The organism is Bacilliculturomica massiliensis, assembly GCF_900605495.1.
In the GTDB taxonomy this organism is placed as follows: Bacteria; Bacillota; Clostridia; order Peptostreptococcales; family Anaerovoracaceae; genus Bacilliculturomica; species Bacilliculturomica massiliensis.
In genome coordinates, this window is record NZ_LR027603.1 from 1,709,096 (window position 1) to 1,766,766 (window position 57,671).

At 57.2% G+C, this 57,671-nt stretch carries 45 protein-coding genes (2 of these 45 running past the window's edge); 5 read left to right on the forward strand and 40 right to left on the reverse strand.

Annotated features, from left to right (window positions below; translation table 11 throughout):
• The 3 genes in view from E0E37_RS16985 to E0E37_RS16995 are tightly spaced (each overlapping or abutting the next) and all read right to left on the reverse strand, a layout consistent with a single transcriptional unit that may run on beyond the window.
• Window positions 1-822: the 5' portion of a transketolase family protein gene (locus E0E37_RS16985; RefSeq protein WP_130864166.1), read on the reverse strand. The gene continues 105 nt to the left of window position 1, outside the view; the window shows 822 of its 927 coding nt (coding positions 1-822); its start codon is at window positions 820-822; the stop codon falls past the left edge of the window.
• Window positions 822-1,646 (reverse strand): transketolase, encoded by an 825-nt coding sequence (locus E0E37_RS16990; protein WP_207302982.1) that lies wholly within the window; start codon window positions 1,644-1,646, stop codon window positions 822-824. The genes E0E37_RS16985 and E0E37_RS16990 overlap by 1 nt, the downstream gene beginning before the upstream one ends.
• Window positions 1,636-2,457 (reverse strand): WecB/TagA/CpsF family glycosyltransferase, encoded by an 822-nt coding sequence (locus E0E37_RS16995; protein WP_246019770.1) that lies wholly within the window; start codon window positions 2,455-2,457, stop codon window positions 1,636-1,638. The genes E0E37_RS16990 and E0E37_RS16995 overlap by 11 nt, the downstream gene beginning before the upstream one ends.
• Window positions 2,458-2,878: 421 nt before the next feature.
• Between E0E37_RS16995 and E0E37_RS17000 the strand changes: the two genes are divergently transcribed.
• A complete protein-coding gene (locus E0E37_RS17000; RefSeq protein WP_130864167.1) occupies window positions 2,879-4,129 on the forward strand; it encodes a nucleotide sugar dehydrogenase in 1,251 nt (416 codons plus the stop codon).
• 1,104 nt (window positions 4,130-5,233) lie between these two features.
• Here the strand turns inward: E0E37_RS17000 and E0E37_RS17005 are convergent.
• The 12 genes from E0E37_RS17005 to E0E37_RS17060 all read right to left on the reverse strand — a co-directional run bounded on the left by E0E37_RS17005 (window position 5,234) and on the right by E0E37_RS17060 (window position 20,422).
• A complete protein-coding gene (locus E0E37_RS17005; protein WP_130864168.1) occupies window positions 5,234-6,898 on the reverse strand; it encodes an O-antigen ligase family protein in 1,665 nt (554 codons plus the stop codon).
• Between the two features lie 3 nt (window positions 6,899-6,901).
• On the reverse strand, window positions 6,902-7,405 hold the full coding sequence (locus tag E0E37_RS17010; protein ID WP_165445425.1) for a DUF4330 domain-containing protein: 504 nt from the start codon (window positions 7,403-7,405) through the stop codon (window positions 6,902-6,904).
• Between the two features lie 88 nt (window positions 7,406-7,493).
• Entirely contained in the window at window positions 7,494-8,780 is a 1,287-nt protein-coding gene (locus E0E37_RS17015; RefSeq protein WP_165445426.1) for a glycosyltransferase, read from the reverse strand.
• Window positions 8,781-8,859: 79 nt separating this feature from the next.
• Window positions 8,860-11,061 carry a polysaccharide pyruvyl transferase CsaB gene (csaB, locus tag E0E37_RS17020; RefSeq protein ID WP_130864171.1) on the reverse strand — a complete coding sequence of 734 codons (2,202 nt, stop codon included), beginning with the start codon at window positions 11,059-11,061 and terminating at the stop codon, window positions 8,860-8,862.
• Window positions 11,062-11,121: 60 nt separating this feature from the next.
• A complete protein-coding gene (locus tag E0E37_RS17025) occupies window positions 11,122-14,139 on the reverse strand; it encodes a phosphodiester glycosidase family protein (RefSeq protein ID WP_130864172.1) in 3,018 nt (1,005 codons plus the stop codon).
• 147 nt (window positions 14,140-14,286) lie between these two features.
• Window positions 14,287-14,742, reverse strand: coding sequence for a hypothetical protein (locus E0E37_RS17030; protein ID WP_130864173.1), 456 nt, complete (start codon window positions 14,740-14,742; stop codon window positions 14,287-14,289).
• A gap of 138 nt (window positions 14,743-14,880) precedes the next feature.
• Window positions 14,881-15,261 (reverse strand): type II toxin-antitoxin system PemK/MazF family toxin, encoded by a 381-nt coding sequence (locus tag E0E37_RS17035; RefSeq protein WP_456298052.1) that lies wholly within the window; start codon window positions 15,259-15,261, stop codon window positions 14,881-14,883.
• Window positions 15,233-15,508, reverse strand: a complete 276-nt coding sequence (locus tag E0E37_RS17040) for a CopG family ribbon-helix-helix protein (protein ID WP_130864175.1) — start codon at window positions 15,506-15,508, stop codon at window positions 15,233-15,235. Before E0E37_RS17040 ends, E0E37_RS17035 begins: the two co-directional genes overlap by 29 nt.
• A gap of 178 nt (window positions 15,509-15,686) precedes the next feature.
• On the reverse strand, window positions 15,687-16,538 hold the full coding sequence (locus E0E37_RS17045; protein ID WP_165445427.1) for an NAD(P)H-hydrate dehydratase: 852 nt from the start codon (window positions 16,536-16,538) through the stop codon (window positions 15,687-15,689).
• Between the two features lie 234 nt (window positions 16,539-16,772).
• Window positions 16,773-18,149 (reverse strand): magnesium transporter, encoded by a 1,377-nt coding sequence (mgtE, locus tag E0E37_RS17050; protein WP_246019771.1) that lies wholly within the window; start codon window positions 18,147-18,149, stop codon window positions 16,773-16,775.
• A gap of 398 nt (window positions 18,150-18,547) precedes the next feature.
• Window positions 18,548-18,847, reverse strand: coding sequence for a ribosome assembly RNA-binding protein YhbY (gene yhbY, locus E0E37_RS17055; RefSeq protein WP_130864177.1), 300 nt, complete (start codon window positions 18,845-18,847; stop codon window positions 18,548-18,550).
• A 120-nt stretch (window positions 18,848-18,967) separates the two neighbouring features.
• Window positions 18,968-20,422: a basic amino acid/polyamine antiporter gene (locus E0E37_RS17060; protein ID WP_130864178.1), complete on the reverse strand. Its 1,455-nt coding sequence runs from the start codon at window positions 20,420-20,422 to the stop codon at window positions 18,968-18,970.
• A 272-nt stretch (window positions 20,423-20,694) separates the two neighbouring features.
• On the opposite strand from E0E37_RS17060, the gene gdhA reads away from it, so the two are divergent.
• A complete protein-coding gene (gdhA, locus tag E0E37_RS17065) occupies window positions 20,695-22,038 on the forward strand; it encodes an NADP-specific glutamate dehydrogenase (RefSeq protein WP_130864179.1) in 1,344 nt (447 codons plus the stop codon).
• A 195-nt stretch (window positions 22,039-22,233) separates the two neighbouring features.
• Here gdhA and E0E37_RS19040 read toward each other — a convergent pair whose 3' ends face one another.
• Together E0E37_RS19040 and E0E37_RS17070 are read right to left on the reverse strand one after the other, a co-directional pair.
• Window positions 22,234-22,365 (reverse strand): hypothetical protein, encoded by a 132-nt coding sequence (locus tag E0E37_RS19040; RefSeq protein WP_281275536.1) that lies wholly within the window; start codon window positions 22,363-22,365, stop codon window positions 22,234-22,236.
• Window positions 22,366-22,416: 51 nt separating this feature from the next.
• Window positions 22,417-22,731: a hypothetical protein gene (locus E0E37_RS17070; RefSeq protein ID WP_130864180.1), complete on the reverse strand. Its 315-nt coding sequence runs from the start codon at window positions 22,729-22,731 to the stop codon at window positions 22,417-22,419.
• A 249-nt stretch (window positions 22,732-22,980) separates the two neighbouring features.
• Here E0E37_RS17070 and E0E37_RS17075 point away from each other — a divergent pair, with 249 nt between their 5' ends.
• Entirely contained in the window at window positions 22,981-24,732 is a 1,752-nt protein-coding gene (locus E0E37_RS17075; protein ID WP_130864181.1) for a hypothetical protein, read from the forward strand.
• A 27-nt stretch (window positions 24,733-24,759) separates the two neighbouring features.
• Here E0E37_RS17075 and E0E37_RS17080 read toward each other — a convergent pair whose 3' ends face one another.
• The 14 genes from E0E37_RS17080 to E0E37_RS17145 all read right to left on the reverse strand — a co-directional run bounded on the left by E0E37_RS17080 (window position 24,760) and on the right by E0E37_RS17145 (window position 44,152).
• Window positions 24,760-26,121 (reverse strand): helix-turn-helix transcriptional regulator, encoded by a 1,362-nt coding sequence (locus E0E37_RS17080; RefSeq protein WP_130864182.1) that lies wholly within the window; start codon window positions 26,119-26,121, stop codon window positions 24,760-24,762.
• 154 nt (window positions 26,122-26,275) lie between these two features.
• Window positions 26,276-26,839 carry a hypothetical protein gene (locus tag E0E37_RS17085; protein ID WP_130864183.1) on the reverse strand — a complete coding sequence of 188 codons (564 nt, stop codon included), beginning with the start codon at window positions 26,837-26,839 and terminating at the stop codon, window positions 26,276-26,278.
• A 107-nt stretch (window positions 26,840-26,946) separates the two neighbouring features.
• Window positions 26,947-28,221: an SLC13 family permease gene (locus tag E0E37_RS17090; protein ID WP_165445428.1), complete on the reverse strand. Its 1,275-nt coding sequence runs from the start codon at window positions 28,219-28,221 to the stop codon at window positions 26,947-26,949.
• A 34-nt stretch (window positions 28,222-28,255) separates the two neighbouring features.
• Complete coding sequence (locus E0E37_RS17095) at window positions 28,256-28,825, reverse strand: manganese efflux pump MntP (protein ID WP_130864185.1); 570 nt, start codon at window positions 28,823-28,825, stop codon at window positions 28,256-28,258.
• A gap of 55 nt (window positions 28,826-28,880) precedes the next feature.
• A complete protein-coding gene (locus tag E0E37_RS17100; RefSeq protein WP_130864186.1) occupies window positions 28,881-32,657 on the reverse strand; it encodes a UvrD-helicase domain-containing protein in 3,777 nt (1,258 codons plus the stop codon).
• Window positions 32,611-32,940, reverse strand: a complete 330-nt coding sequence (locus tag E0E37_RS17105) for a hypothetical protein (protein WP_130864187.1) — start codon at window positions 32,938-32,940, stop codon at window positions 32,611-32,613. The genes E0E37_RS17100 and E0E37_RS17105 overlap by 47 nt, the downstream gene beginning before the upstream one ends.
• A gap of 206 nt (window positions 32,941-33,146) precedes the next feature.
• Window positions 33,147-33,857 carry an aspartate/glutamate racemase family protein gene (locus E0E37_RS17110; protein ID WP_130864188.1) on the reverse strand — a complete coding sequence of 237 codons (711 nt, stop codon included), beginning with the start codon at window positions 33,855-33,857 and terminating at the stop codon, window positions 33,147-33,149.
• Between the two features lie 119 nt (window positions 33,858-33,976).
• A complete protein-coding gene (locus tag E0E37_RS17115) occupies window positions 33,977-35,533 on the reverse strand; it encodes a hydantoinase/oxoprolinase N-terminal domain-containing protein (RefSeq protein WP_130864189.1) in 1,557 nt (518 codons plus the stop codon).
• Window positions 35,526-36,626, reverse strand: a complete 1,101-nt coding sequence (locus E0E37_RS17120; protein WP_130864190.1) for a DUF917 domain-containing protein — start codon at window positions 36,624-36,626, stop codon at window positions 35,526-35,528. Before E0E37_RS17120 ends, E0E37_RS17115 begins: the two co-directional genes overlap by 8 nt.
• 89 nt (window positions 36,627-36,715) lie before the next feature.
• Complete coding sequence (locus tag E0E37_RS17125; protein WP_130864191.1) at window positions 36,716-38,035, reverse strand: cytosine permease; 1,320 nt, start codon at window positions 38,033-38,035, stop codon at window positions 36,716-36,718.
• Between the two features lie 186 nt (window positions 38,036-38,221).
• The gene (locus E0E37_RS17130) at window positions 38,222-39,862 is read right to left on the reverse strand and encodes a PucR family transcriptional regulator (protein WP_130864192.1); all 1,641 of its coding nucleotides are present in this window, start codon (window positions 39,860-39,862) and stop codon (window positions 38,222-38,224) included.
• Between the two features lie 162 nt (window positions 39,863-40,024).
• Window positions 40,025-40,222: a hypothetical protein gene (locus E0E37_RS17135; protein ID WP_130864193.1), complete on the reverse strand. Its 198-nt coding sequence runs from the start codon at window positions 40,220-40,222 to the stop codon at window positions 40,025-40,027.
• A 20-nt stretch (window positions 40,223-40,242) separates the two neighbouring features.
• Entirely contained in the window at window positions 40,243-42,057 is a 1,815-nt protein-coding gene (locus tag E0E37_RS17140; RefSeq protein ID WP_130864194.1) for a hypothetical protein, read from the reverse strand.
• Window positions 42,041-44,152, reverse strand: coding sequence for a leucine-rich repeat domain-containing protein (locus E0E37_RS17145; RefSeq protein WP_130864195.1), 2,112 nt, complete (start codon window positions 44,150-44,152; stop codon window positions 42,041-42,043). The genes E0E37_RS17140 and E0E37_RS17145 overlap by 17 nt, the downstream gene beginning before the upstream one ends.
• Before the next feature lie 378 nt (window positions 44,153-44,530).
• On the opposite strand from E0E37_RS17145, the gene gpmI reads away from it, so the two are divergent.
• Window positions 44,531-46,066 (forward strand): 2,3-bisphosphoglycerate-independent phosphoglycerate mutase, encoded by a 1,536-nt coding sequence (gene gpmI / locus E0E37_RS17150; RefSeq protein ID WP_165445429.1) that lies wholly within the window; start codon window positions 44,531-44,533, stop codon window positions 46,064-46,066.
• Between the two features lie 2 nt (window positions 46,067-46,068).
• On the opposite strand, the gene E0E37_RS17155 is transcribed toward gpmI, so the two are convergent.
• The 7 genes from E0E37_RS17155 to E0E37_RS17190 all read right to left on the reverse strand — a co-directional run bounded on the left by E0E37_RS17155 (window position 46,069) and on the right by E0E37_RS17190 (window position 54,215).
• Window positions 46,069-47,337 carry a coproporphyrinogen-III oxidase family protein gene (locus tag E0E37_RS17155; protein WP_130864197.1) on the reverse strand — a complete coding sequence of 423 codons (1,269 nt, stop codon included), beginning with the start codon at window positions 47,335-47,337 and terminating at the stop codon, window positions 46,069-46,071.
• A 13-nt stretch (window positions 47,338-47,350) separates the two neighbouring features.
• Window positions 47,351-48,253, reverse strand: a complete 903-nt coding sequence (locus E0E37_RS17160; protein ID WP_130864198.1) for a radical SAM protein — start codon at window positions 48,251-48,253, stop codon at window positions 47,351-47,353.
• Window positions 48,254-48,639: 386 nt separating this feature from the next.
• Entirely contained in the window at window positions 48,640-49,629 is a 990-nt protein-coding gene (locus E0E37_RS18950; RefSeq protein ID WP_246019772.1) for a hypothetical protein, read from the reverse strand.
• Window positions 49,626-50,183: an RNA polymerase sigma factor gene (locus tag E0E37_RS17170; RefSeq protein ID WP_130864199.1), complete on the reverse strand. Its 558-nt coding sequence runs from the start codon at window positions 50,181-50,183 to the stop codon at window positions 49,626-49,628. Before E0E37_RS17170 ends, E0E37_RS18950 begins: the two co-directional genes overlap by 4 nt.
• Before the next feature lie 367 nt (window positions 50,184-50,550).
• Window positions 50,551-51,333: an ATP-binding protein gene (locus E0E37_RS17180; protein WP_130864200.1), complete on the reverse strand. Its 783-nt coding sequence runs from the start codon at window positions 51,331-51,333 to the stop codon at window positions 50,551-50,553.
• 33 nt (window positions 51,334-51,366) lie between these two features.
• A complete protein-coding gene (locus E0E37_RS17185) occupies window positions 51,367-51,864 on the reverse strand; it encodes a pyridoxamine 5'-phosphate oxidase family protein (RefSeq protein WP_130864201.1) in 498 nt (165 codons plus the stop codon).
• Window positions 51,865-52,196: 332 nt separating this feature from the next.
• Window positions 52,197-54,215 (reverse strand): WG repeat-containing protein, encoded by a 2,019-nt coding sequence (locus E0E37_RS17190; protein ID WP_130864202.1) that lies wholly within the window; start codon window positions 54,213-54,215, stop codon window positions 52,197-52,199.
• A gap of 382 nt (window positions 54,216-54,597) precedes the next feature.
• Here E0E37_RS17190 and E0E37_RS17195 point away from each other — a divergent pair, with 382 nt between their 5' ends.
• Window positions 54,598-55,311, forward strand: a complete 714-nt coding sequence (locus E0E37_RS17195; RefSeq protein WP_130864203.1) for a YczE/YyaS/YitT family protein — start codon at window positions 54,598-54,600, stop codon at window positions 55,309-55,311.
• 108 nt (window positions 55,312-55,419) lie between these two features.
• Here E0E37_RS17195 and E0E37_RS17200 read toward each other — a convergent pair whose 3' ends face one another.
• Together E0E37_RS17200 and E0E37_RS17205 are read right to left on the reverse strand one after the other, a co-directional pair.
• The gene (locus E0E37_RS17200; RefSeq protein WP_130864204.1) at window positions 55,420-56,034 is read right to left on the reverse strand and encodes a cob(I)yrinic acid a,c-diamide adenosyltransferase; all 615 of its coding nucleotides are present in this window, start codon (window positions 56,032-56,034) and stop codon (window positions 55,420-55,422) included.
• 139 nt (window positions 56,035-56,173) lie between these two features.
• Window positions 56,174-57,671, reverse strand: partial view of an NAD(P)/FAD-dependent oxidoreductase gene (locus tag E0E37_RS17205; protein ID WP_130864205.1) — the 3' portion only. 269 nt of this gene lie beyond the right edge of the window; 1,498 of the gene's 1,767 nt are visible here — the last part of the coding sequence; its start codon lies off the right edge, out of view; the stop codon is at window positions 56,174-56,176.

Below are 57,671 nucleotides of genomic sequence, written 5' to 3' on the forward strand. Positions count from 1 at the left end.
AATTTTCATCTTTGCCATGGCTTTCTGCACGACGACTTCCGCCACAGCGGAACCCAGTCCCCCGATAACGGAATGCTCCTCCGCGGTGATGATCCCTCTGGTCTCCTTCGCCGCTTTCACAATGATATCTTCATCGAGGGGTTTAATGGTATGCATATCCACTACGCGCAGGCTGATCCCCTCCTCCTGCAGCATATCCGCAGCCATCAGAGCTTCGTTGACCATAATGCCGGTGGCGATGACCGTATAATCTTTACCGTCCCTCACGCAGACACCTTTTCCAATGCGGATGTCCCTCGTGTCCTCGTAGATCGTCGGCACCGACGCCCGGCCCAGCCGCACATATACCGGTCCGTTGAAGGAGGCCGCGTCGGCGATCAGCTTCTTCGCGGACGCGCCGTCCGCCGGATTGATCACCGTCATGCCCGGGATCACCCGCATCAGGGCGATATCCTCGATGGCCTGGTGACTGGCGCCGTCCTCGCCTACGGTCAGCCCCGCATGAGTGGCGCAGATCTTCACATTGGCTCTGGTATAGCCGATGGAGTTGCGGATGATCTCATAAGCTCTTCCCGCCGCAAACATAGCGAAGGTGCTGGCGAAGACCGTCTTTCCGGAAACGGCCAGTCCCGCCGCCGCCCCATACATATCCTGCTCTGCGATACCCATATTGAAAAACCGCTTCGGAAATTCCTTCGCAAAATTAGCCGTCATCGTGGACTTGGAGAGATCCGCGTCCAGAACTACAACATTGGCATTTTTCCTGCCCAGATCGACCAGCGCCTCGCCGTAGGCCTGCCGTGTCGCCATCTTCTCTGCCATTACCATTCACCTCCCAGTTCCGCTACCGCTTTCCTCGCCTCTTCCTCGCTGGGCGCCTTGCCATGCCAGCCCGCGTTATCTTCCATAAAGGACACGCCGCGGCCCTTGTGGGTCTTGGCCAGGATCAGAGTGGGCTGTCCTTTGTGGGCTCTCGCCTGATCGAAGGCGCCTACAAGTTCTTCCAGATCGTGTCCGTTCACAGAGATCACGTTCCAGCCAAAGGCCAGGAACTTCCCGTCGATAGGCGTCACCTTCATGACGTCGTCGTTGTTCCCGTCGATCTGAAGTCCGTTCCAGTCCAATACGGCGCACAGATTGTCCAGCTTATAGTGCGCCGCGGCCATTGCCGCCTCCCACACGATACCTTCCTGGATCTCGCCGTCGCCCAACAGCGTATAGACCCGCGCCGTGCTGTTGTCCAGACGGTTGGCCAGCGCCATGCCCAGCGAAGCGGAAAATCCCTGTCCCAGGGAACCCGTGGACATTTCCACACCGGGGACCTTCGCCATGGAAGGATGTCCCTGCAGCATGTGGCCCAGCTTTCTCAGCCCCAGCAGTTCTTCCTTCGGGAAAAATCCCTTTTCCGCCAGCGCCGCATATAGCGCAGGAGCCGCGTGTCCCTTGGAGAGCACAAACTTATCCCGACCCACCATTTTCGGATTTTTGGGATTGATATTCAACTCGTAAAAATACAGCACGGCCATGATATCGGCAGCCGACAGCGAACCGCCCGGATGACCGGAACCGGCGGCAAATACTTCCTTGATGATGTCCACCCTTATGTCGGCGGCTTTTTTCGCCAACATATCGCAATTAATTGCCATCTTTCTTCCTCCCTTTACTTGCAATTACTTTTATCATGAAAAGCGGCAGCGCCGCCATTCTCTTGTATCTGGCCGGCTCCTGGATGAACCGGTACAGCCATTCCAGTCCGTGCTTCCTGTAAAACTCCGGCGCTCTCTGAAGAGTGCCCGCCCAAACGTCCAGCGTGCCGCCGATCCCCACCGCCGCTTTTACCGAAAGCCGTTCTTTATATCTGGAGACAAAGAGTTCCTGTTTGGGGGATCCCAGCGCTACGCAGAGAAAATCCGCGCCGGAACGGTTGATCTCCTCCACGATCTCCTCCTCGTCCTGCTCTTTAAAATAACCGTCCCTGGCTCCCGCGATGCGCAGGCCGGAGTACTGTTCTTTTTTCTTATCCGCCGCGATCCGGGCCACGCTTCTGCCGTCTCCCATCCCTGCGTCGGGCTTGCTGCCCAGGAAATAGACGGAACCGCCCCGTTCGGCCAGCCAGGCCAGCGCCGCGTCGGCGAAATCGATCCCCGTCACCCGCTCTCCCAAAGGCTGTCCCAGGATCTTCGATGCGTAGACCAGTCCGATCCCGTCGGGGATCACCAGATCCGCCTGCCGGATCAGAGCCGCCAGCACCGGGTCCTTTACGGCGTTGACCACGATCTCCGAATTGGGCGTCACGATCTGGCTGCAGCCCGGCGTCTCCATCATCTCAGAAAACCGTTTTATCGCCGCGGACATATCCACCCGGTCGACCTTCACGCCCAGTATGTCGATCTGCTCACCGGCCGCCGGTCCGCCCGGGCCCTTCCATCCTGCGGCGCCTTGTTCTCTCACTCCCACGCCAATCCTCCTGTCCATTCCAAAATCACTGCGGCACAGCCTGTCAGTCAAAAATAGACTCCCAAAAGGCGTCTGCGAAAAGCCGTACATGGTATTATACCACTACTGCTGTTTCCATTTCCACTGTCGATTTGTTTTTCATCTATATTATTTGTTGAATTCCCATTTCTGATCCATGGCCGTGAAACAGCGGCCCGCCTTTCTGCGGCACTGGTGTGGTCTGTATGGGTGCTTTGCCTATCATTCCGCAGCGGTAATGCTGAAAAAGCAACTGGGTATTGTGCTCCGTGAAATGACGCCGCAGGTGTTCTCTTTACACTTTCCACGATCTGTGCTATGATTGTTATGTTTTTAATGGCTGTTTCCGGCTGAATAAAACAAAAGAAAAAAACCGGCATCGCCGGTATCGGAGGAAATAAGTATGAAAATTTGTGTTGTCGGTCTGGGCTATATCGGTCTGCCCACCGCATCCATGTTTGCCGATCACGGCCACGACGTGGTGGGCGTGGACAAAAATCCCGCGGTCATCAAAGCGCTGAATGAAGGCAAAATTATTATAGAAGAAAACCATCTGGACGAGCTGGTACGCCGTGTGGTGGAAAAAGGCTCGCTCCGCGGAAGCAGCGTGCCTGAGGCTGCGGACGTCTTCATCATCTCCGTTCCCACTCCCATCACGGAGGATAAGCGGTCGGATATGGCTTACGTAGTCTCCGCCACGGAGAGCATCCTTCCCTATCTGAAAAAAGGCAACCTGGTCATACTGGAGTCCACTTCTCCTGTCGGTACCGTCGATACCCTAATGGTACCCATTCTGGAAAAAAGCGGTCTGAAGATCGGCGACGAACTTTTCGTCGGCCATTCTCCGGAGCGGGTCATTCCCGGCCAGATCCTCAACGAACTGGTGAACAATGACCGGATCGCAGGAGGGATCAACGACGCCTCCGCCAGGAAGATAACCGAGCTTTACAAGACCTTTGTCAAGGGCAACATATACGAGACAGATTCCCGTACGGCGGAGCTGTGCAAGCTGTCGGAAAACACCTTCCGCGATATCAATATCGCTTTCGCCAACGAGCTGGCAAAGATCTGCGAAAATCTCGGCATCAACGTATGGGAGGTCATCGAGCTCTGCAACAAGCATCCCCGGGTCAATATCCACCAGCCCGGTCCGGGCGTGGGCGGTCACTGCATCGCCGTAGACCCCTGGTTTATCGTGGAAAAGCAGCCCGACACCGCTAACATCATCCATCTCTGCCGCGATACCAACGACAGCATGCCCGGCTATGTGACCGGCCGTATCGACCAGATCCTGAAGGATGTGGAGAACCCGAAAGTAGCCATCCTGGGCGTCACCTACAAACCTAATGTTGACGACATGCGCGAGAGCCCCATCATCAAGCTGGAAGCTCTTCTGCGGGCTCAGGGCATAGAGGTCGCCGCCTACGATCCCTTCGTAAAAGGCAAGGCCGGCATCACCAACGACATCTGCGAGGCCGCCAGGGACAGCGATCTGCTGCTGCTGGGCGTCCATCACGATCAATTCAAAGAATTGGATTTTGAGGCCCTGGGAAAAATCATGCGGCACAAGAATTTCTTTGATACCAGAAACTTTGCCGACCGGGCCCGAGCAGAGGCCGCCGGCTTCGAATATCATCTGCTGGGAAAAAACTGACGCGCTGCAAACGCTGATGGCCCGGCGGACCGGTCTTACCGGCGCAGGCTGAAGCTGGCCAACGGACGGAAGCTGAGGAACCGGCGCAGGCTGGCGGACGGGCGGAAGCTGGCGGACGGGCGGAAGCTGAGGAACCGGCGGAACCCGCAGCACAACGGCGGCCGGCCAACAGGCAACATTTGGAACGCGTATATAAAAGAGGGGAAAAACCATTGCTGACAGCAACAGTTTTTCCCCTCTTCTTCTTTTTGTATGCGTTGTATGGGGCATGAACCCTGGCAGCCGTCCCCCTGGGAGAGCAGGATCAACTGCGGGGATGATCATCGTCCTTTTTCCCTTCCTTTCCCGGCGGGCTGCAGATTTCCCCGCGGGCTGCCGGTCCCAACGGATCACTGATCCCTCTGGGCGGCTGTCAGTACCTGATCGTGGGCAGACTATCTGGCGGCGTAGGTGAAAACTAGATTTTTTTCCCTGTCTCACCGAAACAGAGCTGTGAAATAGGTGATATTTCATATTTTTTCAAGATCTCACCTATTTCGCAGCTGATATTGACCCATCATCACTGATATTTACATGATTTTCGATTTTTTTTGCTGTTTTCACCTATTCCAGATCCCCTTTATCCCTCAGCCGACTCGCCGACACCCCTACAGGCAGCAGCCTAACGCCCCCCACAGACAACAGCCCACAGACAACATCCCACAGGCCGCAGCCTAACAGACAACGCCCCCACAGACAGCAGCCCCTCCAACAAATGTTTGTATGGACCCGCCCCGCAAGATATTCCTGCGATACCCTTGCTCTGAAGTCTGGTGTATGCGGAGATTTGGATATGAAAATACCTCCTAAGCAGCTTTTGGTCATTTGCCTTATCTACTTAAGAGGTATCAGGTATCATATCATTCCAGCCGGCAACGGTAATTTACTATTTTGACCGCCCGCTTGGCAGGAACGTCCAACTGTCTGTCTGCGCGGTATGAGCGGTCTGCGCAGTATGCGCACCGTATGAACGGTATGTCTGCAGGCGCCTGCCTGTTTCACAGAGGGAGATCAGGTCTCTGACCGGCGGAGTGCGTCCAAACGCTGCCGGTCCCTGTCTTTCCGTCACTGCGGCGCCGGATCCGTCCCTTGGAGCCGCCGCCCTCGCCTGTCCTTGAAAAATCCCAGGTACATGAGCATAGCCGCCAGTCCCCAGAAATAAGCCATCATGTAGGGCTCCTCGAAGATGTTCTCAAAGTAACAGTGCACCAGCACGCCGCAGAGTCCGGAGAAGATGCCGACTGCCAGCATCCTGTCGTTTCCCGCATTGCGCATCAGCGGATCCCTGCCCCGGTCAGGTACGAAGTCCAGGCCGCTCTGGTACAGCGCCCGGATCCCCCACACGATCAGACCCACGAGCAGGAGGATAAAAAAGATCACGCCGATGTAGCCCATCTCCACCATGGTTTTGAGATAATAGTTATCCATGTAAAAATACTCGAAGGTGTCTGTCTCATCCAGCAGCTTGTTGTTCATGGCAACCGCGCCGCCAAACCGCCCCAGACCGAAGCCCAGCCAGGGAGAATTCTCGTGGAGCAGCTGCCAGCCTGTCTCCCAGCGCAGAGAACGTCCGCCCACGGCGGAGGCCTCCGCGTAATCCGCGGTAAACAGAAAGGTCAGCCGGCTGGTGATAGACGGCACCGCTACCAGTATCGCCGCGATGGCCGCGCCCATTACGCCCAGCAGCCTCTTGTCCACAAACAGCGAGAAGAGGATCACCGCCACCACCATGCCGCCCCAAGCGGCTTTGGAGAAGGTGAACAGCAGGCAGAGACACATCATACCTGTCACACACAGGAAAAAGAACTTCACGAGAGGTCTCTTGCAGTAATACACCAGCGCCGCCACCAGAGGCGCTCCCATGATGATCAGCGAGCCGAAGATATTGGGGCTCCCCGTCAGTGAGAAAACTCTGGTCCGCACGCCTGCCTCCGTATGGCTGACCCAGCCGGCGGGAATGGGCACCGCGATGATATACTGATAGATGCCGTGGAGACAGAGTACCGCAACCATGGCCGCGAAGGTGCAGTAGACCACCTTCAGGTCTTTTTTGTCTTCAATGAGATGCAGGATCAGGAAAAACCAGATCATGTATTCCACCTGAGCCCGATAGCCTGCAAAGGCTACGGCGGGCCAGGGACGGACCAGGCTCATGAGCAGCAGACCCACGGCCATAAACAGCAGAATGTACGCGCCTACGGGCGTTCCCCGCCGGATGGTGTCTGTCTGCTTCAGCGCTACCCTCCAGAGGATAAACGCCACAGCAGCCAAAATAAACAGTTCCTCCCAGGCCGCGGCCAGAATGGCGATCTGAATAACATTGCGCAGCACGTATCCGATGGGCAGGTACAGCGCAAAGGCCACCAACACCCACTGATGCAGGCTCAGACGGTTGATCAGCCCGAAGACCACGCTTCCCTTCGTTACTCTCAGGTAAAGATCCCGTAACCAGGCGACCACCCGATAAAACACGCTTTTTTCCAGACAATCTCCCAGCCATTCCAGAACGCCCCGGAATCTGCCGCACACCCGGCTGTAGACGGAAGTCTCCGCGGGGTTTTCCACACCGCAGAACCGTTCCCATATCCGACGCGACGCCGATATTTCATAATACGCGGAAAGCCGCCCGGCTGCCCGGCCAAGCAGACTCGTATCCCAGGACCTGTAAATGGACACGCAGATCGAGGCCAGCCAGCGGAAAACCGCGCTGTTCTGAATCAAATTTGTCATGATCTACTCTCCGATTTGTACGTAACGGATCGTTCCGCTGCACTCAAAGGTCTGTGTTTTTACGATAAAGGTCTTGCCTGCCCGCAGCTCCTGACTGCCGATCTTGGGGCTGGGCGTGTCACGGGAGACCTGCGTCTTGATCTTGAAGGTCACATCCTTCTTGCTGGGGTCGTGGGCGTCCACAATGGTTCCGTCCGCCGTCACAGCCTGGACCACATACTCTTCGATGATCACGTCCTCCACAGTGGCGTTCATGTATTCATTCCCGGAGACCAGCCTTGCGCCCACCAGATTTTGACGCTCGACTTCCCGCACGATCCGCGGCGGCGTTCCGATGATCGTCACCTCCGCGATACAGTCCACCTGAGGCGAGATCGCTTCCTGAACTTTATTTCCGAATACCTGCGTGGCCACGGCTCCCACCGCCACGATGACCGCCAGCAGGATCAGCAGATCCACTACGTTGATGATTCCGAACAACTTCCCCTTTTCGTTTACAATTCTCATCTTCTCCTCCATATCATTGCAGTTTTATTTTTTATCTGATCCAGCCGAAAAACCATCTCCGCTGGTATTTTGCGCGATCCGGCCACTGTTAAAACAGTCCCTTTTTCTTCAGGATCTCCTCCATCTGCTTCACCCGCTCATCCCAGGAGCAGGCCCGCCCCAGGAACATGCGCTTTTCCTTTTTCGTCTGGCCGCAGCGGGACGCAGCGCTTTCCCACTGAATTTCAGACGCTGGACGGTCTGTTGCCGTTTCTGAACAGTCCTTAGCCGTTTCCAGACCCTCTGCCTCCCTTTCCGGAGGGTCCGCGGCCGGCCCTGACTGGTCGCCTTCCGCCAGCGCCTGACGGCAGGCCTCTACAAAGTCCTCTTTGTTATGGGCAATGTACACCACATCGGCAAAGTCCTGGACCTGAAGCGGCTCCCCGGTGCTGACGATGGGCTTTCCGGTAGCCAGATACTCGTAGAATTTCAGAGGGCTCACATCTCTGGACAGACGTCCCTCCCGGAAGACGTTGAGACAGACATCGAAACTGCGGATATAGTCCGGCAGCTCTGTCTGAGGTACCAGTCCCTGCAGACGAATATTTTTTCTTGCTTCCAGAGGACTCAGATCTACCCCCGGCAGACTGCGGCCGATCATGACCACCTCGCCTTCCGGCCAGGCGTCGGCCACGGCGCAGATACAATCGTAATCGATACATTCCTGAAGCATGCCCACAAAGCCGAATACCGGGCGGCGTTCCGCCTCTGACGGCGCTGCAGATCCCGTCTCCGCCGGTTCCGCCGCTTTGGAAAAGATCTCATAGGCCGCCCCGTTGGGGATCATCACCGTACTGTCGTTGTAACCGGACAGCGTGTCGTAGAGTCCCTGGGCCGTGCAGAACACCTGATCGCTTCTGCGCGCCAGATCTTCCTCCATCTTGTCCACCACCGCCGGATCGATCTGCCCCTGATAAGCGGAATGCCTGTCCACACAGTCGTAGACCACGCCGCTGTTGGGGATCAGGTCCACCAGATCGCAGGAAGTGGGGGAATAACACCAGAGGATGGGACGGTCGAACCCGTGCTCTCTTATCTTTTCATTCAGAAATCTGGCCAGACGTTTCTGGTTGCGTCGGTTGATCCCCCGATATCTGTTGAAAAAAGGCAGGACCGGCGGCGGTGCATAGACGGTCACATTGTCCCGGACCTTCTCTCCCGATCCCTTCCAGGCGGTAAGTCTGGACCTGGTCTTCTTATCCTTGATCGGCGCGATCCAGCTCACGGGAGGGTCGATATACAGTATTTCCGCGTCGGATAGCCGATTCATTACATTCTGCTTCCGCGTGGGAATAGGGAAATAATTCGATGTTGATATACAGACGATCTGTCTCACAGGAGACCTCCTATCATTGACTGACATTTATACATGTATGCTCTTCGGATGCCGTTGCCCTGCCCTGGCAGCAGTCTCTCTACCCTCTGGCCTGAGTCAGCAGGCGTTTTGCCGCTTCGCCGTTTCTGCGCTCCATACTCTGCAGTCTGGCGGAGATCTCCTCCGCCCGGCTTCTGCCCAGCTCCAGCACCTGATCGATCTGATCGCACAGCTGTCTCTCGCTCTCAAGCTCGGCCAGCGGTATGCAGGCCGTGGAGCCGATATCCTTGATGAAGCTGTCCACCTTCACATCATAGGAGACGCCTACCACAGGGCTTCCTCCTGCCGTGGAAAAGATCAGGGCGTGGAGCCGCATGCCCACCACCGCTTCCATGGAGGACAGCATGCCGATGAGATCCTCCACCGGGTGCTTTTTCTGACAGCAGTAGTAGGGCGTGTCCGCAGACAGCAGTCCTGAGACCCGCGCCCCCGTGGCGATATCCTTCGGGATCTCGATGGGGAGAAATACCGGCGTCAGCCCGTATTTCCGGTACGCGTAGTCCGCCGCTCTCGCCACGTATTCGGGATGACGGAACTCCGGCCAGTTTCTCAGGCAAAAACCGATCTTCTTCACATCCATGGGGATACCCTCCGAGCGGAAGGCCTCCTCGATGACCAGCGGCGACGACTTTCCGATATTTACGGTGGGGTCCGCCGCCAGAATGATCTCAGGCTTGTCCACTCCGATCTCAGAAAGCAGTTCCAGCGAAACGCTGTCTCTCAGCGTAATGATCTCCGCCGTGCGGTTCAGCACCTTGCCGGCCAGTCTTCTGTTCCGCCGCAGACGGATGGGGCCGATGCCGCAGCCGTACATGACGACCCGGCATCCGCACATCCTGGCCGCCACCAGAGTAAACAGATAAAAATAAAGGGATCGGGAGGAGGTGACGTCCTGGATCAGGCTGCCTCCGCCGTTCACGAAGATCTTCGCCTTCCGCAGGCTGCGGATGAAAGCGAAGACGTTAAATATATAGAAGGAATTGGCCTTGTTGGCCACCTTCGTCTCTTCCTTATTTCTGGACATGATCCAAAAAGGCATGTCGCTGTCGATGGCCCGCAGCTGAAGGAGTATAGCCTTCAGAATAGCCTCGTCGCCGGCGTTTCCCCGGCCGTAAGCTCCGCAGATCACCGCGCCGTTTCTCCCCTTCTGCGCCTTTCTGCGCATGATGGTCTCGTAGACCTTCTGCTGGTCCTCCTTCATGCGCTGCAGAGAAAACTCCGTCTTCGCCTTGCGGAAAAGATTTTCAGCCAGCGTCCGCCGCAGCTCCTCGTCCACGGAAAGGCGGTATATGTAGTCCGCAAAGGTCTCCACATCGCCGGGTTCAAAGAGAAAACCGCTCTCGCCGTGTTTGATCAGCGAGGGAATGCCGCCCACTCTGCTGGCCACCGCCGGACAGTGCTCGTAAGCCCCCTCCAGCAGCGAATACGGAAAGGTCTCCGACAGGGAGGCCAGCACGTTGATGTCCACACGGGAAAAATAAGCCTGGATATCGCTGATCCAGCCCTCGAAGGTCACCCGCTCTTCCACGGAAAGCTCCCTGGCCAGCGCTCTCAGCTCCTGCTCGTCCTCGCCGGTCCCCGCAATGGAAAGACGCAGGCGCGGATTCTTCTGATAAGCGATGGCAAAAGCGCGGATGACAGTTCCGATGTCCTTGATGGGAGTCAGACGCGCAGCAATACCGATGACGATATCGCCATCGGTATTGATTGCCTTTGCTTCCTCTTTGGCTCTGGAAAAATCCAGCCCATTGTAAATGGTAAAAATACGGTTGGGATCAAACCCCCGCTCGATGAGATTCTGCTGCATACGGTCCGCCACAGCCATATAATAATCCATCCTGCGCAGCGCCATGGCGTTGATGACACCATAGGTATACTGCTTCAGCGGCATTCCCATATAGTCCAGCTTGGGATCGGAATGCACCGTGGTCATGACGGGAATATGACGCAGCATTTTCACCAGCACGCCCATCATGTTGGCCTTGGCGCCGTGACAGTGGATGATGTCCGGGCGGAACCGGTCCACCTCGGCCAGCGCCACCCGGAAATCCTTTACAGGACTCCAGCTGTTGTCCATATCCACCGTATTCAGTCCCATCTCTCTGGCCTCGTTGGCCAGAACTCCCTTGCGGAAGCTGAGCAGCAGCAGCTCATTGTCCGCAGAGAGTTCTTTCGCCAGTGAGAGAATATGTGTTTTTCCGCCGCCGATATCGCCGCCGGCCGCAAAAAGCATGATTTTCATAGGTTTGGCTCCTTCTCCGCCTCGTTCGTCCTTCGCGATTCCAGTGTACTGACCCGTTTACTAGTTCAGTCCGAATATGATGCTGGCTACCTGCGCTCTGGTCACGTACTGGCCGGGCCAGATCCTGCCGTCATAGCCGGACACCACGCCCTGAGCCACCAGCGTCTTCACATAGGGCAGCGCCCAGGCAGACACCGAAGCGCTGTCGGCGAACTGGGCGGCCAGATCGGCCTCCGCATAGCCCCGTTCCTGAGTGTGACCGATCACGGTCATGACCTCCTGCCGCGTAATGGGGCCGGTAGGACTGAAACTGAGAGATCCGTCCGCGGAACCTCTGCCGCTCATCAGGCCGGTGGCGTACACCGCCTTCACGGCGGGCAGCGCCCAGTCAGGGATCGACGCCTTATCGGCAAAAGGCAGCTCCGTGTCCGCATACTGCGCGGTATCCAGCTTCAGCCACTGGACCATGACGGATGAAAACTCCGCTCTGGTCATATTCAGGCTGGGGAAGTATTTCGTCGTGCCGTCGGGCTGGACCCGTCCGCTGATAATGTTCTGATTGTACAGGTAGACCGTGGCCTCCTCCGCCCAGTGGTCGCCCATGTCGCTGAAGGGCTCGGACTGGCTGGTTGCCGCCACTGTTACGCCCACCCGTTTGACGTTTCCGCTGGCGTCGGTAGCCTTTACCGCCGCGCGGTGCGTTTTTCCGTCTGTTACGGGCAGCGTGGCCGTCAGTTTCTTCGTGGACGCGTCGTAAGTGAAGGAGACCGCCTTGCCGTCGCAGGTCACTTCAATGTTTTCTCTGTCCAGCTTTGTATCGATATCGTCGGAAACGGTAGCGCTCAGCGTCTGCCCCGTAACGGACGCTGTGACGGAAGGCGCCTGATTGTCGATGAAGTATCCGTAACCCGCCATCATCTGGTCGATGTAGATGGTTCCGGCGCTCTTGCCGCCCTTCAGATTGATGTGGATCCCGCTCACGCCGTCGGCTCCCTCGGGAAGCGTCACCGTTACCTGTTTCCAGCCGCTGAAGTCCAGCGCGATCTCTTCCGTCTCCGCGGCGCCTGTGTCGGTAGTGGCTTCCAGACTCACGCTGTTTCCGGAATTGTCGCCGTACAGCCAGAAGTTCATCATGGACGGCGTCTTGCTGAAGCTCATGGTAGCCGGCACAGTCAGCTTGGAAGAACCTGTATTCCCTCCGTCATAAGCCAGTTTCAGACTCTTTTCACCGTTGTGCACCAAAGCCAGATCCTTCTCTATGGAAGCGTTGACGCCGGACAGCTCCCCGGTGGAAACCGTCAGCGTATCGCCTTCAAAGTCTTCGACTCTCTCGCCCTGACTCACCACGTTCACCGTCACGCTGGCAGTCTTGCCGCCCACGCTGGCCGTGATGGTCCCGGAACCTCTTGACATGGTGCCCGGCGTGAAGAGTCCGTTCTCATCCACCGTTCCGATGTCCCCGGAAACACTCCAGTTAAAGCACTGTCCCTGGGCCACCAGATCCACGTTGTTCTTCACCGCGGAACCAGAGAACTGGAAAGTAGTTCCCACCGGCACCGAAACAGCCTCCGTGATCTTCTCGCCTGTGGTACCGTTGGTGATGGCGATGCTGTCGGGATCGGTGACGATCCGCACTTCCACGGAACCGTACGCGCCTCCGCCGCTGACCTCCACCTTGCCCACGCCGGCCGTGTGGCCTGCCGTGTAGAGTCCGTCGTCGTCTATCTCACCCAGCGAATCGCTGTCGTAGCTCAGAGATCCCGGCACCGACGCGGGGTAATAATTGGTATCTGTCGCCTTCACGGTGTACTGCTGTCTGGCCCCCGCCAGCAGATACTGGCTGAAGGGATAGAGATGCAGTCCGCCCAGCGATCCTGTGGAGCCGCCTTCGCTGACCAGCAGAATATAGTTTCCGCAGCTGCGCAGGGAACCCCCGGATGGTTTGTTGATGGTATTCACATCGCTGTCTCCCGGATAGAGAGCCAGCAGCGCCGTAGAGCCCCCTCCGTCCAGATTGACGGCTTCCGTGCAGCCCAGTTCGATCATGCGGCCCGCTTCCTCCTGAAAGGTTGCTCCCGCGCTGTGCCCCGTCTGTCTTCCGTCCACCGTGTAGAGGATCACAGTACCGTCCGACTTGATGCCAAAGGCTGTCCGGGGCTGTCTGCCCCCGGTGCCCGGCGCCACGTTGACGCCTCTGGTCACCAGCTTTTCGCCGGCGCCCACCGCGTAAGCCACATCGTTCCAGGCCTCGTCCGCGTTAAAGGTAAAGGTGATCTCGTCCCCCGCCTGAAGCTCCTTGAACTGAGCCAGCGTGGTGGCGTAAGGACTGTTGGCCGCCACGGACAGCACTACTTTTCCCTCCGCAAGGGCCGTTGCGCCGGTGGCTTCCGTGATGGAATCCACCACCCCTTTCATGGTCTGGTTGATCCGCGGCTCGCCCTCTGTGATGGTAATGACCGCGTTGATCGTGGGGATCGTGGCCTTATTGGTATCGTTGAACGCATCCGTGTAGAGCACCACCCCCGAAGAGGCTGTCACCACTTTATTCATGTGGATGCTGCTCAGACCGTAGGCGAAGCACTGCGCCTCCGCCTTGATATTCAGATTGGACCGTCCGATCATGGCCGATCCGTCCTCCATAAACGCGATGCAGGTGTTTTTGCTGCTCTCGGAAGTCTTGATGACCCCGTCCTGGATCACCAGACTGTCCGCCACGCCGTTTGACATGGTAAAGTAATCCGCGTTGATGCCCGCCACCACGTGCTGGCCCGCGGCTTCCGCGTAGGAGATCACCGTCTTGAATCCGGCGGCTCCATATATGTCGTTTCCGTATGCCACCACCGGCTTGACTCTGCCTCCCGGTGTATAGGACACGTAGTTTTCCGTGATCTTATCGCTGAGCGCCGTACTGTAAAACACGCCGTTGGTCAGCTGTGTCTCCCATGTGGTCTGTATGTTTCTTTCAATGATCTGGTTTCCCAGTGATCCGGCCCAGGCGCCGACTGCCCCCAAGGGTCCGGCGGCTACCGCCGCTGCGACGATTGACGCGATCACGCGTCTGAAACGGTTTGACTTCATTGTTTCCCCTTTGCCCCCTCTTCCTCTGTGCTTTGATCTCAGTTCTTATTCTTCCAAAAACAGACAAAACGCCGGTCCCGGCCGGGCCCTTCGCTGTCTGCTGAGTTCTTTTCTTCATTTCCAGTTTTTCCGCCGGCCTGGGGCAGTCTACTCAATGGAGTACTCTCCCTTGATCATCACCCAGGCTTTCAGTTTAGTCTGTATCCCTCTTCCGTCCGCCATAGGGACCAGCAGGTGATGATTTCTCGTCACGGTCGTCCCGCCTTTCAGGTCCACGCCAGCCGTCAGATCAGAGATTCCGTCCACACCGTTGTCCACGGCCGTGGCCTCTCCGCCCCGCAGGATCATCTCCGTGCCGGCTCCGCCGATGATCTTTCTGCCTGCCTCCACTTCTACCAGCTGGAACACAGCCGCGCTTCCCGTGACGGCGCCCCCGGAGCTATTGGAGCCTTTCAGCTCCGCGATCCTCTGATCCACATAGCTCTTTGTCACCACCGGATCGTCCTCGGATCCCGGGCTTCCCGCAGCGGCAGCAACGGCAATGGAGCCTGCCAGCAGCAGGATGACTAAGGAAATGATGAATACGATTTTGTTTTGTTTCATGTTTCTCTCCTTGCTTGGTTTCTGCGAAAGATTGGGGACGCGGCCCGTGCCGCTCTTCCTCACGCTCCCTGTCTGTATGCGCAGGGAGGCCCCGGGGGGCCCCCTCTGCTGTCTCCGGTCCTCCGGGACCTGGAAATTTTAAAAATCTATGATCCCCAGGCTGATGCTCAGGGCCTCGTTGGTCCGCTCCATAATTTCGTCGTCCACGCGGCCGATCTTCTCTTTCAGACGGCGCTTATCGATGGTTCGAAGCTGTTCAAGAAGCACTACCGAATCCTTGCTCAGCCCGTGTCCCTTCGCCGTGATCTCCACGTGGGTAGGCAGCTTCGCCTTATTTATCTGAGAGGTGACAGCCGCCACGATCACCGTGGGGCTGTATTTATTTCCAACATCGTTCTGTACGACCAGCACAGGCCGCACACCGCCCTGCTCCGAGCCGATTACCGGACTCAGATCGGCGAAGTAGATGTCTCCTTTTTTCACTATCAAGTCATTCACTCTCCAATAATATATTTTCATACACAGCGAGATCCTCTTCGTCCTCCGCCAGTCCTTCTTCGGAAAGTTTCAGATTCAACATGCCCATCTCCCGATAGCCCTGTTCCATCTGTACCCGTATCCGGGTCTTTTCCCCTTCCGCAAGATAATGGACGATGGCTTCGCGGACCCATTCGCTGCGATTCTTATTTTCAGCCTTTAAACAGTCATCCACCCGGTCCAGCAGTTCTTCCGGCAGGCTCAGGATGATCTTCTTGGAGTTTGACATATTGTTTCACCTCAATCCTTCTGCGACTTGATCAATATACACACGTCTATATACTATTTGTATATCCGTTATTATATATATTCAGTCGTCCGGTGTCAAATGCCACATTCCTCCATCCTGAGGCCCTGCCCCCTGTACGAAGCTGCTGACGCCGCGTTTTTCAGCCGTCGAAGCCCTTTTACGCTCCGGCGATCCGCGCGATGGCAATTCCCGTAAACTGCGCGATATCCGAGGCCATCAGGCCGTATTCGCCCAGCTTTTCCGCGCCTATATCCCCGGCTGATCCGTGGATATAGACTCCGGCAAGAGCGGCGGCCAACGGTGCAAGTCCTTGTCCCGCCAGGGAAGATATGATCCCCGTCAGAACATCCCCGCTGCCGCCAGTGGCCATTCCGGGGTTTCCTGTAGTGTTAATATATGTTTCACCACCCGGTGTTGCCACTATGGTGCCTGCTCCCTTCAGCACCGTCACAGCTCCGTATTGTTCCGCCAGACGCCGCGCGCAGCCCGTCCTGTCGCCGTTGATCTCCGCTGCGCCGCAGCCCAAAAGCCTTCCCGCTTCCCCCGGATGGGGCGTGATGATCAGCTCCGCCCGGCGGCCTTCGATCAGCGTTTTGTCCCCGGCCAGAAGATTCAGCGCGTCCGCGTCGAGGACCGCAGTTCCGTCCAGTTGTCTCAGTATTCTCTTTATCATACCGACATTTTCTTTCTCAGCTCCAAGTCCAGGACCGATTGCGGCTGCCTGGCACCTGGTCAGGTCCAGACCCTCCGCGTCCTTAAAACGGGGGACACAGGTAGCTTCCGGAAGGCTCCCGTGTATGACCGGAAACAGCGGCTCGGGAATACAGATCCGAAGCAGTCCCGCTCCGGAGCGCAGCGCCCCTCTTCCGCAGAGTACGGCGGCTCCCGCCATGCCGTGGCTTCCCGCCAGTTCAAATACCGTACCGCAGTTTCCCTTATGTAGTTGTCTTTCCCGCTTCTGTAGAAAAGTGTTGACCAGTTCCCCGGTAATTAAACATGGTTTGTCCATCTTTTTCATCTTTCCCGGCTACGCCGGCGCCGTCCGTCTCAGCCCGCTTCCGCCGCGGATCTTCCAGCCCGCTTTCGGCGCCCATGGTTCATCCCCTGTGCGATCTGTTCGTCCGCATCTGTTCTTATGGGATCTGCCCTTATGTGATCTATCCTTATGTAAACGGAAAGGCCGCTCTCCGCACGGGGCCGGATCCATCTGCGATCCGGCGGTACCGTAACAGGCGGCAGCCTTCTAAATACCCAGTATGGCGGTAGCCATGGCAAAGTAGGTCACCACGGATACCATATCCGTCAGCGACGAGATCATGGGGCTGGCCATGAGAGCCGGGTCGATGCCTACCTTCTTAGCCGCCATGGGCAGCATGCTGCCGATGGTCTTTGCCGCGATGACGATGACGACCATGGCCGAGCTTACGGCCAGGGCCACCAGGGGCCCCTCCCCGTCAAACCAGCATATCCTTGCAAAATTCAGCACGGAGAGCACCGCGCCGATAATGATGCCGATGCGCAGCTCTTTCCAGAGCACCCGCCCCACGTCGGCCAGATCGATCTCCTCCATGGCCATGCCTCGAATGACCAGTGTGGCCGACTGAGAACCGGAGTTTCCGCCTGTTCCCATCAGCATCGGCATGTAGGCCACCAGCGAGATGACTTTGGACAAGACCGCCTCAAAGCTGGCGATGATGCCGCCTGTCACCACATAGGAAAGCATGAGGACGAACAGCCAGGGCAGCCTGTTTTTTACATGGCGCCACACGCTCATGTCCAGGTATTCGCTGTCGCTGTCGTCCAGAACGCCGGCCATTCTCTCAAAGTCCTCGGTGTTCTCTTCCTCGATGACGTCCAGTATATCGTCCACGGTGATGATGCCCACCAGCCGTTTCTCATTGTCCACAACGGGCATGGCAAGAAAGCCGTATTTTTTAAATGTATTGGATACGTCCTCCTGATCGTCCAGAACGTTGACGTATACCATATCCTCGTGCATGTACTGTTCCACCGTGTCCCCGTCGGGAGAGACCACCAGCGTCCGCAGGGAAACGATACCCTGAAGCTTGCGGCCCTTGTCCTTCACATAGCACGTGTACACGGTCTCGCTGTCCATCCCCACTTCCTTGATATGCGCCATCGCCTCCGCGATGGTCATCTCCTTGGACAGCTCTATATAGTCGATAGTCATCAGGCTTCCCGCGCACCCTTCCGGGTAGTTCAGGAACGTGTTGATGATCTTTCTTTCTTCCTTCGTCGAACGGGACAGGATCTTGTCCACGATATTGGCCGGCAGCTCCTCCAGCACGTCGATCATGTCGTCGAAGGACAGCTCGTCGATAATGTGCCGGATCTCCCGGTCCGTAATGCCGTTTATGATCGCTACCTGATCGTCGGACGGCAGGTAGGAAAATACCTCCGCTGAGATGCTCTTGGGCAGGGTCCGGAACAGCACGATGGCGCGGTCCAGATCCAGCTCGTCGATGACCTCTTCCAAAACCTCGGCGATATCCGCCTCGTTTCCGTTTTCCAGAAGCGCTTCTCTGGCCTTGGCGTACTTCTTTTCTTCCAGCAGCGCCAGAACAGACTCGATCAGCGTCTGCATTCTTTCATTCTCCATTGGAATAGCCTCCTTTCGGTTCGTCCCAACCAACAAAAGAATCAGACGCTCACTGCCGTTTTCTTCTCACGGCTGCGTTCCGCGCTCCTCACGGAAAGGGCGGGGTCTGCGCATATGGATTCGATCCTCTGTGAAAGCCGGGACATTCTTATTTTCGATTCTGTTCTACTGTGACTGGGAACAGGTTCCATCTGCTTTCACTTCCTCTCTCGCTTCCATATATAGAGTCATCATTAACTATAAAATTATACTCAACCGGGGACTTTTTTGCAACCCTTACGGGTCCATTCTTCCCCGGGCAGAATATTAAGATTTGGTTACGCCTGAGGGGGATCTCCGTCTTCCTCATGAAAAAAGAGACCCTGCCCCTCCGGGCAAAGCCTCCTGCCGCTCCGGTCCTATCGGGGCAGCTCGATCTTTCTGTTTTCCTTATTCTTAGCCTGTCTGTAAAGCGTAAAACGGCGGCCGATGGCCTGCACGAACTCCGCGTTCAGCTTTTCCGCCACCCCGTTGGCCATCTCCTTTGGGTCTGCGTCGCATCCCTCCTGGATCTTCACCTTCACCAGTTCTCTTGTCTCAAATCCGTTCTCCATCTCCTTCAGGATATTGTCCGTCAGACCTGCTTTTCCAATGTAAACGGTGGGGTTCAGCTCATGGGCCAGAGACTTCAGATAGCTTCTCTGCTTGCTTGTAATCATGTCTTTCTCCTTTTTTCGCACCCGGCGTAAAGCGGCGCCTTCCGTCTCGCCGTGTCATACTTCTCGATTATACACAGGTTTTTTCCAAAAGTCGAGAGGAGATTCCCATAAATCCGCGGATCAGAACGGCCGAATGACCCCTTTGGCCAGAAGGGCGGCGGATATGACGAACAGGACCGCCACCGCCGCCAGAAAAAAGCGGTCGGTCCGGCTTCCAAAATACGGCTGCCCCTGTTCCCGTCTTCCTTTCATATACACGAGAATTCCAGGTGCGTAGAGCAGCGCGGTGATGAGCAGATTGACCAGTCCGCCTGCATAGAGCATCCACAGTCCGTAGATCGTTCCAAGCAGCGCCGCCAGCCACGCTCCCGGCGAACGGCCGCCCTCGATGTTGCTCAGTCCCTCCCCCCGCATGACGATCTTCAGGTAATACAGCGCGCTCAGCAGATACGGCACCATGATCATGCTGGATGAGATGACGTAAAACACCTGATAGCTGGATTCATTGAAGTAGAGAAGGATCAGAAACCCCTGGATGATCACGCTGGTCAGAAGCAGGGTGTTGGACGGCGCCCCTTTCTTATTCTCCACGGAAAAGAACCGGGAAAAGGCGCCGTTCTTCGCCGCCTCGAAGGGCGTCTCCACCGCCATGATCGTATGCCCCAGCGTAGCGCCCAAAAGCGAGATGGCCACGCCCACGTTGACCAGCGCGGCGCCCCAGCCGCCCACCACCCGCTCCATAACGCCCGCCAGAGGCGGATTGCCCAGGGCCGCCAGCTCCTGACGGCTCATCACGCCCATGGAAAGCATGGAGATCATCACGTAGACGGCCAGCACGCAGAGAAAGGAAATGATGGTGGCACGGCCCACGTCCCTGGCGCGTTTTGCCCGGCCGGAGATCGCCACCGCTCCTTCGATCCCGGTAAACGCCCAGACGGTGGTGAAGGTGGTAGCCTTGATCTGCTGTCCCAGCGGCAGGCCGCCGGGCTCGCCCCAGAAGTTGTCCACGAAGATTCTCCAGTGAAAGGCGCGCAGAAATACCACCGCAAGAATAACGGTGAACACCGGGATCAGCTTGGCCACCGTCACCACCAGATTGACGGCGGCCGCCTCCGAGACGCCCCGCATGATAAACCAGACGCAGATCCACCAGATGACAGAGCATCCTACGACGGAGGCCAGATTGTTTCCGTGGCCGAACACCGGGAAGAAGTGTCCCAGCGACGCAAAGAGCAGCGTGAGAAAGGATACGTTGGCCAGCAGCTCGCTGAGCCAGTATCCCCAGGCAGAATTAAAACCCACAAAGGGACCGAATCCCTCCTTGGCGTAACTGTAGATACCGCCCTTCAGTTCAGGCTTGCGCACGGAAAGACCGTAAAAACACAGCGCCAGCGCCAGCATGCCCACGCCGCACACGATCCAGCCGATGAGCACCGCTCCGGTGCCGGCGCCGCGGGCAGCCAGATCGCCGGACATGGTGAAGACGCCGCTGGCGATGGTCGCTCCCACTACCACGCCGATCAGCCTGAGCAGATCCAACCCGCCCGGATTCGTAATTTCATCACTTTTTTTCATAGAAGCTCCTCCTTATCCATCCCGTTTAGATTGCTCATTTTATTCAGAAAATACATCATATTTTCGATCCCCCTTCAAAATTACAAAATCAAACAAATGTTTACCGCAAATATTTCGACATTTCAAAAATATCTCCTTAAAATATATTTTACATCCCCAAGTATTGACTATGATTTTTCAGTGTGCTACATTTAAGTTGTCTTAAACCTATTGAGAGTATGTATGTTATATGGTGCGTGCATACCGTTTTTTATGGAAAAGAGGAGATTGAAATGGGCAAGATCGTTGAGCAGTACATTGAGATTGCGAAAAAAAGAAATCCGGGTGAACCTGAGTTCCATCAGACGATTGAAGAAGTATTGACTTCGCTGGAACCGGTTCTTGAGAAGCACCCTGAGTATGTTGAAGCCGGCCTGATCGAAAGACTGATCGAACCGGAAAGAGGCATCAGCTTCCGCGTGACCTGGGTTGATGACAACGGTAAAGTTCAGGTAAACAGAGGCTACAGATATCAGTTCAACAGCGCCCTTGGACCCTACAAAGGCGGTCTGAGATTTGCTTCCAACGTATATCCCGGAATCATCAAGTTCCTGGGCTTCGAGCAGATCTTCAAGAACTCCCTGACCGGCCTGTCTATCGGCGGCGGCAAAGGCGGTTCTGACTTTGATCCCAACGGCAAATCCGACGCTGAGGTCATGAGATTCTGCCAGTCGTTCATGACTGAATTATATAGACACATCGGACCTGAGACCGACGTTCCGGCCGGCGACATCGGCGTTGGCGCAAGAGAGATCGGTTATCTGTATGGGCAGTACAAGAGACTGGTCAACAGATTCGAAGGCGTACTGACCGGAAAAGGCCTGTCCTACGGCGGTCTGAACGGCAGAACCGAGGCTACCGGTTTCGGTATCGTATTCTTTGCGAGAAACATGCTGAAAGCCTGCGGCGAGGACATCAAGGGCAAGAAGGTCGCCATCTCCGGTTTCGGAAATGTAACCTGGGGAACCGCCTGGAAGCTCAACGATCTGGGCGCCAAGGTGATCACCATCTCCGGTCCGGACGGCTACATTCTGGACGAGGACGGCGTATCCGGCGAAAAAGTGGACTATCTGCTTGAGCTGAGAGGAAGCGGCAAGAACATCTGCGCTCCCTACGCCGAAAAATTCCCGAACGCCAAGTTCTTCCCCGGCGAAAAGCCCTGGGGCGTCAAGGCCGACCTGTACATCCCCTGCGCGACTCAGAATGAGATCCGCATCGACGATGCCAAAGCCATGGTCGCCAACGGCTGCAAGTTCCTGTGCGAAGGCGCGAACATGCCGACCACGAACGAGGCTCTTACATACCTCATGGACAACGGCGTCACCGTTGGACCGTCCAAGGCTGCCAACGCCGGCGGCGTAGCCTGCTCCGCCATCGAGATGAGCCAGAACGCCCGCAAGATGCCGATGCAGAAAGAGGAAGTTTACGCTCAGCTGGAGACTATCATGAACACCATCCACGACAGCGCTGCTGCTGCTGCCGAGGAGTACGGCTTCGGTTACAACCTGGTTGCCGGCGCGAACATCGCTGGATTCCTGAAGGTCGCGGAAGCTATGATGGCTCAGGGTCTGGTATAAAAACCGCCTGACTGCATCATCGCAGATCGTACTGTTCAAATAAAACGTATGAAAAAAGAGCCGTGTGCGTCTGCACACGGCTCTTTCATTTGCCGCCGTCTGTCGCCGTCGCCGGTCTTCCCTCTGCGCTGTCCACAGCCGCCCTGATCAGCCCCTCCGGGGCCGTCAGCAAATTAAGAACGATCTCCGGCTTACCTAATCGTACAGGGCGTCCACCACGATCTGCTTCGAGAAAAAAGTATCTCTGCAGTCTATGGAAAATCCCGTCAGACCGTCCATCAGGCCGTCGTCTATCACTGCAAAGCGGTACCCGTCCCACTGGATCACATCCAGGCCTCTGACTTCTTCCCTCAAACTGAGGTTATACAGGGGTCCTCCTCAGCAGCGCACCGGTTCGATGAGAAAGACGGCTTCTTCACCGTAATCCTTATCCTCCAACATGCTGTCCAGCTTCGCTTTGGCATCCTCAGAGATATCAAAACGGTAGCTCACAACGTTTTCCCCGGCCCCGTCCGCATCCTGGACGCCCTGTTCCCCGCCGGCAGCTCCGTCCGCCGCAGTCTGTCCGGATCCCGCGTCGGCCGCCAGACTGCCAGCCGGATCATCTGAGCCTCCGCAGGCGGCCATAACGGGAACCAGCATCAGCAGAAGCACGGCCAGACAGACCTGCAGCTTCCGATTTCCTTTCATCATCAGTCCCTCCTCTCACTATTTCCATCCGAATAATTGTAACTTATTTTGTTACAGTATATACCCTTTTATTCCGCCTGTCTAACATTATTTCTGTAAAGGCTGTTTATTTTATCGAACAGATCCGTGATCTCATCCTGAAACAGGTATTCCAGGATCTAGTATTCCGGGATCTGGTTTCAGGACGCCAGGATTGACTTTTCACTTCCAAGCGAATAAGATGAAAAAAAGCGCCCAGGGAGGAAAATGATAATGATAAAAACAAAGAACCGCTCTCTTTTGACCCGCGCACTGCCGTCCATCCTGCTCTGCCTGCTCCTCCTGCTGACGGCGGCGTGCGCGCGGGACGGGGAAGACAGCGGATCAGAGAAGGAAATAACCGCCCCTGACGAAGTGGTGCGGATGGCCGAGCATCAGATAGCGCGCCATATGGAAACGCTGGAAAAACGGGGCGTGGCCTTCACCGCCAAGGGCAGCGCCTCCGGCCAGCAGATGATCCACCTCACCATTGAAGATTCTGAGCTCACCGTCTTAAGAGAGCTGGAAAGCCGCGATGTGACCCGGCGGATGGTATCGATCGACGGTTATTCCTCCGTCAGCAGCGCGGCCATCGAGGTATATGAGATGTCCTATAAGCTGAAGCCAAAGAAGACTCCGCAGCTGGATGAGACCGGCGCCGTCACTCTGGACGCTCAGGGCTGGATGACCTTTGACAGCGACGTACTGCTGGTGCTCCGAGCGGACCAGCGATATATCGAACTGGCTGAAAACACCTATTCCCGGCAGACCTACGGCGACGCCTGGGATTATATCGAAGAGCGCAGCCTGGGAAGCTCCGTAAGTCCCGATCTGCTGAAAACCCACGAGAACTACGTCTGGCAGGTGGGAGACGTTCAGCTGGGCCTGGGCATGTACGACGCCGATACGCCCCTGCCCCTCACGCTGGACTTCGGCGAAAGCTCTCCCATCCAGAGCGAAGCGTTAGATCAGGGCGCTTCTTCAGATCAGGAAACGTCCGCCGCCCAGGGGGTCCTTTCGACCTGCAGCGCGTTCCGGACCGGCACCTATGTAATGTCCTATGAAAACGGAGCCTTTGTCACGGAGGACGTGAACTACTACGAATTCAACCAGCCCCAGGCCTACACGCTGCTGACCTACGCGCGGGATACCGGCGGATACGGCCGGACGAAGGACGGCTTAAAGGTGGGAGACACCGAAGACGACCTCTTTGCCGCTTTCCCGGATAGCAGTCTGCTCCGCTACGACGGCGTGGAAGGAGACGGCTGGATGAAAAACGACTGCGTCTATGTAATGACCTCCGCCGCTGGAGACGATTATTACCGCGTGGCCCGGTTCTATATGCAGAAGGACAGGATCTCAGCCATGGAACTGCAGCTGGCGTCGGAAAACTACCTGTACGGAGAAAATACGCGCTGGAAAGACGGATATTATGTGACGGCCGTCAATTCTCAGAAATACTGCAGGACTGTGGACGAAGATTTTCGCTGTTACAAAAAACTTGCGGGCTGCAGCGCTTACGATGTCTCTCTGCCCAAAATGAAGGAAAGCCTGCCGGGCACAGACGCGCTGAATCAGCGGCTCCAGGAAGACTGGGCCGCGCTCAGAGCCGCTCCCGACAATCAGTTCAAAGATCTGCCGACGGGTTTCGCAGACCCGGTGATCAAAGTCTATTATGAGGAATACCAGTTCGGCGATATTTATGAAGTCTGCGTCTTCTACTCGGCCACTTCCGGTCTGGGATCGGGATTCAACTTCGTGACGAAACGGTATGTCTACGACAGCGCAGCCGCCGCGCCCATGACTGACGACGAATTTCTCACCGCCATGGGCTACAGCCGGGAATACGTGGCCGCACGCTGTATTGCCGACTGCCTTGAGGAGGAGGACCGGCAGACGCTGGAGCTCACCTACGAGGATGTTCAGGACCTGTATTACATCGATCAGGACGGCCGGATCCGCTTCATGGTCAACTTTTACTCATAAGTCACGCTGCTGCCCCCGCCCTGCTCCTCAGCGACGCTTCTCCCATATCTCCGTCTCTCTCGTGACGCCGTAATTATCCGTGACCTCCACCACGGCCCGCAGGCTGTTCGCTCCTTTCAGCTGAAGGTGTTCGTTCGACGCCTCCACATAAAAATACGCGGTGTCGATCTGGGCGATCATGGCTTCTCCGTTCTCTGTTTCATCGGGTACGATCCCGTGCTCGTCAAACATTCCGGACAGATCCACCGGGTACCGTTTTACCGCCCGGTCGCCCGCGTACAGGACCAGCTTCGCTTTCACGGGCCAGTTGACCGGAGGTGAAAGCTGATCATCGTATCCGTCGGAGCCGGCGCCGTAAACGGGTCTCACTTTAATGACAAAGGTTCCGTTGATATCGGCTGTTCCCGAGCCCTCTCCCGCTGACGAAACAGTGCTGCTGCCGTCTAATCTGCCCGTGATCTCCATAACGTTCCCGCGCTTCAGCCCGAAGATCGTCTCAAGGAACTGGCTTTCCGTGATCTCTCCCGAGGTAAGTCCCACGGACAGCCGTATCTCGTCGTTCAGCGGCACCTCGATATCGCAGGAAAAAAGGTTCTCTCCCGACAGCGTTCCCGGGGCCGTCACCGGTTCTTCTCCCCGGGCGGCCGCCGTAAAGACCGCCGTCATATCCGGTTTGTATGCCTTGGGGAGAGCGGTCACATGCAGCGTGGCTCTCATGGCGTTCACGTCAACGGCTGTCAGCTCCCAGGTGTAGTCTGCGGCGATCCTCACCGGCTCGCCCAGCTGTTCCTTCACATTTTCGCTGACTGCGTTGATCTGCCCTGTGAGATTTCCGTTGACCGCCTCGATCCGACCCTCCATATTGCCGATGCGGCTGTTCAGCAGGTTCATCCGCCCTGCCAGAAAGACGCCCCCGGCGATCAGGCACAGGGCGGCGGCTGCAGCCACCGCCGCCGTCGCCATGCGGCCGCGCTTTTCCCGTTCCTTGCGCAGTGATTCCTGCTCTTTCAAATAGGAAAGGACGCCGTCCAGCGCCTCAGTGTCATCCTCCGCATCCTGTTCCTCCCCCGTCTCGCCCCCGGAGCGCTCTGTCTTCTGCGCCCGTTTTCCGTTCTCTCCCTCCGCCCCTGAGGTCGGATCTGCCATGGAATCCTCCGAGCCTGCGGGGGAGTCGGAAGATCTGGGAGAAGCCTGCTCCAGCTGCAGAAGTTCTCCCACCGTCACTCCAAAGATCTTGGAGAGCTCCACCAGATTATCGATGGAGGGGATGGCCGTCCCCGACTCCCATTTGGAAACCGCCTGCCGGGAGAGTCCCAGCCGTTCCGCCAGCGCCTCCTGGGAAAGTCCCTCCTTCTTCCTCAGCTGTTGTATCTTTTCTCCAATATTCATCTATGACATCCCCTTTCTTCTGCGCCTATCTTACCAGCCCAGGGGCTTTCTTTGCTACCAACCCGGCGTTTCTTTTTTGGCAACCGCCGGTTGCATCCTGTATTTTTCAACGCCTGACATCAGAATAAATGCATTCCCGAAAATCTGTCAGACCTCATCCCCACTCCGCAGTACGGATGATCATGCCCATGGTCTTATAATAGAGGACAAAGTTGCAGGCGGCCAGAAACAGATCCGGCAGCCGGAGCTGAAAGAGAATGCTGCAGACGCGGAGAAAAAACTTCACGATCCCCGGTTCGATCTCCGACAACGCGTAGGTCACCGCCAGACCGCCGATCCGATTGTAGATATAGAACGCCGCGGTGGCCGCCGCGGTCACTCCCAGCCAATATAAAAGACTCTTCCTTTTCAGCAGCGCTTTCTTGACGCTGAACTGATAGACACTGCGGTGAAACAGCTCCGCCTCCAGGAGCCAGAACGCCACGAACACAGCCGAGTAGAGAAAGAACGTAACGATCTGCGGGATCCGCATCGCATCCAGCGCTATCATGACCATCATCTGACAAGTCATGGACAGCAGATACCCCGCCGTCACCACCGCAGCTCCCTTCAGCGCGATGACGCGCCCTGCTTTGGTGGAAGCCAGCACGCTCATGCGCTCCGGCGAAAGTATCCAGATAAAAATTCCGATATAGACCGGCAGTTGTAGAAATCCCATCTTCCAATCCCCCATTTCCCTTTTCATCCGCCCGCGGCGGCGATGTTCCCACGCACGACCCACGGCCCTGACCGGGACCGAGACGCGGTCTGCCCGGGCGGCTCCGGTCAGATCCCGGGAAAAAATACGTGTGTGAAAATAAGCAGAACAGCCAGAAACGATACGTTGACTGCAGTGAACAGCGCCGTATACCGCCCGGTCCGCGCCCCCTCCGTCTGTCCATAGATCTTATAGGAGATCAGACTGGCCAGCGAAGCGATAAGCGTGCCCAGCCCTCCCAGATTTACCCCCAGCAGCAGGCTCTCTCCCCTGTCCGTAAAGCCCGAGAGCAGCACCGCCGCCGGTACGTTGGAGATCACCTGGCTGGCCGCGGCAGAGACCAGAAGTTCGCGCCCGGCCAGGATCTCCGCCAGCCTGCATGAGATCCAGGGCACGGCCGATACGTTTCCCACAAAGAGGAAGAAACAGGCGAAGGTGGCAAGAAGTCCGTAGTCCACCGTCAGGAAGATCTGACGGTCCAGCAGAAGGGCGCACATCACCGAAGTGACGAGAAGCGCCTGCCAGGGCATGATCCGCAAAACAGTCAGCAGACAGAGCAGAAAAAGACCCGTATACACATACAGCTTTCCCCTCCGGCCCCGGTCCCATTCCCTCCGATTCCGTTCGTTCTCCGTTGCCGTTTCAGCCCCCGAAGGCTCTTCGGTCTCCGGGCGCCTTTTGATCTCCAGGTACCTTTCATCCTCCGGACACTGTTCGTCCGACGGCTGGCGCAGATCGTCCAGACGCGGACTTCCCGGCTTCCACTCCTCCCGGCGGGCCGTTTTCTTTCTGTCCAGCAGGAGGTAACAGGACAGGGCCAGCAATCCGGCGGAGAGCGCAGTCACCGGGGTCATCACATCCAGAAAACGATCCATCTTCATCTCATAAGCCGTATAGAGATACAGGTTCTGCGGATTTCCCACAGGCGTCAGCATACTGCCCAGATTGGCGGCCACCGTCTGCAGCACGATCACGTGGATCAGCTTGTCCTCTCTCTTTGCCAGCTTCAATACCTGTACCGTAAAAGGCACAAAGGTGATGAGCGCCACATCGTTGGTCACCACCATGGCGAAGAAAAAACAGAGAAAGACCAGCGCGGCGCCCACTCCCAACATAGTCTCCGCCCGGTTCACGATGCGGTCGGCAAGCACTTCGAAGACTCCGATCCTCTGCATGGCGGACACTACCAGCATGAGACAGAACAGAAGTCCCAGCACCCGAAAGTCGATATATTGCAGATATTTGCCCGAAGGCGGTTCCAAAAACGCGGAGACGGCCGCGGCCAGAGCCGCACAGCACAGCACCGTCTCTTTTTTCCAAAATGATTGCAGCCTCTTTTTCAAAATTCGATTCTCCGTCCATTCAGCAGCCTTGCTGTTATCCCAGCGTATGCTCCGCAAAAATACGCAGCCCGATCCAGATGAGCACCAGTCCGCCGCACAGCTTGGCCTTCTGCCCCAAAAGCAGACCGAACCGTTTTCCCAGCACCGCTCCGAACAGGCAGACCGCGAAGGTCACAACGGCGATGAGCCCTGCCGCCTGGACGATGTTCGTCCGCAGCGCCGCCAGGCTGACGCCCACGGCCAGAGCGTCGATACTGGTGGCAACTCCCTGCACCAGCAGCGTTCTCACGTTCAGTTCTCTCACAGCCGGACAGCTTTCGGAGCTCTTCATCTCCTTCAGACTTTCCATGGCCATGCTGCCTCCGATAAAGCACAATAAAACCAGGGCGATCCAGTGATCCAGCGAAGCGATGGCATCCTCCGCCAGCCTTCCGCCGTAGTAACCCAATACCGGCATCGCCCCCTGAAACGCTCCGAAGGTCAGCGCCGTGAGAATCACCTGCCTTCCTCCGATATTGCGGTAGCACATGCCGTTGGAAATGGACACGGCGAACGCGTCCGTGGCCAGTCCTCCGGCCAGTACGATCAACAGTAATATAGACATCCCTTTTCTCCCTTATCCCTTTGATTGTATTCCGGTCCGGCGGTCTGATATTCCATTATTCCACTAAAACCGCCCTGTCCTGCGAAAAGAGATAGAGATAAACGCTTTTCACGCGAATGCCTTTGATCGTTTCCAGGGCCTCCTTATACAGCGCCGTCTGCGGTCTGTAGTAGTCCGCCAGCTCTTCCGCCTCTTTTTTCCCGCCTCCCCGGGCCGCGCCGCCAGACTTGTAATCCAGCAGTATATACTCCTCTCCCTCACGAAAATAACAGTCGATGGTCCCCTGAACGATGATCTCTTCTCCGTCCAGTACCTTTTTCAGGTTAAAGGATTCCTCCCGGTATACTTCCCCGGAACGGCAGGCTCTGACGCCCGCCTCCGAACGGAAAAACGCCGACAGCGCTTCACAGTCTACAGCCTCCGCTTCCTCCGCCGTCATCATTTCCCTCTGCACCATGGACTGCGCGAAAGCGCGGATCTCCATGGGGGTCTTTCCCTCTTCCGTAAACGGAATGTGTTCCATGACCCGGTGCATGGCGGTTCCCCGTTCCGCCGCAGTCATCGTGTGCACCGGCTCCATAAACCGCGGAACGACGCCCCGGGGCATGACGGCCCTCCGCGTCTCAGAGGGCGGCTGCGCCAGTCCCCCCCGGACTTCATCCGTCCCGCCCGGAGACTCCGGCGCCCCAGACCGCTCCCTGAAGATCTGAGCCAGCTCCGACACGCTGTACTTGGATTTCTTCTCCGCCCCCCTGGCCGGGTATACATAGGAGAGCCGTCTGCGGATCTCTCGCTCCAGCTCCCCCCCAGCCTCTGGGCAGAGTCCGCTTCCGAAGCCGTGTTCCAGCTGGACCCGCAGACTCTCACGGGCGGCGGCGTCAGCCCTCCTGACCGCGCCGTATTCCCCGCGGCCGTGAAAGCAGACCTCCGTTTTATTTTCCAGAAGCACCGGGACCACCATGTCCAGATAACAGCGGGCGGACAGCACATCTCCCCCGTTTTTCATCCCGTAATCCTTCATGGCCTTATCCACATCCGTCACCGTACCCATGAGCACCAGCTGGTCCATGGCTCTGGTAAAGGCCACGTAAAGAGTTCGGATCTCCTCCGCCATGTCTTCCCTGCGCTTCTTCTGCTCGATCAGCGTCTGAAGGATGGTCTTTTTATAATATCCCTGCTCCGGATCCACCAGGCGCAGCGCGATGCCAAGCTCCTTGTGAAAGACGGCCTTCGCTGAATCCTGCCGCAGATTGAAGCGGCGGCCCAATCCGCCGATCAGCACATAGGGAAATTCCAGACCCTTGCTCTTGTGCACGGTCATGATCCGCACCACATCGTCGTTTTCCCCCGCCAGCTTCACCTGTCCCACGCTGATCTTCTCCTTTTTCAGCGCGTCGATGTACCGGATAAAACCGAACAGCCCTTTTCCCTGACCCGCCTGATAATCCGCCGCTTTGTCCACCAGCGCCCTGAGATTTGCCTGTCTCTGCAGACCGGAGGGAATGGCTGATATAAAATCGCCGTAGCCCGTATCCTCGATGAGCATGGAGAGCAGGTCCGCCAGCGGCGTGTAAGCGGCCTGCCGGCGGTAATCCGCCAGCCTTTCGGCCGCGCGGCGGCACTTGATCCGCAGCGCTTCGTCCCCGCCGTGAACGCCGTATCCTGCAAAAGCCTGATAATACGCTCCCTTCATTCTGGATATGCGGATCTCCGCCAGCTCGTCCACCGTGAAATCAAAGATGGGCGACCGCAGCACGGAAAGCAGCGGCAGATCCTGTTTCCCGTTGTCGATCACCTGAAGCAGATTCATAAAGATCTGGATCTCCACCGTGTCGAAATATCCGTCGCTGTTATCCATGAAGGCGGCGATGCCCTCCTCGCTCAAAGCTTTGTAATAGAGATCGGCGTAACCCTTGGCCCCCCGCAGCAGGATGACGATATCCCGATTTTCCAGCGGCCGGATCACGCCCTTTTTTCCGTCGTAGATCGGCTTTCCTCTGGCTTCCCGGATCAGCTGCGCCGCGGCGTACGCCTCCAGCTCAGCTTTTTTCATGTCCTGGATCTCCTCGTCCACGTCCTGACTATTGTCCAAAGCGTCGTCCACCAAGTGCAGCGACATGGGGTAATCCAGCTCTCCCTCATAGTCAACCCCCTGATACAGCGCCGCGTCGCTGTCGTAATCCATCCCGGTGGTCTTACCGCTCATCACCGCGGAAAACACCTGATTCACTGCTTTTATGGTATTGCCTTTGCTTCTGAAATTCTGATTCAGATCCACCTTGGCGTCAAGCCCGCTCTCAGAACAGCGATAACGCTGGTATTTCTCAATGAACAGTTCCGGTTCCGCCAGACGGAACTTATAGATACTCTGCTTGACGTCGCCCACCATGAACACATTGTTTTCCCGGCAGATCCTGCCGATGAGCGTCTCCTGCACCAGATTGCTGTCCTGATATTCGTCTATGAAAATGTACCGGAACTTTTCGCGGTATTCTCCCGCCGCTTCTTCGTGCTCCAGAATGCGCAGGGCGTAATGCTCGATATCGTTGAAATCCAGCAGATTTTTCTGTTCCTTGCGGCTTCGGTAGGCCTGGTCGAAAGCCCGCGTCAGCCTGCAGAGTTCCCGGGCAGGCTCCGCTGTCTGTGTCAGCTCCGCCGCGCGCTCTAAAAGGCTGCCGGCGGCGTACTGTTCCGCCAGCTTCTTGAACAGATCCCTGCCTTTATTTCTCAGCGCCGTCACATCTTCCTTGACCGCCTCGTAGTTCTCTTTGTCAGCCTTAGCCGCCACCATGCGCTGAAAGGCGCCCCGCTCTCCCCGGAGGTAGGACGCCGCCTCCTCAAAGGCTTCCCGGCTCCATCGGGCTCCACATCCCGTCTCAGTCCCCCTCCCCGGGTCCGCCGGACGGTCCTCAGCCGGGCTCCCTGCCGGCTCCGCCGCAGGTCCCGACCCCTGATCCAGCTCCCCCTCCGGCGGCAGAGCTCCCCGCAGCGCACAGAGCGCGCTTTCAGCCAGACGGATATCCGCGGCGATCTTGGGCAGCAGACTGGCCGCTCCCCCCTCCTCCAGCAGGCGTTCCGCCTCTTTCAGATAAAATACGCACAGTTCCAGCCCCGAGTCGATCTCTCCGCACATGACCTGAAACGCAGGACTCTCCGCAAACTGCTCCGCGGACGCCGCAAGCGCTTCCGTCTTTTCCTCCAGCCACCCGAAGGGATCCGGCAGGCTCTGTATAAACTCGTGGACTCTGAGGATCATATCCTTTACGTCGTTCTCGTTCTTTCCTGAACCGTACTGGTCCAGAAACCGCAGAAACTCAGGATCCCCCGATTCAAAGAGATCTGTAAACACTTCTTCCAGCGCTTCCGCCTGTAAGATGATCTTCTGTCCTTCATCGCAGATCTTGAACCCGGGCTCCGCTCCGATCAGATGAAAATATCGGCGGATCACCTCCATGGCGAAGGCGTGGAACGTGCTGATATTGCACCGGTATATGCCGGAAAGCTGTCTGCGGAGAAAACGCTGCTTGTCCCTGAGACGCCGCCGTTCCTCCTCATGGTCCCCGCTTACCTTCTGATCCGCTCCCTTCACCGGCTCCGTCCCCAAAGCCAGCTCCGCGTTCAGCGCTTTTACGATCTTCTCTTTCATCTCAGAAGCCGCCGCGTTGCTGAACGTCACAATGAGCATGCGGTCCAGATCCACCTGATCTTCCAGCAGCAGCCGCTTGATGCGCTCTACCAGCACCGCCGTCTTTCCCGAGCCGGCCGCCGCCGACACCAATATATTTTTATCCCGCAGGGATATCGCTTCCCATTGTTTTTCCGTCCACTTCATAGTCGCTGTCTTCTCCGTATTTTCTGCAGGCTCCGTCTTTCTTCCTGCCTTTGTGCGCTGCGGCCTGACCGCCGGCTGACTGACTGACGAACTGACCGGCCGGCTGTTTGATTGACCGGCGGCCGGCCTTGCCGCCGTCTTCTCCTCCGGCGCTGTGAGTTGCCGCAATCGCAACCTGCAGAGCCGCGCATACGCCTATTATAATAGTATAACGGAAAACAGCCTCCAGTTCCACGTATTTCTGTTCACAGCCATCCTCAGCCCGCGAGGCTTGAACAAACATCCAATTCAAATGCCGGATCAGGATAAACGAATGCGTTGTCTTGCTGCCTGTCGCCAGTCCTTCAAAACAAATGGAAATGTATAAAAACCAGGTATAAAAACAAGGAATCGCCAGTTCCGGCCAATGCCGGTTCTGGCGATTCCTAAATCAGGGACTTATTTTACAGCCCCTTTCAACAACATCTGACAACCAATACGCCGCCGTTCCTACTTCTGCGGAACAGGCATATAGGTGATCCGGCTCTGCCGCAGCCCCATTTTAGCTGTCAGCTCCAGCATCATGACCGCGGACTGAGCGGCCTCCAGAACCGGAACGCAATAGCCGGCCTCGTGCAGCCGGGCCTGTACTGTTTCTGTCACGTCCACCATGGCGGTGCAGCCCAGTACGATAGCCTCCGCGCCGTCTTCCCGTATGGCCTTCAGACTCTCCTCATAGACCGCGTTACAAAGCTTTTCATGGCTTGAAAGCTCCAGCACCGGTATGTCCACGCTGCGCACGCAGGCCACCCGGTCTCCCAGATGTGCCTTGGCGATACCGCCCCTGATCAGCGGCAGCACATTGGGCAGCACCGTCACGATGGCGACCCGATCCGCCATACCCATGGCCAGGAGCATGACCGGCTCAAATCCCCCGAAAACAGGGATATTCACGCATTCTCGGGCAGCGCGGACGCCTGGGTCGCCAAAACAGTTGATGAACACCCCCTCGTATCCCTGCTTTTCCGCCTCGATGCACTTTGCAATGATATCCGGGGCGCACATGGCTTCGTCATACTCGCACTCGATACTGGCCGTGCCCTCCGTGATCTGCACCACATCCATCTGCGTGTCTGCACTCAGATATTTGTTGATATAGTCTTCCATTTCAGGAGTGATCAGTCCCGGCGTTGTCACAGGTACTAAATCCAATAGCTTCATCTCGTACTCCTCTCCGCGCTGTCAACGCATTTCCGCTCATGATACTTATCGGCCCCTCCGCATCTGCCGCCGGCTGTCCCGCGGCACGGCAGCCGCATTCTGTTCTCGCAGCCGCGCCTCTACCCCCGCAGATCTCCCGCAGCCTTGATCTTCACCCGGTTCGTATTTCCAGGGTAATAGGCTAAAGGCACGTCCTCCACATCGATGATTTCAACGGTCTCCCGGACTGCTCCGGACTCCACGGCAAGCTCCGCAGCCTCGGCCTTGGCCTGCTCCAGAGCCAGATCCCTGGGAAGCTCATCGTAGTTGATCAGCTTCTCGTAGGTGCCGCTGACCTTGGAGATGGCGGAGCCAATTGCGTTGGCACAGCCGAAATGTCTCGGCTTTATGACCTTTGCCGCGCCGTTCAGATCCTCCGGCAAAATGATGGAGCCTCCTCCCACCAGAATGACGTCCATATCTGCGTTGGAGATCTTCATCTCGTCGATGGCGTCCTCCACCATGGCGCGGATCGCCTCCATAGCCTTCCGCGCCTTTTCCTCGGGGATCGCCGCCGCCAGCGCCGGGTCCCCCAGATCGGTCATTCCCAGGCGAACCGCGATGTCCGTGGCGGTCATCACGTCGCCGCCGAACACCAGGGCCTTCTCTGTGATCTCATATCCCACGCTGTCCGGACCCACGGTGACGCTGCCGTCCTCGCGCTCCCTCACGATGGAGCCTCCGCCCAGACCGATGGAGATCACGTCCGGCATGCGGAAATTCGTACGCACGCCGCCGATGTTGGCCGCGGCGCTGGACTCCCGCGGAAACCCGTTCTGAATGACCCCCAGATCTGTGGTCGTACCTCCCACGTCGATGACGATGGCATTCTGCCGGCGGCTCAGATAACTGGCCCCGCGGATGGAGTTGGTCGGCCCGCAGGCTATGGTGAAAATCGGATAGCGCCGGGCGTGCTCCATGGTCATCAGCGTGCCGTCGTTCTGGGACAGGTAAATGTCCGCGTCGACGATCCCCTCGTCCGCCAGGCTTCTGGCAAAGCCCGCGGTAAACCGCTCGGCCACCTGATTGAGCGCCGCGTTCAGGATCGTGGCGTTCTCTCTCTCAATCAGGCCCATGGAGCCGATCTCGCTGGACAGAGAAATTCGCACGTCATCGCCCATCACCTGCCGGCAGAGGGCCGCGGCGGCCTGCTCATGCTCGTTTCTCACGGTGGAAAAAACGCAGGATATGGCCATGGATTTTACATTCCGCTCCTTCATCTCCTCAAAAAAGCGCCGGGCCGCCGCCTCGTCGAAGGGCGCCAATTCCTTGCCGTCGTACTCGAAGCCGCCGCCCACGATGGCGCAGCCTGCAGCGATCCGCTGAATGTCCTCGGCCCAATCCACCATGGGCCGGATCCCGGTAGTGGCAGGCGCTCCGATCCGCAGGATCCCGATGCTCTCCAGATTTTTTCGTTCGATGATGGCGTTGGTGCACTGAGTGGTCCCCAGCATGGCCTGCCCGATCTTTTTGCGGTCCACGCCGGACAGTGCCAGAACCGCGCGCACAGCTCCCAGAATACCGTCGTAAATATCGCCCGAGGTAGGACGCTTGACCTCCGCCGCCACCTCCAGATTTTCATCGATCAGCACGGCGTCCGTGTTCGTTCCTCCCACGTCGATTCCCAGCTTATACATGTCTTCTTCCTCCTTTGCACCGTTCCTCCAGCGGAATGTAATCCGTATCGCAGCCGAAATACCTGGGTCCTACCAGCTCCAGCCCCTCCGGCGTGCGCCACATCTCAAAGCACTTAAGTCCCACCACTAGCACGCGTTTTCCGTATTTTAAGGCGTCGGTGGTGACGGGATGAAAGGTCTCCGTGTCGACCAGGCAAATCAGGTCCGGCGTGGTAGCCACGATCTCTCCGTCTACCGTGGCCGTCAGGTTCTCGTTCTGAAACTCCACGAACGCGCTGCGTCCCTTGTCCTCCCCGATGCCGGTCAGCAGAACCTTGCCAAAGTTAAACGCGCCCCGTGTCTCCCTCAGCACGTCGCTGATCTTGCCCTTGAAGAGCTTAAAGCCGCCGGAAAACTCCAGAAAATGCTCCTCAGGCGTCTTCCCCGCGCAGTCCTTCACAGTACGGATCGCCTCGCCCAGCTTCTGGCTTCTTGTAACGATGTTCTTCACCGCGTACTTCTTCAGCTGCGCGCCGCTCATGGGATACAGCGATACAGACACGGAGCCGCCGCAGCTCATGGTCACGGCCCGGGCCAGCTCCTCAGTCCACTTATTTGTGATGGTCTCAAAGATGGCGCTGTTTCCCTTCTCATCGGTGAGCGCCATGGGCGACGCGCTGATCCCGCCGATGGTAAACGTGACCATCTGAAGCTCGGGGAAGGCCCGCCCCATGCCGTCGCAGTCCACCAGCGGCAGCCCCAGCCGCGCGCAGGCCGCGATGGGCAGCATGCTGTTTACGCCGCCCGCCTCGATGGGCAAAAAGGCGAATATCTCCTTGCCGAAAAACTGTGAAACCATCCGGTGGAGTCTCTCGTACTCCTTGCCGCCAATCCCCTTCTCCGCCAAAACCGTGGGCGCTCCCATCATCGCGATCGGCACCACGAAAGCATCGTCCGGCACCTCTTCCGGATCCAGCAGCTCAACAGGTCCGCACTCCTTTACGGCCCCCATGGCCACCAGCTTTCCCACGTAGGGATCCCCGCCTCCGCCAGCGCCCAGCAGCGCTGCGCCCAGCGCAATGTCCTCTATTTCCTTCATTCCGATCATCCGCATTGCATCTTCCTCCATTCTCTTTTCATTTCCGCTTTTCTTCCTCGTTCATGCCCGCGCCGCAGCGCGCCGGAATATCTCCCGCTTCATTTTCACATGCCCCGGCCCTGCCTCTTTCGGTCCCCGGCCAGCCTGGACAAGGCCGCATAGAGTATCATAGCCACCACGATCCCGTTGATGGGACCAATGAAAAAGTTTACATTCAGAAAGGCCACCGCCGGAAAATAGGTGAACGTCCCGCTGGTCAGGCAGGCCGCGAAGGCTCCCACGAGAAAGGCCGCCATCCCCGGCCAGAAGACGCCGGGACGCACGTGGAAATTTTCCTTCCGCCCTTTTCCCAAAATCCAATAATCCGCGATCATGACGCCCACAAAAGCCGGCACCAGCGCGCACAGCAGCGTCAGAAAGGCCTGAAATTTATCCATGATACCTACAGCCGCAAGCAGCGTCCCCACGATTCCGGCCACGGCGGTGCAGACGTGGCTGCGCTTCTCGTCCAGTCCCAGAAGGATAGACAGGGAGAGACCGCCGGAATAGGCGTTGGTCACATTGGTGGTCCAGGTCGCCGCGATCAGCGCGATCAGGCCGATGGCCGGAACCCCGGCGGCGGTGAGGATCAGACTGATATCATACTCGCCGGTGACGATGGAAAGCACCGCGCCGATGAGCAGAATCAGAAGCCCTGAGGGCAGCACGCCCAGGACGGAGGACTTTATGACGTCGCCCCGGTTTCTGGCGAAGCGGCAATAGTCCCCGGCGATGGAGCCGCCCACGGCAAAGGAGCCGACCGTCAGACTGACGCCGCTGAGAATGCCCATCGAAGCTGCAGGCTCATAGGCTGCGATCACGTTCACACCGTCATTTCTTACCACCGCGGTGATCAGCCCGTAGATCAGCACCACGATCAGCAGCGGAACCGCTATGTAATTGAGCCATTTCAGACCCTTAAAACCGAAGCACGCGGTGGAGACCATGATGACGCCCCATATCACTGCGCAGAGCCAGATCGGAATGGAAACCCCCGTCATCGCTTCAAGCATGGATGAAAAGGAGGCGCCGCAGACCGCCGCCTGGATGCCGAACCAACCGATGCAGGCGATGGCCAGTATGGCGCTGATGATGTACTTTCCGCCCGTCTCCCCCAGAGCGCTCCCCGCCATGACCGCGGTGGGCAGCCCCGTGTCGCAGCCCTGCATTCCCATAAAGCTCATATACACGCAGACAATGCCGTATCCGATGAGCACAGTGATCGCGCACTGGGGCAGCGTCATGCCATTACCCAAAATTCCTCCCACCATCAGACTGGAGACGCAGATCATGGCCCCGATCCACACCATGGCGATGGAAGGCCAGCTCTGGCGCTCATCCTCGCGAATCTCAAAAGCACGACTTTCATTGTTTGTTTTGCTCAAGCGCATCACACCCTTTCTTTCCTGTCCCGACTCCCTGAAAACCGAAAAAAACACGGTTTTGCGGGAAAGCTTCACTTTTTTTGAAAGTATAGCACTCCGACTGGAAAAAGAGAATTGTCGAATGAGCAGAAAAAAAGCGCCGTGCTTTGTCCTTTCGGACAAAACCGACGCTTCGATATCCTGCCATTATCCGGGCAGCAGCCGGGACACCGCTGCAGCCTGGTACAGCTTCATGCCCTCCGGCATTTTATCCGGGCGATACCCCAGCAGCTCTGCGATCCGCTGCAGCCTGTATTTTACAGTGTTTTTGTGCACGAACAAAAGCTCCGCCGCCCTGGTCACGCTGGAGCCGCTGTCCAGAAGATAGACCGTCAGGGTCTCCCTCAGATCCAGCTCCTCGCTGGCGCTCTGCAGATTGTTCACAATCGAAAGACAATGGGCCAGCGCCTCTTCCCCCTCGTCGATCAGACGGCGGCATTCTCTGGCAAAGAGCAGCTCGCCGAGAACGTAGAGATTTTTCCGCGGAAACAGCCGGCGGGCGTCCTCCAGGAAGTCGTCGTGACAGAGATAGGCCTTGCGGACCTCTGCGGTATTTGACAGCCCGCCGCACCGGGTCAGGGTCAGGGTAGAATCCGATCCGAGAGCGGTCTCCAGCAGGCCGTTCATCAGCCGCTCCGTTTCCGCCAGCGTCCCCGGCGTATCCAGAAACAGGAGCAGCCTGTCCTTGTAGAGATCGGTGATCACCACGCCGGAGTGCTCCTTCAGAGCCGATCGGAATTCGTCGGCCCTGTCCTTCAGCAGCCTCGCCGAGTCAGGCCTGTCCCCGACCATGATCCACATCTCATGGATCGAGGCCACGTCGATGTGAAAGATCTCCGCCAGACGTCTCATCTTCATAGGCTCGTCCTGCAAAATTGCCTGCACCAGCTCGTGGACAGCCACCTCGCTGTGCTGCTCTCCCCAGATGCTCACCCCCAGGCGCACCACATCCACCGACTGCTTCAGCAGCTCCTCGCTCAGCGGCATTCCCTCCTTGATGAGCGCCAGTTCCATGTACGATCCGAAATCCGGGCGGAGGGCGCAGCGATACAGCCTCCCGCCGGGGACAAAGGGGCAGGGCTCCTCAAAATAGTCCTGCGGGCGGGTCCGCAGAGTCTCCCACTCACGGTCCGCCGCGGACTCCCCCGCCCTCCAGCCCGCCAATCCTTCCTTTATATTCTCTTCAATGCTTCTGGGCCACGCCACCAGGTTCAGCGTCCGCAGCTCCGAATCGCTGAGGATCACGGAGGCGGATATTCGGTCGCTGAGCATCTTCAGCACCGTGTTCACCGAGCGCTGATGCTGGGGCAGCCGCGAAACCCGTTCCAGGATCTCAGAGACGATAGCGTCGCTGCTGAGCCGGTCCCTATAGATCAGCCCTGTCACATCCGAAAGCACCTCCCCGTAACGCAGATCCCTTCGCCCCTCCGGCATGCAGATGAGAACGAAATCCAGCTCGTCGGCCAGATCGATCAGTCTCTGATCCACGCTTTCCAGATACACTCCCACGTAATAGAGGATCAGCCCCACCTCGCCGCCCTCCGCCAGCCGCCTCACATTGGCCGCCTGACAGTCCACGTTATCCAGAGTGTTCAGAAACCCTGTGATGACGATCTCGCTTCCGAAAAACTCATCCTGCGGAAACAGCTTATCCACCAAAAAATTGGGGTCCGTGGATTCCAAAACAGAAATGGAGGACACGATCTTTGACAGTCCTCCCCGGCCTCCCAGCACCCTCGCCTCCCGCAGCGACGGCAGCGCAAGCAAATCTGATACTGTGACACTCATGCGTTCACCCCCTTTCTTCTCCGGCGCCTCCGGCGCTCTGCCTCCGCGGTGAGCTGCTGCAATCACAGCCCGCGGGGCCGGGCCCCAAAGGCCCATTCTATTCGTACAACTAAAATCTGTTCACAGCGATCCTCAGCCCGCCTCTTATCTGATTACCCGAAGCTATTTGACGCCCCAGCGCCCGGCGATTTCCAGCAGTCTGTCCCTTTCGGCGTCTCTCACCTCCGCCAGCTCTGCCGCAGCCGGGCCCACGCCTCCGAAATACGCGGCTTCCAGCTGGCTGATCAGCCGCCTGCGCAGATCCTCTGTTTCCCTGTCTTCCCCGTCGTCCGGCAAAAGATCGTGATTTCTATATAGCATAGCTCTCTCCCTCCATTCGATTATGCGGAGCCGACGATGGAGAGGACTTTTTTCAGATAGCCGTTTTCCACAGAGGCGGGCAGCCTTTTGACCACCTCGCCCGGAGCCTTCCCCCGAGCCCCTTCCACGATGACGCTGTCGCCGATCTTTACGGCGAAAGGACAGCTGTATGTAAATTCTTTGCCATCCGTGAACCGCACTCGCACGCAGCACTCTTTCTGCTTGTGGTCGATCCCGGTCTGTTCCGTCAGCCTGGCTAAGGCGCTGTCGATCATCTCCTGAAGCCCGGCCGCTTTTCTGTCGATGGCCTCTCTCACTCTCTTTTCCAGCTCTTCCCTGGCGGCGCGATCTGCCTCCCTGGCCCGCGCCCAATCCAAATGGCCCTGGATCCGTTCGAGTATAGGGCCATACCTGGCGTCCTCCCCGCGGATCATGAAAAGATAGTCTGGAAGCTCCGCCCGCGCCCGCTCAAGGGCCTTTTCGCAGGACGGATAGGGCACTCGACAGGTATCGCAGGAAGAAAAAAAGCTGTCTGGAATTTTGCGTCTGAACGCGGCCTCGGGAAACTCCGCCAGCCTGGGCGGCTCCTGGACGGAAAGCCCCAGCCGGCCGGCCTGCTCCATCAGCTCAAAGAGCCTTGCGTCCACGTCCACAGAGAGCAGATCCAGGCTGCTGTCTCTGTACGCTCTGAGCCGCTCCTCCCACTGCCTCTCCCACTCTTCCACCGAGACGGCCCTCTGACAGGCCAGAAACATGCCGATACAGGCGTCGGGCGCGTAGACTCCCGTTTCGACCGCGGCCAGGAAGCTTTCCGCCGCGCCGCTGAAATCCCGCCGCGCCAACAGTTCCTCGCCCCTTTGAACATGCTCCGCCGCTTTCGTCCTATTGCGCAAAATATATGTAAATTCTCCGGGGACGGGCAGTTCCCGGCCGCCGCATTTCAGCCGCGCCGCCTCCTCTGCAATCCGAACCGCCTGATCGCCGGGAGCGGAACAGAAGGATTGCGAAAAACCATGCTCCCCGTTCTTGCCAAAGCATCCGTACACCAGAAGACCCTGGGCGCTTGCACACAGCTTTGCCAGAAGTCCCCGCGTCTCATCCTGAAATTCAGGTTCCTCCCGCTCCGCCAGCCGGCAGACGCAGTATGCGGCCAGATCGGACCCGCGGTCCATGGCGTAGTCCTCTATGATTTTCTCTCCATCTATGTCGAGCAGCGCCTCGATCCTCCTGCTGACGGCGAGCTCCCGAAGTTCGCCGCTGCTTTCCTGGTGGGCCTGTAAGACGATGTACAGAAAACGCGGGATGTCCTTCGGCGGATTGCAGGGGGCGTTACCTTCAAAGAAAAGCGCCAGCCGCAGATAGGGGTCGAGGCGGTCGTTCATATACGCCCAGCTCCCGCGGATCCGCCGGCCCCATCGCTCTTTTCGCGAGGCGTCGCCGCGATCGACTTTCACGGTTTTCGTCCATTTGGGCAGGACCGGGTTGTCATCGTCAAAATACGCTATACCCGGACCTGAATGATGATTGAGCCAACCGTCGTAATACCCTTCTTCGCTGTCTTCCCTGTACGCCATATCCAGCTCGGGCACTGCGGCGGCCATGATGTTCATGAGACTGCCCAGCTGCCCGACGTCCACTGCCTCCTCTGATTCAAAAGCGATCCCGGTAGTCTGGTCGGGGGAAAGCATATCGTAGTCGCCGGGAAGCCCTGCATATGCAGTCAGCATATCAGAAAACAGTTCCTCGCCTTCAATGGCCAGCTCCACCATCGTATCGATCAATTGATCGACGAGGATTTTCTTTCCGCATATGACCGCCTCAAATCGTCCCTTCATCGTTTTCTCCTCTTGAAATCACTTCGAAAACCTCGTAGTCCACGCCGCCGTCGTTCACCTCCGTGACATCTTCGAATTGATCGCTTACGATGGCGGCCACGGGACCGCTGTACCTCTTCTTTCTGCGCCTGCTCCCAAAGGAAACCACGTCGCCCACGGATACCTCGAAGGGACAGTTCACCCAATACGGGACCACGTCCTTCTTTACGATCACACAGCCGTTTTGCACCGCGCCGCACCGTTCCCGCAGCGACGGATTTTCGCAGATCAGATTTACCGCATCTGCGCCTGGAGTGGTGTTAAAGGCGTTTGTCGCAAGAAATTCGACGGTTCCTGGCACTGTGACTTCCCTGAGCGCAGTGGCTCCCCCAAACGCACAGCACCCGATGCGTTTGAGCCCGGCGTTCAGAATGACTCTGGAAAGCTTGTCGCAGCGCACAAAGGCGTAGGGACCGATTTCCTCCAGCGTGTCAGGCAGTTCCAGAGAAACGATGGGCGCGCCCTGAAATACGCCTCTGCCGATCTTTGTCACACCCTCGGGTATCACGATTTTCCGCTTCTTACCCGTGTATTTCAGAAGGACGCCGCCGCTGACCACAAAGCCGTCGAGCTCGCCGTCCCGCAGCAGCTGAACGACCGGCGCAGCGTCAGCCTCCGCGCTGCCCCGCAGAACCTTTACCGACGATGGAAAAGCGCTGACCGCGATCTCCGCTTCGAGAGGAACGACAATGCTTTTCAGGGCGCTGCATCCCTTGAACGCGTCCGCTCCAATTGTCCGGAGACTGGCGGGAAGCGAAACTTGCTTCAGCTTCCGGCAGTCGGCGAAGGCAGACTCGCCGATGAATGTCACACCCTCAGGTATTACAAGCTGGCGAAGTCCCTTGCACCCCTCAAAAGCACTTTGGGAGATCTCCAGCAGCCCCTCCGGCAGCGTGACTGCCTGCAGCGTCTCACATTCCTCGAAGGTGCAGGGAGAGATGGCCGTCACGCCCTGTGGGATCACGATCTCGCGCAGCAGCCAGCAGCCCCGGAAGGCCGCAGGACCGATCTCCCTGACCCGGCGGCCCAGGGAGACGTATTCCAGCGTGGCGCAGTAGTTAAAAGCCTGCGCCTCGATCCTCCCAGCGTCGACCTCAATTTCCTGCAGCGATTTGCAGCCCCCGAATGCTTCCTGACAAAGGACTTCCACGCTGCCCGGTATGGAGACGGCCTCCACCCGGGATTCCGCAAACGCCCGCGGCCCAATGCTCACGACGCCCTCCGGAATGTCAAATTCACCGTTTTCCCTGCCCGATGGATACCGGAGCAGGACTGTCCCCGATTCATCGTACATCACGCCGTCCACCACAGTGAAGGCGGCGTTTTCCGGAGAAACCTCAATCTGTTCGATGGCCGGACAGAGTACAAAGGCATACGGATCTATTTTCGCGCAGGCCGCCGGTATACGGATGGTCTTCAGCGCTTCACAGTCCGAAAACGCGTTGCCGGGGATTTCCAGGACGCCGCCCAGATCGGCGCTCTCAAGAGCCCTGCAGGAACGAAACGCGCTGTGCCCTATAGAAACAACAGACGGGGGCAAGGTCATCGCCTTCAGCTTTTTATTGTTCATGAAAGCACACTCCCCGATCTCCAGCAGTCCATCGGGCAGAGAAATCGTCTCAAGCATGCTGTAAGTGCAGGAAAACGCCCAGGCTCCAATGCGCCTTGTTCCCTCCGGCACATCGTATTTCACCAGGCCCTTCGCTTCTCCCCCGGGAAATAAAACCAGCTCCATAGCGTCCGCAAGGAAGAGCGCCCGGTCGATTACCGCGTACGTTTCATTTCCCTCCTCGACGACGATTTCCTCCAGGTGATTGAGCGTGTGAAAAGCGTCGCCCCTCAGTTCCCCGCAAAAGTCCGCCGCCAGGCGTACGCGCACAATGTCCCGCAAGGCCATGGATTCTACCGTTTCCACACCCCCGGTGAGCGTGATCTCCTTTACTTCAAACGGCAGACTGCCGGCTGCGACCGCCCTGACCTCCTCTGGAACAACGATACTGGCTTCCTTTCCGGTGTATTTTGCCAACACTCCGTCTTTGATAATAAACTCCTTCATAATGACACATCCTTTTCCACATTCACTGCAGCGCGTAATTCGGATTCAATTGGGGCCCACGCCTGACGCACAGGCATCTATGATAAATTATACCACCTCCTCCGGCCGACATAAAGGCGCTTGGCCAAAAAGAGACGGGCCGTTCTGCGAAGACTCTGCGCAGCAATGGAGCGAACTGCCGATACTGCCATATCGTCCGTCAAAAGCTCCACCGCTTCTTTCTGCAGCTGAATGACTCATCCGGCAGCGCCTGGGCCGGCGCCGCCGCTAAAAAATCTGGAAAAAATTTTTAACTGTGATATACTGATTTTATCGGACTTTAATCTATTTTCTCAGGGATTTGAACCAGAATAGTTCCTATATAAATGGAGGATTATCATGAAGAAAACGACGATGTTGATGATATTGGACGGCTTCGGTCAGGCGCCCGCAGGCCCGGGAAATGCGGTGGCACAGGCGCGCAAGCCAAATCTGGACGCGCTTTTTGCCAGGTGCCCTCACACAGTGATCGGCGCCAGCGGCCTGTCCGTCGGTCTGCCGGACGGTCAGATGGGCAACTCCGAGGTGGGTCATCTGAATATAGGAGCAGGCCGTATTGTCTATCAGGAGCTGACGAAGATCACAAAAGCGATACAGGACGGCGGTTTCTATGAAAACAAGGCGCTGAATCAGGCCATGGACCACGCGGCGGACCGCGGCTCTTCCCTTCATCTCATGGGGCTTCTCTCCGACGGCGGCGTCCACAGCCACATCTCTCACCTGTTCGCTCTGCTGGAGCTGGCAAAGAAGAAAAACCTGAAGCGCGTGTACGTCCACGCCCTGCTGGACGGCCGCGACGTGCCGCCCCGCTGCGCGCAGCAGTATTTTGACCAGCTGGAGACCCGCATGGCGGAGACGGGCCTGGGGCAGATCGCCACCATCGCCGGCCGCTATTACACCATGGACCGGGACAGCCGCTGGGAACGCGAGCAGCTGTCCTACGACGCCATGACTCTGGGCGAAGGCTTTCATGCCTCTTCCGCCTCCGAAGCGCTGGCGGAAGCCTATGAGCGCGGCGAAAACGATGAGTTTGTAAAACCCACCGTCATCACCGGATCCGACGGCAGGCCGCTGGCCACGGTGGACGACGGCGACTCCCTCATCTTTTTCAATTTCCGTCCCGACCGGGCCCGCCAGATCACCCGCGCCTTCGTGGACGATACGTTCACAGGGTTTGAACGAAAAAAAAGGCCCGCAGACCTCTGCTATGTGTGCATGACGCAGTATGACGCGGAGATGCCGGCGGTGCTGGTGGCTTTCCCGCCTCAGTCCCTGAAAAACACGCTGGGCGAATATCTCTCCTCCCTGGCTATGACGCAGCTGCGCATCGCCGAGACGGAAAAATACGCTCATGTCACGTTCTTCTTCAACGGGGGCGTGGAAGCTCCCAATAACGGCGAAGACCGGATCCTGGTCCCCTCTCCGAAGGTGGCGACATACGACCTTCAGCCGGAGATGAGCGCCTGCGAGGTGACGGACCGCGTGATCGAACAGATCGACAAACACGCTTACGACGTCATCATTCTGAACTTCGCCAACTGCGACATGGTCGGCCACACCGGCGTCATGGACGCCGCAATAAAAGCTGTGGAGACCGTGGACAGCTGCGTGGGACGGATCGTCTCCGCGCTGAACAACTGCGGCGGACAGCTGATCCTCACCGCGGATCACGGCAACGCGGACTGCATGCTGGATGAGAACGGCAGCGTGGTCACGGCCCACTCGCTGAACCCCGTGCCCCTTCTGGTCATGACCGATCACACTGTGACTCTGGCGGAAGGCGGCGTTCTGGCCGATCTTTCCCCCACGCTGCTGGACCTGATGGGACTGCCGAAGCCCCTGGAAATGACCGGAAAAAGCCTTCTTGTGCGCTGAGACTACATCCTCAGTTCTTTCGGAAAGGGCTCCCGTCCCAGCACGTTCCACATGCGGTCGATATAAGACAGCGTGTAATACTGTTCGATAAAGTGATAATAGTAAGCGCCCCGGCCGGTCATGCGGTAAACGTGACCCGGCCGGTCTTTTTTCGGCTCCTTTTTCGCCAGACCCAGCAAACGGCAGAGGATCAGCTCCCAGCCGAAGCAGTCCTCCAGACGGCGCGCAAACAGCCGCTGAAAATTGTCCGGGTCCACTTCCGTGGTGTACGCCTCCCAGAAAAGATGGTATATCATTCGCTGCCGTCCGGTGAAGCGCAGCGTCAGCGCCGTGGGCAGATCTTCCGCTGCCGTGCGGGCGATGTAGCTTTCCAGATCAAAAGTATTGATCTTAAACTGATCGGATAGCAATGTGGCCGCTGAAGGGCCGAAGCCCAGGAACTGTTCTCTTGTCATGGACGAATACTTGGGCTTTCCCGGTTTTCCGAACGTCCAGACTGACGTCCTCACACAGCCAAGCTCCCGGCAGTAGTCCGTGATCTCCCGCAGCATCCGCTTCTTTTCCCGCTCAGGGACCGGGCGGTATTCGTTGTCGGCAAAAGTAAAATCGATAAACGGATAGGCGGCGATCTGGTCCGCTCCCAGCTCAAAAGCCGTGCGGATATCCTCTTTCAGCCTGTCGGCCGTCTGGCCGGGCAGCGCGAAGATCAGATCCATGGAAACGGACTCAAAGGGCACCTGACGGAGGGCTTTTGCGATAGCTTTTGCCGGAGGCTCCGTCCGGCCCAGACGTTCAAGGCTGTCCCTCTGAAAGGACTGTATCCCGATGCTGAGCATGGTCACACCGGCCGCCTTCAGCTTCTCAAGCGTTTCCACCGTCACATCCTCCGGGTGAAGCTCTGCGCCGATCTGGCCGCCTATATCAAACCACCTCTTCAATTCCCCTGTGATCAGGCCCAGTTCATCCGCCATCAGCGCCGGCGTCCCGCCTCCGAAATACAGACTGGTGACTTCCCTGCGGCCCTTTCCCATCTCTCCCACTCTGCGGATCTCCGCCAGCAGCGCTTCCAGATAGCGCCTGGATCTCTCCTTTTCATAGACGGTCTTGCAGTACGGGCAGAAACCGCAGATGCTCCTGCAGAACGGTATATGGACGTAAAGCCCCAGCCGTTCTGCATCCCCGTATTCCAAAACGGGATCGCCATCGCTTTCAAAGAGAAAGGGACGAAAGGACCTGGTCAGCATGGCCCGCAGCAGTGATGTCAGCTTCATTTATCCGCCCTCCTCATACGTATCTCAGATATGTGCGCAGCATATCCCCGATCACCCGCAGATTTCCTCCAAAGATCAGCGCGTATTCCGCCGCGAAGAAGTAACCGCACTGTGCGCACAGCCCGTCCACATGTACGCAGCGGCCGCAGACGGACAGCATCCCGTCTTCCATGACAACGCACTGCCTGCAGGGTGTGGAAAATTCATTGGATATAATGTAGGGAAACGCGCTCCTGAGGTTAAACACAGGGGTCCCCCGCAGCATTTCGCTCTCGATCTCCCCGCAGCACTCCTCCTTTTCCCCTGGGGACAGCGACAGTTCCTCCGTCCCGGGGTATGGTGTGTGAAAATTGAAGGAAACGGCTCTCACCTTTTTTTCCTCCCTGGCAGTTTTGCACACCGCGCCGATCTCTCTTTTATTGATCTGGTTCAACGCCATATAAAGGCAGATGTTGTCCGACGACGCGGCCCGGATATTTTTCAGGATCAGATCGTAAGTATCGCCCCGGACAGCGTTGTGGGCCTCCCTTCCGCCGTCCAGACTGAGAAGGATCAGATCCGCCTCCGGCAGGTCGATGGGAAAGGTTCCGTTGGTCACCACATTGACGATGAGGAAACCCATCTCCTTCGCCTCCCTTACCAGATCCCGCAGCCTTTTCTCCCCATCCTCCCACAGAAACGTCTCTCCGCCGCAGAAAAACAGGATGCGGACGCCCATCCCATAAAGCTTTTCCATCTCCGCCCGCAGCTTGCCGTATGGGTGCACCACCCCGGTGATGTTGTTCACCGCGCAGTGACGGCAGGTGAGATTGCACTTATCTGTCACGATAATGGTTCCCAGTATGGGGCTTTTCCTGTGAAACAGGATCGTGCTGATCCCAAAGGCTGAAAAATATAAAAACGACGACAGCTTCATATATCTTACCCCCCATTTGCTTATTTAGTGTATTTTAACACTTTTATTTTCTTTTGTCACCCGTTTTTCCAAAAACATCACCCTGACGATCCCGCCTTTGCCGCGGTCCGCCTTCAGCAAGTCCCCGCAATCGAGTAGGAGGGGATTTTAGATAAATCCCCGACCTATCACACCACCGTGCGGATCCGTTCGGTACACGGCGGTTCAATCAACTTAACAAGTAACACACCTTAGAAAATAAGTTAAGGAGGGAGTTCTATGCGGACGCACCAAACCATCCTCGGCTCCTTGCAATTTTAGTATAGGGATTTTGGGGTTGCTCCGCTATCGTTTTTCAATAGGTGGTCGATTTCGGGATACAGGTGGTGCTGCTCACCTATATCCGGCTAATTTTCAAGCGGCTTAAACGCAACGGTGATAACCGCTCCCTCTGTGTCGGTTGCCTGCGTCATCGAAAGCCCTGATCCATCATTTAGCACAGCGGAGTAAACAACGGTCTCCGAGCCGCCTCCGGCTGTTTCAACTTGAATTGAGATAGAGCCGGTAAAAGTCGCCTTATCTTCATCGTAGATGGTAAAGGAGATTTCGGCAGAACGATCATATTTATAATTTTCCTCTGCTTGGGGAGTCCAGTAAAGGGTACTGCCGCTGGGGAATGATAACTGCTTGCCCTCTGGATAAGCGGTGCCGTCGTGGTCTTGATAGCCTATGAGCGTGCCGGTATCACATTCTGCTTTAATGGTCGAATACGGCAAATCAAACTGAAAGGGAAATGCGGGGAGTTTAGAACTTAAAAGCGGCTCATATTCCCATACAACATTTGAGGCCGCGCTTGTATCCGGCGAAGTGTTATCGCTGATTGTCCATTCCCCGGTTTTCGTGTCCTGGGTCAAGTAGAAATACTGCTGCAGGTGGCCGTCGTCCATAAAGGTCTTTGTGTGGTCGTATTCCACATAATATTTCGCATATACGACAACAAAATGTTTTTCCAGATACTCATCCGTCCAGCCCCGCGCCTGGGCAAGTTCGCTGCCGGAATACATGGCCGCGACACGCTCCGTTTCATCTTCATCCACCTTGATTTCATCCACACGCACACTGAGCGTATATTCCTTCCCGGCCTGACCTTCAATCGCGCTTTGAACGGTCTGCACCGGGTCGGCAGACGGCTTTTGCAGCCACGGATCAAACCAGCCTAATTTGTAAGCGGCAAATCCGCAAAGGGCCAGCAGCGCGGCAATGACTGCGACAAGCGCCAGCGTCTGCTTCATGCTTCGGGCTTTTCTCGTTGTATTCATAAGACTCCTCTCTTTCGCCTCAATAATGTATTTATCATCGACCATTTCCAATGCGTCAAGAATGTGATTTGCGTTCATGCTACCCCCTCCTTTTTTAGATATGAAAGCAGCTTTGCTCTTGTTCTGTGGAGCATGGATTTTACCTTACTGGTGCTGAAACAAAAGTCCATACTGATTTGTTCAATACTGTCCAAATACCAGTAGCGGCAGAGAAAAACTTGTCTTTCTGTGGTAGGCAGTTCTGCGATAAAGCGGTTGAGCGTTTTTGCCAATTCTTTCGCAAGAATTTCATCCTCCACCATGACGTTTGAGGGCACACATTCTGAAAGCTCGTCAAGAGCAAGGGACACTTCGCCACCGCCACGTTTATCCCGATGACTATCCCGCCATTTTTTCAGCGATATGCGCCGCGTGATTTTACCAAGAAAAGTTCGCAGAATAGATGGACGGTGGGGCGGCATGGCGTTCCACGCACCGAGGTAAGTATTATTTACGCTCTCGTCCGCATCCTCTTTATCACAGAGGATGTTATAGGCTATGGTATAGCAGTATTTCCCATACTTTGACGATGTTTCTATTATCGCGCTCTCGTTGCGTGTCCAATATAACTCGATAATTCGACTGTCATCCATTCTGCCACCTCCTATGGTCTTTGTTAGGGCCCTTCACCTATCTACTTCCCGTTTTTTGCCTTTGGTTGCTTCAAAGTGATATGTTGTTATTTTATTTTAATTCTAAGCATTACACAAGAATAATACCTGGCTCAGTTGGTGGATCGCTTCTCTCGGAGCCTAGCCTTATATGTGATTTCTGTCCGTCAGACCAGAGATTTGCTTACAGTTTCCTTCAGATTTCACCTCACGGTGAATACCCTTGCTGTTCGACTATACACTTCCCACTACTTGGGCGTGTTCGGGACTTTCACCTGTTAGAGCGCGCCCATGGCGCGCAAACTAAAAAAACGATTTTCACCGCCTCTGTGTGAAAATCGTTTTTCCTTTAGTTCTCGTCGATGATCCGGCCGTCGGTGGAAATGGTGACCACATGCCAGGGAATCACTTTTCCACTGGCTTCCAACGCGCGTTTTACCGCGTTCTCGATCCCTCCGCAGCAGGGCACTTCCATGCGCGCCACCGTCACGCTGCGAATATGATTATTCTTCAGTATCTCCGTCAGCTTTTCCGCGTAGTCCCCTTCATCCAGCTTGGGACAGCCGATCAGCGCGATCCGTCCTCTGATCAGATCCCTGTGGAAATTTCCGTAGGCGTAAGCGGTGCAGTCCGCGGCGATCAGCAGCTTTGCCCCATTGAAATACGGGGCGTTGACCGGGGCCAGTCTGATCTGCACCGGCCACTGAGAAAGCTGCGATCCCGCCGCTGCCATTTCTCCGCCTGGGCTTGTCCGCTCCGCCGTCTCCGTTCCTTCCCGCGCTTCTTCCGGACTGTCCTCCCTGTGAATGGCCCTGGCCATGGTCCCGGGGCAGCCACAGGGCAGCGGCTCTCGCTCCCCCTCTCCCTGGGACGGCTCCGCCCCCTCCTTCTCCCGGGCGGCTTTCGCCGCCATGACAGCCTGATGATCGTAAGCCGGCGCCTCCCGCTCTTCAAACGTGATGGCTCCCGCAGGACAGGCGGGCAGACAGTCTCCCAGTCCGTCGCAGTAATCCTCCCGCATGAGCTTCGCTTTGCCCTTCACCATACCGATGGCCCCTTCGTGACACGCTGCCGCGCACGCTCCGCAGCCGTTGCACTTCTCTTCGTCTATCCTGATGATTTTTCTTTTCATATTCTCTCCCCTTTTCCCGGCGGATCCGCCGCGCTATTCCATTCTTCCAAACTTCATCTCCACGCCGTCTTTATCGAACTTCTTTCGTTTCCCCGTAACGGTATCCATGTGGATCTTCCAGACGCCGGTCCTGTGCAGACTGGCCCGCACCGCCTCGTCGAACCTGTGCATATTGGTCGGAACGTGACGCAGGCACAGCAGCCGCAGCGCCTCGATCTTCTCGGCCTCCTCCGTCACCTCCTCCGCCGTGCCAAATACCACTGCGGATTCAAATTCTGTGGTGAACTGATCTTTCGCGATTTTCGTGCCGCCTGCCGCGGTCAGACACACGTTTCCGTTTCCCCGCAGATTGTTGACTTTTTGTCCCTCTAAAGCGGAATGAATATAGATCACCTCGTCCCTGCGGACGATAGTGACCGGTATGCAGTAGGGGCGCCCCTCTCCGTCTGAAGTGGCCAGCACCGCATATTCACAGCGATCCAACACCCCAAGAGCAAAATCCCGGTCCATCTCTCTGTCTTTTCTTCTCATGATCTCCCTCGTTTTTTATTCTTCAGTTTCGATTCTTCCATCATGGACGGCGCGCTTTCTCTCATCTTTCGAATGTATCATAACCTTTGCCGTCAAAAAAGTCTGTTGTTATTCCAACAAAATAAAATATTTTACACCAGCTTGGCTTCGGATCGGCAGTCGGCTGGATCCAGAAAAATGTCCTCTGGCCCCGTATCCTTACCCGGACGTATCAAAAAACAAAGGGCGGCCTGAGAACATCTCAAGCCGCCGCAGTTCCTACGCTGAACAGAAGACCGCCGCCGGAGAGCGGCAGAAGGAAACGCGGTCTGACCCATTCCGCCCCGCTCTGATCACAGCGTTTCTTCGTCCGTCAGATCTGTGGAGATCATCACGCCGTTTTTCCCGGCGTCCCACTCTACCGACCGGCCAAAAGCCTCAGCCGCAAATTTAATGGGGACAAAGGTCCGGCCGTTTCGCGTGACGACAGGCACATCCAGAACTGTTTCGTCTGCCGTACCCTGTTCCTCATCGTGGACCACGACCTTTTTTTCTCCGATCTTCATCTCGATGGTCCTGTTGACCCCGATCATGTATACCGCGTCCTTTTCCTCATCCCAGTAAGTCCAGGCCCCGATGGCCGGCGCCAGCTCCGCGGCCGCCGCCATGGCCACGCCGTCCTGCGTATAGGCGGGCTCTTCCGTATAGAGCCAGCCGTTGTTCACGTAAATATTGATCTCCCGCTGGCGGCAATAAGGGTGCTCCACCCCCATCTTCTTCCCCTGGTATGTGACGATGGAAATTCCCTCAGAGAAATCGGAAGCGTCCTCGTACACGCAGGGGACCGCCTCCCGACCTTCCTCATCCGTAAAGCCGTACAGACCTTCCCTGGAGACCAGGCTCAGACCTTCGGCGAATTCGTCCATCGAATCATAGATCCGCTGGATCATCTCCTGTCCCTGTCCGTCCAGATAGGTGTAACGGCCGTTGATGGAAGCTCCCCACAGCCCATTCTTCGGAGTCTGCATGATGTCGTCATAGATCGCAGGCGCGATCTGGGTCCCCTGACCGTCGATCAATCCCATGCGCCCGTTTTTTAAGACCGTAAACATGCCGTGACCGCCGTCGTCGATAAAATCATAGACGGGGCCTGTCAATTCCCTGCCCTCCCGATCCATGAGTCCCATCCTCTTGTTTTTTACGTAACCGTACCGCAGTCCATCCTCTTCCCCCCAGGACCAGATGGCGACGATGCCCTCATAGCTTTTTCCTTCCAGAGCCGGAAGCTTCTCCCCCTCAGGCCCGAACATGGTGTAGCCGCCTTCCCCGTGCGCGATCCAGTTCTGCCCGTCGCCCACACATTCCAGCTCATCGTAGAGAAACGGGATCACGGTCTGGCCCCGGCTGTTGACGCCGCCCATCTTATCTCCCTTCCACAGAGGAAGCACTTCATTATCAAAAAACAGATCATAGGACACATAGCTGCGGATCATCCACTCGTTATACTGTTCCAGCTCCGCCTGCTTTGCGTCGTCGCAGGACCATCCTTCCGCTACGATATGCGACGTATCGTACTGGAAGGGAATGATCGCTTCTCCCTCTGCATTGAGCGCTCCTATCTTTCCATCTTTGTAGGCCGGCGCCATTCCGCAGTCGTCGAACGTACCTATGGCGTCGTATTCCAGAGGGATCAGGATGGCCCCGGCAGTCGAGATCAGTCCCCACTTACCATCTTTTGACGCCTCATAGCCCAGATCCTCCGATGAAAACAATCCGTCGTACTCAAAGGGGATCACCGTCTTTCCCGTTTTCAGCTCTACAGCGCCATAGCGGTCTCCTATCAGCGCCACCACCGTGCCGCTGCTCACGCTGTAATAGCGAATGTCGTCATAGATCATTCCGGTGATCTCCTTCCCCTGGGCATCGGTCAGACCGTACTTGTCGTTCCCGCAGACTACGTTGATCCCCTTCAGTGTAATGACCGTATAGGGTTCGTCATCCCCGGACTCTTCGTCCGCTTCCGTCCATTCATTTCCTGAAAGGTCGTAGTACGTATACTCCCAGCCCTCAGGGCCGCCGAGCCTGGTCGCTATGATGAAGCCGTCATAGCCAGTCACCGTCACGTCATCATAAATACAGGGAACGATCTCCCTGCCCGTGCGGTCCACAACGCCGGCTTTCCAGTCCCATCCATCCTTCCCCGACTTGTACACCACCGCAACGCCGTTCTCAAAGGGCTCTACCGCATCATACCCGTCTCTCAGCTCAAACAGCTTAGGCAGCGGTCCGCTGTCCTCCGCCGCAAAAGCCTGAAAAGGAAGCATCGCGGCCACACAGACCGCTGCCGCCAACATTCTCATGCCTTTTCTCATATTCTTCCTCCTCCTTCACAGCACATCCGATCCCATCTTTGCCCATGCCCTCTTCTAATTTATGAAATATTCAGAAATATCTATCCATACGATAACACACTTTTACAGTCAGGCAAAGAGGAACCGCGGTTTTTTTCAGAAAAAATGCCGGCGCTTCCATTTCCGGATCTCCGGCCCCGGCCGGGCAGAGCCCCCTGCCCCCTTCGGAGGAACATTAACCCCCCTCCACCGGCGCCGCGCATATACCAATGGCCAGCTTCGTTGACACAAAAGCGCGGCCGAACTATAATAATAATGATGATCACCGCAGAATCTCATACTGGGCGCAGTCTCACGCTATGGGAAAAAGCGGAAATAGAAATGAGTATAGGATAATAGGATAATGATAAAGAATAAAAATCTATGGCGCCGTATTCTGATCTACATGACCGGACTTGTGGTGCTTGCCCTGGGCATCACGCTGAACACAAAGACGGATCTGGGCGTATCCCCCATCATCTCCGTTCCTTTCAGCATCTCCGCCGTCGCAGAAAAAAATCTCAGCGCGCTGATCTTCCTGTTCTACTGCTTCTGCGTCCTTCTCGAATGGATGTTGGACAGAAAAGGATTTCGGCCTGCCGATCTTCTGCAGATCCCCATGAGTTTTCTCACCAGCATTTTCATCGGTCTCTTCGACACGTATCTGCCGGCGGCGCCGGACAGCCTGCCCATCCGCTTTCTTCTTCTGGGAACAGCGGTGGCTCTCACAGGTCTGGGCGCCTCGCTGACGGTGATGATGCGCCTGGTTCCCAACCCGGCGGACGCCCTCGCCCGCGTGGTCGGATTAAAGGCCGGCAAAAATTTCGGCTTCGGAAAAAATCTCCTGGACCTGTGCTGCGCGGCCGCAGCCATCCTCATCGGCGCCCTCTTTGCCGGAAGCCTTCCGGGCATCGGAGCGGGAACCGTGATCGCCGTCGTATTCACAGGCAGAGCCATCGCCGTCACAGACAGACTGTTCGGAAAGAAGCTGCAGACCGCGGCGGGACTGGAGACGCAGGAAGGATCAGAGTCTTCTAAAAAATCCGCCGCAGACACCGTCGCGGAAACAGAATGCTGATCCCTCACGGCCGCGGCAGTTCTAGTCTTCCGTCCAGATCCTGAACCAGCCAGTCAGATCCTGAGGCCTCCTGTCACATCCCGACGCCTCCCTGCCGGAAGGCGCGATTCAGTTTTCGATGCCTGTTCTGGCCTCCACGCCTTTCGTGTAGTAATGTTTGATCTCTTTCATCTCCGTGACCAGATCCGCTCTGTCCAGGATCTCCTGCGGCGCGTAGCGCCCTGTCAGGATCACCTCCGTCTTTTCCGGCTTCTGATCCAGCACGGCCAGCACATCCTCCACCTCCAGCAGATGGAAAAACAGCGCCGTATTGATCTCGTCAAAGACGACCATGTCGTATTCGCCGCCGGTGAGCGCTTCTTTTACGCGCTCCAGTCCTCTTCTGGCTCCTTCGAAGTCTTCCGGCGCCGGATCCTTTCCCACGAAGCAGGCGTTTCCGTACTGTTCCATGATCAGGCCCGGGAAATACTCCGCAGCCCTGAGTTCACTGTAAAACTGACCTTTCATGAACTGGCCGAAAAACACTCTGTTGCCCGCGCACAGACAGCGGAGCGTCACGCCCAGAGCCGCCGTGGTCTTTCCTTTGCCATTGCCCGTATACACCTGGATATAACCCTTTTCTATCGACATCTTTCTGCTCTCCTTTCTTTCCGCCGGACTCGTTCCATTCCTCCAAAGCCTTTTACCGCCGGAGTCTTTTCGCTGCCCGGGACCTTTTCCCATGTCCTCCGCTCCCCGGCGGCGCCTTCATGAACAGACGAAACCCAATGTATGGACGACTGAGACACAGGCGGCCGGGCCGCCAGTCTTCCCGGCTGCCAAAACGGCGGTCAGCCCAGCCTGCAAAATAATTGACTGCACATCAATAATCCGGTCTGTATTTCCTTGCGATGGCTTCAGCCAGCCGGATCCCGTCCACCGCAGCCGAGGTGATGCCTCCCGCGTAGCCTGCCCCTTCGCCGCCCGGATAGAGCCCGTCCACATTGCAGGTGAACCCGTCGCCCCGTGGGATCCTCACAGGAGAAGAACTTCTCGTCTCCACGCCGGTGAGCACCGCGTCCGGCCGGTCAAAGCCTGCCAGCTTCTTTCCCAGCGCAGGCAGCGCTTCCCGCATGGCCTCAGCCGCAAACCCCGGCAGACAGCGGTCGAGAGAGGTCCAGGCCACCCCGGGCTCATAGGAGGGACGCGTTTCCCCTTCCCCTTCATCCTGCGGCTCTGCGGCTAGAAAATCTCCCACCCGCTGCGCCGGCGCCCGGTAGGTGCCGCCGCCGGCCTCAAAGGCCAGCCGCTCGTATTTTTCCTGAAAAGCGATGCCGGCCAGAGGATGGGCGCTTTCAAAATCCTCGGTCCTCACATCCACCAGCAGAGCGCTGTTGGCATTTTCCAGCCCCCGGTCCCGATAGCTCATGCCGTTGGTGACCACGCCGCCCGGGCAGGAAGCGGAGGCGATGACCCGCCCTCCGGGACACATGCAGAAGGTGTAGACCCCTCTCCCGTCTTTACATCGGTGCGACAGCTTGTAATCTGCCGCGCCAAGTCCCAGATCTTCCCACTCTTTCCCATACTGAGCCTCGTTGATCATACTCTGGGGATGCTCGATGCGGGCGCCGATGGAAAACGGTTTCTGCTCCATGACGATACCCTGATCGTACAGCACGCGGAAGGTATCCCTGGCGCTGTGGCCGAGGGCCAGCACCGCCGTCTGGGTCTCCAGCACCGCCGTCCCGTCCCCGGCCGCAGCCCCCTGGGTCTCCGGCAGGCCGGCAGAATATTTCCCGCTGATCTCCAGCCCGCAGAGCGACCTGGCTCTCTCTCCGCCCTCGAAGACGTCCGCCCCGGATCCGCCCTCCCTGAAGCGGAGTCCCGTCACCCGGGTCTCAAAGTTCACGGTTCCTCCCAGACGCTGGATCTCACAGCGTATCTCCTTCACTACGTCCCGCAGGACATCGGTGCCCACGTGGGGCTTCTGTCTGTACAGCAGATCTTCTCCGCCTCCGGCTCTCACCAGCTCCTCCAGCACTTTTCTGATACGGCTGTCCTTGATCTGGGTTGTCAGCTTCCCGTCGGAAAACGAGCCGGCTCCGCCCTCTCCGAACTGTACGTTGGATTCCGGATCCAGCACGCCGTCCCGCCAGAATCGCTCCACGTCCTCCGTCCGTTCTCCGATGGCCTTTCCCCGCTCTGCCACCACAGGACGGTAACCCATCTGGGCCAGCAGCAGGGCCGCGAACATGCCGCAGGGCCCGAAGCCCACCACCACCGGCGGATGCTTCAGAGGGATCCTTGGATCCTGAGGGCTTCCCGGCTCAAAGCCGAATTCTTCTGTCACGAAATGATATGTCATATCCGGCGCGGGCCCG

Bases quoted from the DNA above. Each gene is read 5' to 3' on its own strand.
- E0E37_RS16990 (WP_207302982.1), bottom strand. From the start codon at position 1,646: ATGGCAATTAATTGCGATATGTTGGCGAAAAAAGCCGCCGACATAAGG.
- E0E37_RS17000 (WP_130864167.1), top strand. From the start codon at position 2,879: ATGAAAATTTGTGTTGTCGGTCTGGGCTATATCGGTCTGCCCACCGCA.
- E0E37_RS17005 (WP_130864168.1), bottom strand. From the start codon at position 6,898: ATGACAAATTTGATTCAGAACAGCGCGGTTTTCCGCTGGCTGGCCTCG.
- E0E37_RS17010 (WP_165445425.1), bottom strand. From the start codon at position 7,405: ATGAGAATTGTAAACGAAAAGGGGAAGTTGTTCGGAATCATCAACGTA.
- csaB (WP_130864171.1), bottom strand. From the start codon at position 11,061: ATGAAAATCATGCTTTTTGCGGCCGGCGGCGATATCGGCGGCGGAAAA.
- E0E37_RS17025 (WP_130864172.1), bottom strand. From the start codon at position 14,139: ATGAAGTCAAACCGTTTCAGACGCGTGATCGCGTCAATCGTCGCAGCG.
- E0E37_RS17030 (WP_130864173.1), bottom strand. From the start codon at position 14,742: ATGAAACAAAACAAAATCGTATTCATCATTTCCTTAGTCATCCTGCTG.
- E0E37_RS17035 (WP_456298052.1), bottom strand. From the start codon at position 15,261: ATGAAAATATATTATTGGAGAGTGAATGACTTGATAGTGAAAAAAGGA.
- E0E37_RS17040 (WP_130864175.1), bottom strand. From the start codon at position 15,508: ATGTCAAACTCCAAGAAGATCATCCTGAGCCTGCCGGAAGAACTGCTG.
- E0E37_RS17045 (WP_165445427.1), bottom strand. From the start codon at position 16,538: ATGGACAAACCATGTTTAATTACCGGGGAACTGGTCAACACTTTTCTA.
- mgtE (WP_246019771.1), bottom strand. From the start codon at position 18,149: ATGGAGAATGAAAGAATGCAGACGCTGATCGAGTCTGTTCTGGCGCTG.
- yhbY (WP_130864177.1), bottom strand. From the start codon at position 18,847: ATGATTACAAGCAAGCAGAGAAGCTATCTGAAGTCTCTGGCCCATGAG.
- E0E37_RS17060 (WP_130864178.1), bottom strand. From the start codon at position 20,422: ATGAAAAAAAGTGATGAAATTACGAATCCGGGCGGGTTGGATCTGCTC.
- gdhA (WP_130864179.1), top strand. From the start codon at position 20,695: ATGGGCAAGATCGTTGAGCAGTACATTGAGATTGCGAAAAAAAGAAAT.
- E0E37_RS17070 (WP_130864180.1), bottom strand. From the start codon at position 22,731: ATGATGAAAGGAAATCGGAAGCTGCAGGTCTGTCTGGCCGTGCTTCTG.
- E0E37_RS17075 (WP_130864181.1), top strand. From the start codon at position 22,981: ATGATAAAAACAAAGAACCGCTCTCTTTTGACCCGCGCACTGCCGTCC.
- E0E37_RS17080 (WP_130864182.1), bottom strand. From the start codon at position 26,121: ATGAATATTGGAGAAAAGATACAACAGCTGAGGAAGAAGGAGGGACTT.
- E0E37_RS17085 (WP_130864183.1), bottom strand. From the start codon at position 26,839: ATGGGATTTCTACAACTGCCGGTCTATATCGGAATTTTTATCTGGATA.
- E0E37_RS17095 (WP_130864185.1), bottom strand. From the start codon at position 28,825: ATGTCTATATTACTGTTGATCGTACTGGCCGGAGGACTGGCCACGGAC.
- E0E37_RS17100 (WP_130864186.1), bottom strand. From the start codon at position 32,657: ATGAAGTGGACGGAAAAACAATGGGAAGCGATATCCCTGCGGGATAAA.
- E0E37_RS17105 (WP_130864187.1), bottom strand. From the start codon at position 32,940: ATGTTTGTTCAAGCCTCGCGGGCTGAGGATGGCTGTGAACAGAAATAC.
- E0E37_RS17110 (WP_130864188.1), bottom strand. From the start codon at position 33,857: ATGAAGCTATTGGATTTAGTACCTGTGACAACGCCGGGACTGATCACT.
- E0E37_RS17115 (WP_130864189.1), bottom strand. From the start codon at position 35,533: ATGTATAAGCTGGGAATCGACGTGGGAGGAACGAACACGGACGCCGTG.
- E0E37_RS17120 (WP_130864190.1), bottom strand. From the start codon at position 36,626: ATGCGGATGATCGGAATGAAGGAAATAGAGGACATTGCGCTGGGCGCA.
- E0E37_RS17130 (WP_130864192.1), bottom strand. From the start codon at position 39,862: ATGAGTGTCACAGTATCAGATTTGCTTGCGCTGCCGTCGCTGCGGGAG.
- E0E37_RS17135 (WP_130864193.1), bottom strand. From the start codon at position 40,222: ATGCTATATAGAAATCACGATCTTTTGCCGGACGACGGGGAAGACAGG.
- E0E37_RS17140 (WP_130864194.1), bottom strand. From the start codon at position 42,057: ATGAAGGGACGATTTGAGGCGGTCATATGCGGAAAGAAAATCCTCGTC.
- E0E37_RS17145 (WP_130864195.1), bottom strand. From the start codon at position 44,152: ATGAAGGAGTTTATTATCAAAGACGGAGTGTTGGCAAAATACACCGGA.
- gpmI (WP_165445429.1), top strand. From the start codon at position 44,531: ATGAAGAAAACGACGATGTTGATGATATTGGACGGCTTCGGTCAGGCG.
- E0E37_RS17155 (WP_130864197.1), bottom strand. From the start codon at position 47,337: ATGAAGCTGACATCACTGCTGCGGGCCATGCTGACCAGGTCCTTTCGT.
- E0E37_RS17160 (WP_130864198.1), bottom strand. From the start codon at position 48,253: ATGAAGCTGTCGTCGTTTTTATATTTTTCAGCCTTTGGGATCAGCACG.
- E0E37_RS18950 (WP_246019772.1), bottom strand. From the start codon at position 49,629: ATGAACGCAAATCACATTCTTGACGCATTGGAAATGGTCGATGATAAA.
- E0E37_RS17170 (WP_130864199.1), bottom strand. From the start codon at position 50,183: ATGGATGACAGTCGAATTATCGAGTTATATTGGACACGCAACGAGAGC.
- E0E37_RS17180 (WP_130864200.1), bottom strand. From the start codon at position 51,333: ATGAAAAGAAAAATCATCAGGATAGACGAAGAGAAGTGCAACGGCTGC.
- E0E37_RS17185 (WP_130864201.1), bottom strand. From the start codon at position 51,864: ATGAGAAGAAAAGACAGAGAGATGGACCGGGATTTTGCTCTTGGGGTG.
- E0E37_RS17190 (WP_130864202.1), bottom strand. From the start codon at position 54,215: ATGAGAAAAGGCATGAGAATGTTGGCGGCAGCGGTCTGTGTGGCCGCG.
- E0E37_RS17195 (WP_130864203.1), top strand. From the start codon at position 54,598: ATGATAAAGAATAAAAATCTATGGCGCCGTATTCTGATCTACATGACC.
- E0E37_RS17200 (WP_130864204.1), bottom strand. From the start codon at position 56,034: ATGGGAAAAGGTCCCGGGCAGCGAAAAGACTCCGGCGGTAAAAGGCTT.